At 69.1% G+C, this 54825-nt stretch carries 58 protein-coding genes, 1 tRNA gene, 1 pseudogene and 1 riboswitch (1 of these 61 running past the window's edge); of the genes and pseudogenes, 38 read left to right on the top strand and 22 right to left on the bottom strand.

Annotated elements, in window-relative coordinates; all coding sequences use genetic code 11:
* Positions 1-105 precede the first annotated feature (105 nt).
* The 10 genes from ACRXBZ_RS22050 (at position 106) to ACRXBZ_RS22095 (ending at position 4495) form a co-directional block, all read left to right on the top strand.
* A complete protein-coding gene (locus tag ACRXBZ_RS22050) occupies positions 106-351 on the top strand; it encodes a hypothetical protein (RefSeq protein WP_433880705.1) in 246 nt (81 codons plus the stop codon).
* A gap of 38 nt (positions 352-389) precedes the next feature.
* Positions 390-737: an RNA polymerase-binding protein RbpA gene (locus ACRXBZ_RS22055; RefSeq protein ID WP_433880706.1), complete on the top strand. Its 348-nt coding sequence runs from the start codon at positions 390-392 to the stop codon at positions 735-737.
* Entirely contained in the window at positions 734-1213 is a 480-nt protein-coding gene (locus ACRXBZ_RS22060) for a helix-turn-helix domain-containing protein (RefSeq protein WP_433880707.1), read from the top strand. The genes ACRXBZ_RS22055 and ACRXBZ_RS22060 overlap by 4 nt, the downstream gene beginning before the upstream one ends.
* Positions 1210-1473 (top strand): hypothetical protein, encoded by a 264-nt coding sequence (locus tag ACRXBZ_RS22065; RefSeq protein ID WP_433880694.1) that lies wholly within the window; start codon positions 1210-1212, stop codon positions 1471-1473. The genes ACRXBZ_RS22060 and ACRXBZ_RS22065 overlap by 4 nt, the downstream gene beginning before the upstream one ends.
* 390 nt (positions 1474-1863) lie before the next feature.
* The gene (locus ACRXBZ_RS22070) at positions 1864-2103 is read left to right on the top strand and encodes a helix-turn-helix domain-containing protein (RefSeq protein WP_433880708.1); all 240 of its coding nucleotides are present in this window, start codon (positions 1864-1866) and stop codon (positions 2101-2103) included.
* Positions 2104-2352: 249 nt separating this feature from the next.
* Complete coding sequence (locus ACRXBZ_RS22075; protein WP_433880709.1) at positions 2353-2481, top strand: hypothetical protein; 129 nt, start codon at positions 2353-2355, stop codon at positions 2479-2481.
* A 78-nt stretch (positions 2482-2559) separates the two neighbouring features.
* A complete protein-coding gene (locus tag ACRXBZ_RS22080) occupies positions 2560-3021 on the top strand; it encodes an SAV_915 family protein (protein WP_433880710.1) in 462 nt (153 codons plus the stop codon).
* Entirely contained in the window at positions 3021-3317 is a 297-nt protein-coding gene (locus ACRXBZ_RS22085) for a hypothetical protein (protein WP_433880711.1), read from the top strand. Before ACRXBZ_RS22080 ends, ACRXBZ_RS22085 begins: the two co-directional genes overlap by 1 nt.
* A 285-nt stretch (positions 3318-3602) precedes the next feature.
* Entirely contained in the window at positions 3603-3878 is a 276-nt protein-coding gene (locus ACRXBZ_RS22090) for a hypothetical protein (RefSeq protein ID WP_433880712.1), read from the top strand.
* Between the two features lie 152 nt (positions 3879-4030).
* Positions 4031-4495, top strand: a complete 465-nt coding sequence (locus ACRXBZ_RS22095) for a hypothetical protein (protein ID WP_433880713.1) — start codon at positions 4031-4033, stop codon at positions 4493-4495.
* A gap of 75 nt (positions 4496-4570) precedes the next feature.
* Here ACRXBZ_RS22095 and ACRXBZ_RS22100 read toward each other — a convergent pair whose 3' ends face one another.
* Positions 4571-4891, bottom strand: a complete 321-nt coding sequence (locus ACRXBZ_RS22100; RefSeq protein WP_433880714.1) for a YdeI/OmpD-associated family protein — start codon at positions 4889-4891, stop codon at positions 4571-4573.
* Entirely contained in the window at positions 4888-5181 is a 294-nt protein-coding gene (locus ACRXBZ_RS22105; protein ID WP_433880715.1) for a hypothetical protein, read from the bottom strand. Before ACRXBZ_RS22105 ends, ACRXBZ_RS22100 begins: the two co-directional genes overlap by 4 nt.
* 60 nt (positions 5182-5241) lie before the next feature.
* Here ACRXBZ_RS22105 and ACRXBZ_RS22110 point away from each other — a divergent pair, with 60 nt between their 5' ends.
* Entirely contained in the window at positions 5242-6732 is a 1491-nt protein-coding gene (locus ACRXBZ_RS22110) for an alginate O-acetyltransferase AlgX-related protein (RefSeq protein ID WP_433880716.1), read from the top strand.
* Positions 6733-7001: 269 nt separating this feature from the next.
* On the opposite strand, the gene ACRXBZ_RS22115 is transcribed toward ACRXBZ_RS22110, so the two are convergent.
* The 8 genes from ACRXBZ_RS22115 to ACRXBZ_RS22150 all read right to left on the bottom strand — a co-directional run bounded on the left by ACRXBZ_RS22115 (position 7002) and on the right by ACRXBZ_RS22150 (position 12823).
* Positions 7002-7160, bottom strand: coding sequence for a hypothetical protein (locus ACRXBZ_RS22115; RefSeq protein ID WP_433880717.1), 159 nt, complete (start codon positions 7158-7160; stop codon positions 7002-7004).
* Between the two features lie 510 nt (positions 7161-7670).
* Positions 7671-8573 (bottom strand): ectoine hydroxylase, encoded by a 903-nt coding sequence (gene thpD, locus ACRXBZ_RS22120; protein WP_433880718.1) that lies wholly within the window; start codon positions 8571-8573, stop codon positions 7671-7673.
* A gap of 207 nt (positions 8574-8780) precedes the next feature.
* A complete protein-coding gene (locus ACRXBZ_RS22125) occupies positions 8781-9191 on the bottom strand; it encodes an ectoine synthase (protein ID WP_433880719.1) in 411 nt (136 codons plus the stop codon).
* 106 nt (positions 9192-9297) lie between these two features.
* Entirely contained in the window at positions 9298-10545 is a 1248-nt protein-coding gene (ectB, locus tag ACRXBZ_RS22130; protein ID WP_433880720.1) for a diaminobutyrate--2-oxoglutarate transaminase, read from the bottom strand.
* Between the two features lie 89 nt (positions 10546-10634).
* On the bottom strand, positions 10635-11201 hold the full coding sequence (gene ectA / locus ACRXBZ_RS22135) for a diaminobutyrate acetyltransferase (protein WP_433880721.1): 567 nt from the start codon (positions 11199-11201) through the stop codon (positions 10635-10637).
* 325 nt (positions 11202-11526) lie between these two features.
* A complete protein-coding gene (locus ACRXBZ_RS22140; protein WP_433880722.1) occupies positions 11527-11760 on the bottom strand; it encodes a trypsin-like serine protease in 234 nt (77 codons plus the stop codon).
* 216 nt (positions 11761-11976) lie between these two features.
* Positions 11977-12285, bottom strand: a complete 309-nt coding sequence (locus ACRXBZ_RS22145; protein ID WP_433880723.1) for a DUF3099 domain-containing protein — start codon at positions 12283-12285, stop codon at positions 11977-11979.
* Positions 12286-12346: 61 nt separating this feature from the next.
* The gene (locus ACRXBZ_RS22150; protein ID WP_433880724.1) at positions 12347-12823 is read right to left on the bottom strand and encodes a DUF2127 domain-containing protein; all 477 of its coding nucleotides are present in this window, start codon (positions 12821-12823) and stop codon (positions 12347-12349) included.
* 298 nt (positions 12824-13121) lie between these two features.
* Here ACRXBZ_RS22150 and ACRXBZ_RS22155 point away from each other — a divergent pair, with 298 nt between their 5' ends.
* The 3 genes from ACRXBZ_RS22155 to ACRXBZ_RS22165 all read left to right on the top strand — a co-directional run bounded on the left by ACRXBZ_RS22155 (position 13122) and on the right by ACRXBZ_RS22165 (position 15298).
* Positions 13122-14213 carry a chitinase gene (locus ACRXBZ_RS22155; protein WP_433880725.1) on the top strand — a complete coding sequence of 364 codons (1092 nt, stop codon included), beginning with the start codon at positions 13122-13124 and terminating at the stop codon, positions 14211-14213.
* Between the two features lie 380 nt (positions 14214-14593).
* Positions 14594-14983 (top strand): plasmid mobilization protein, encoded by a 390-nt coding sequence (locus tag ACRXBZ_RS22160; protein ID WP_433880726.1) that lies wholly within the window; start codon positions 14594-14596, stop codon positions 14981-14983.
* Positions 14984-15151: 168 nt separating this feature from the next.
* Complete coding sequence (locus ACRXBZ_RS22165; RefSeq protein WP_433880727.1) at positions 15152-15298, top strand: hypothetical protein; 147 nt, start codon at positions 15152-15154, stop codon at positions 15296-15298.
* A gap of 67 nt (positions 15299-15365) precedes the next feature.
* On the opposite strand, the gene ACRXBZ_RS22170 is transcribed toward ACRXBZ_RS22165, so the two are convergent.
* Positions 15366-15438: transfer RNA gene (locus tag ACRXBZ_RS22170), tRNA-Thr, on the bottom strand.
* A gap of 231 nt (positions 15439-15669) precedes the next feature.
* Here ACRXBZ_RS22170 and ACRXBZ_RS22175 point away from each other — a divergent pair.
* The 8 genes from ACRXBZ_RS22175 (at position 15670) to ACRXBZ_RS22210 (ending at position 26143) form a co-directional block, all read left to right on the top strand.
* Positions 15670-17109 (top strand): threonine/serine exporter family protein, encoded by a 1440-nt coding sequence (locus tag ACRXBZ_RS22175; RefSeq protein ID WP_433880728.1) that lies wholly within the window; start codon positions 15670-15672, stop codon positions 17107-17109.
* A gap of 143 nt (positions 17110-17252) precedes the next feature.
* Positions 17253-18692, top strand: coding sequence for an alpha,alpha-trehalose-phosphate synthase (UDP-forming) (locus ACRXBZ_RS22180; protein WP_433880729.1), 1440 nt, complete (start codon positions 17253-17255; stop codon positions 18690-18692).
* 135 nt (positions 18693-18827) lie between these two features.
* Positions 18828-21377 (top strand): trehalose-phosphatase, encoded by a 2550-nt coding sequence (gene otsB / locus ACRXBZ_RS22185; protein WP_433880730.1) that lies wholly within the window; start codon positions 18828-18830, stop codon positions 21375-21377.
* Positions 21378-21792: 415 nt separating this feature from the next.
* Positions 21793-22404 (top strand): DUF4178 domain-containing protein, encoded by a 612-nt coding sequence (locus tag ACRXBZ_RS22190; protein ID WP_433880731.1) that lies wholly within the window; start codon positions 21793-21795, stop codon positions 22402-22404.
* 3 nt (positions 22405-22407) lie between these two features.
* Positions 22408-22845 carry a DUF4247 domain-containing protein gene (locus tag ACRXBZ_RS22195; RefSeq protein ID WP_168586274.1) on the top strand — a complete coding sequence of 146 codons (438 nt, stop codon included), beginning with the start codon at positions 22408-22410 and terminating at the stop codon, positions 22843-22845.
* Positions 22842-23975, top strand: a complete 1134-nt coding sequence (locus tag ACRXBZ_RS22200) for a hypothetical protein (protein WP_433880732.1) — start codon at positions 22842-22844, stop codon at positions 23973-23975. The genes ACRXBZ_RS22195 and ACRXBZ_RS22200 overlap by 4 nt, the downstream gene beginning before the upstream one ends.
* Before the next feature lie 34 nt (positions 23976-24009).
* Positions 24010-24435: a DUF350 domain-containing protein gene (locus ACRXBZ_RS22205; RefSeq protein WP_433880733.1), complete on the top strand. Its 426-nt coding sequence runs from the start codon at positions 24010-24012 to the stop codon at positions 24433-24435.
* A gap of 13 nt (positions 24436-24448) precedes the next feature.
* Positions 24449-26143, top strand: a complete 1695-nt coding sequence (locus ACRXBZ_RS22210) for a polyamine aminopropyltransferase (protein WP_433880734.1) — start codon at positions 24449-24451, stop codon at positions 26141-26143.
* A gap of 467 nt (positions 26144-26610) precedes the next feature.
* On the opposite strand, the gene ACRXBZ_RS22215 is transcribed toward ACRXBZ_RS22210, so the two are convergent.
* The gene (locus ACRXBZ_RS22215; RefSeq protein WP_433880735.1) at positions 26611-27711 is read right to left on the bottom strand and encodes a LacI family DNA-binding transcriptional regulator; all 1101 of its coding nucleotides are present in this window, start codon (positions 27709-27711) and stop codon (positions 26611-26613) included.
* Between the two features lie 184 nt (positions 27712-27895).
* Between ACRXBZ_RS22215 and ACRXBZ_RS22220 the strand changes: the two genes are divergently transcribed.
* From ACRXBZ_RS22220 to ACRXBZ_RS22240, 5 genes are all read left to right on the top strand, one after another.
* Positions 27896-28990: an ABC transporter ATP-binding protein gene (locus tag ACRXBZ_RS22220; protein WP_433880736.1), complete on the top strand. Its 1095-nt coding sequence runs from the start codon at positions 27896-27898 to the stop codon at positions 28988-28990.
* A gap of 194 nt (positions 28991-29184) precedes the next feature.
* A complete protein-coding gene (locus ACRXBZ_RS22225) occupies positions 29185-30195 on the top strand; it encodes a metal ABC transporter solute-binding protein, Zn/Mn family (RefSeq protein WP_433880737.1) in 1011 nt (336 codons plus the stop codon).
* A gap of 3 nt (positions 30196-30198) precedes the next feature.
* Positions 30199-31044 (top strand): metal ABC transporter ATP-binding protein, encoded by an 846-nt coding sequence (locus ACRXBZ_RS22230; protein WP_433880738.1) that lies wholly within the window; start codon positions 30199-30201, stop codon positions 31042-31044.
* Positions 31041-31919, top strand: a complete 879-nt coding sequence (locus tag ACRXBZ_RS22235; protein WP_433880739.1) for a metal ABC transporter permease — start codon at positions 31041-31043, stop codon at positions 31917-31919. Before ACRXBZ_RS22230 ends, ACRXBZ_RS22235 begins: the two co-directional genes overlap by 4 nt.
* A 131-nt stretch (positions 31920-32050) precedes the next feature.
* The gene (locus ACRXBZ_RS22240; RefSeq protein WP_433880740.1) at positions 32051-32560 is read left to right on the top strand and encodes an ion channel; all 510 of its coding nucleotides are present in this window, start codon (positions 32051-32053) and stop codon (positions 32558-32560) included.
* Positions 32561-32642: 82 nt separating this feature from the next.
* On the opposite strand, the gene ACRXBZ_RS22245 is transcribed toward ACRXBZ_RS22240, so the two are convergent.
* Positions 32643-33677 (bottom strand): ADP-ribosylglycohydrolase family protein, encoded by a 1035-nt coding sequence (locus ACRXBZ_RS22245; RefSeq protein WP_168586283.1) that lies wholly within the window; start codon positions 33675-33677, stop codon positions 32643-32645.
* Positions 33678-33893: 216 nt separating this feature from the next.
* Here ACRXBZ_RS22245 and ACRXBZ_RS22250 point away from each other — a divergent pair, with 216 nt between their 5' ends.
* Positions 33894-36839: an AfsR/SARP family transcriptional regulator gene (locus ACRXBZ_RS22250; RefSeq protein ID WP_433880741.1), complete on the top strand. Its 2946-nt coding sequence runs from the start codon at positions 33894-33896 to the stop codon at positions 36837-36839.
* A gap of 450 nt (positions 36840-37289) precedes the next feature.
* On the opposite strand, the pseudogene ACRXBZ_RS22255 reads toward ACRXBZ_RS22250, so the two are convergent.
* The 3 genes and pseudogenes from ACRXBZ_RS22255 to ACRXBZ_RS22265 all read right to left on the bottom strand — a co-directional run.
* A pseudogene (locus ACRXBZ_RS22255) lies at positions 37290-37388 on the bottom strand (IS982 family transposase); the annotation flags it as partial.
* 321 nt (positions 37389-37709) lie between these two features.
* Entirely contained in the window at positions 37710-38513 is an 804-nt protein-coding gene (locus ACRXBZ_RS22260; RefSeq protein ID WP_433880742.1) for an SGNH/GDSL hydrolase family protein, read from the bottom strand.
* A gap of 496 nt (positions 38514-39009) precedes the next feature.
* Entirely contained in the window at positions 39010-40389 is a 1380-nt protein-coding gene (locus tag ACRXBZ_RS22265) for a hypothetical protein (protein WP_433880743.1), read from the bottom strand.
* A 243-nt stretch (positions 40390-40632) separates the two neighbouring features.
* Here ACRXBZ_RS22265 and ACRXBZ_RS22270 point away from each other — a divergent pair, with 243 nt between their 5' ends.
* The 4 genes from ACRXBZ_RS22270 (at position 40633) to dapA (ending at position 44012) form a co-directional block, all read left to right on the top strand.
* The gene (locus ACRXBZ_RS22270; protein ID WP_433880744.1) at positions 40633-41124 is read left to right on the top strand and encodes a hypothetical protein; all 492 of its coding nucleotides are present in this window, start codon (positions 40633-40635) and stop codon (positions 41122-41124) included.
* A 193-nt stretch (positions 41125-41317) separates the two neighbouring features.
* Positions 41318-42049: an ESX secretion-associated protein EspG gene (locus tag ACRXBZ_RS22275; RefSeq protein ID WP_433880745.1), complete on the top strand. Its 732-nt coding sequence runs from the start codon at positions 41318-41320 to the stop codon at positions 42047-42049.
* Between the two features lie 431 nt (positions 42050-42480).
* Positions 42481-43143, top strand: coding sequence for a DUF3159 domain-containing protein (locus ACRXBZ_RS22280; RefSeq protein ID WP_433880746.1), 663 nt, complete (start codon positions 42481-42483; stop codon positions 43141-43143).
* A gap of 29 nt (positions 43144-43172) precedes the next feature.
* A complete protein-coding gene (gene dapA / locus ACRXBZ_RS22285) occupies positions 43173-44012 on the top strand; it encodes a 4-hydroxy-tetrahydrodipicolinate synthase (RefSeq protein WP_433880747.1) in 840 nt (279 codons plus the stop codon).
* A 352-nt stretch (positions 44013-44364) separates the two neighbouring features.
* Here dapA and ACRXBZ_RS22290 read toward each other — a convergent pair whose 3' ends face one another.
* Complete coding sequence (locus ACRXBZ_RS22290; RefSeq protein WP_433880748.1) at positions 44365-45336, bottom strand: N-acetylglucosamine kinase; 972 nt, start codon at positions 45334-45336, stop codon at positions 44365-44367.
* Between the two features lie 231 nt (positions 45337-45567).
* Between ACRXBZ_RS22290 and ACRXBZ_RS22295 the strand changes: the two genes are divergently transcribed.
* Together ACRXBZ_RS22295 and ACRXBZ_RS22300 are read left to right on the top strand one after the other, a co-directional pair.
* Complete coding sequence (locus ACRXBZ_RS22295) at positions 45568-46410, top strand: amidohydrolase family protein (RefSeq protein ID WP_433880749.1); 843 nt, start codon at positions 45568-45570, stop codon at positions 46408-46410.
* A gap of 110 nt (positions 46411-46520) precedes the next feature.
* Complete coding sequence (locus ACRXBZ_RS22300; protein WP_433880750.1) at positions 46521-46658, top strand: hypothetical protein; 138 nt, start codon at positions 46521-46523, stop codon at positions 46656-46658.
* 39 nt (positions 46659-46697) lie between these two features.
* Here ACRXBZ_RS22300 and ACRXBZ_RS22305 read toward each other — a convergent pair whose 3' ends face one another.
* The 4 genes from ACRXBZ_RS22305 to ACRXBZ_RS22320 all read right to left on the bottom strand — a co-directional run bounded on the left by ACRXBZ_RS22305 (position 46698) and on the right by ACRXBZ_RS22320 (position 50878).
* Entirely contained in the window at positions 46698-47747 is a 1050-nt protein-coding gene (locus ACRXBZ_RS22305; RefSeq protein WP_433880751.1) for an SIS domain-containing protein, read from the bottom strand.
* A gap of 76 nt (positions 47748-47823) precedes the next feature.
* Complete coding sequence (locus tag ACRXBZ_RS22310; protein WP_433880752.1) at positions 47824-48645, bottom strand: carbohydrate ABC transporter permease; 822 nt, start codon at positions 48643-48645, stop codon at positions 47824-47826.
* Positions 48642-49607 carry a carbohydrate ABC transporter permease gene (locus ACRXBZ_RS22315; RefSeq protein ID WP_433880753.1) on the bottom strand — a complete coding sequence of 322 codons (966 nt, stop codon included), beginning with the start codon at positions 49605-49607 and terminating at the stop codon, positions 48642-48644. The genes ACRXBZ_RS22310 and ACRXBZ_RS22315 overlap by 4 nt, the downstream gene beginning before the upstream one ends.
* A gap of 2 nt (positions 49608-49609) precedes the next feature.
* Positions 49610-50878, bottom strand: coding sequence for an extracellular solute-binding protein (locus ACRXBZ_RS22320; protein WP_433880754.1), 1269 nt, complete (start codon positions 50876-50878; stop codon positions 49610-49612).
* Positions 50879-51179: 301 nt separating this feature from the next.
* Between ACRXBZ_RS22320 and ACRXBZ_RS22325 the strand changes: the two genes are divergently transcribed.
* The 3 genes from ACRXBZ_RS22325 (at position 51180) to ACRXBZ_RS22335 (ending at position 53696) form a co-directional block, all read left to right on the top strand.
* Entirely contained in the window at positions 51180-51935 is a 756-nt protein-coding gene (locus tag ACRXBZ_RS22325; RefSeq protein WP_433880755.1) for a GntR family transcriptional regulator, read from the top strand.
* Positions 51936-51972: 37 nt separating this feature from the next.
* Positions 51973-52392: a hypothetical protein gene (locus ACRXBZ_RS22330; protein ID WP_433880756.1), complete on the top strand. Its 420-nt coding sequence runs from the start codon at positions 51973-51975 to the stop codon at positions 52390-52392.
* Positions 52393-52553: 161 nt separating this feature from the next.
* Positions 52554-53696 carry a S1 family peptidase gene (locus ACRXBZ_RS22335; protein WP_433880757.1) on the top strand — a complete coding sequence of 381 codons (1143 nt, stop codon included), beginning with the start codon at positions 52554-52556 and terminating at the stop codon, positions 53694-53696.
* Between the two features lie 96 nt (positions 53697-53792).
* On the opposite strand, the gene thiE is transcribed toward ACRXBZ_RS22335, so the two are convergent.
* Positions 53793-54464: a thiamine phosphate synthase gene (gene thiE, locus ACRXBZ_RS22340; protein ID WP_433880758.1), complete on the bottom strand. Its 672-nt coding sequence runs from the start codon at positions 54462-54464 to the stop codon at positions 53793-53795.
* Positions 54465-54587: 123 nt separating this feature from the next.
* Positions 54588-54693, top strand: a riboswitch (TPP riboswitch).
* On the opposite strand from thiE, the gene thiO reads away from it, so the two are divergent.
* On the top strand, positions 54684-54825 hold the 5' portion of the coding sequence (gene thiO, locus ACRXBZ_RS22345; RefSeq protein WP_433880759.1) for a glycine oxidase ThiO. Its footprint extends 986 nt past the window's final position; the window shows 142 of its 1128 coding nt (coding positions 1-142); it begins with the start codon at positions 54684-54686; its stop codon lies off the right edge, out of view. Its footprint overlaps the riboswitch before it by 10 nt.

Raw genomic sequence — 54825 nt, forward strand, 5'->3', positions numbered from 1 at the left:
CGGCTCGGGCTTGCTGATTGCGGTGCTGTGTGTACGCCGCCGCATCCGTTTGTGGTTGGACGCCTGCCGAGGTGTCCGCATTGTTTCGGAAGGGATTGAACTGGGGTGTCTCATTTACTGCTGTTCCTCGCGGGCATGGTGCCCGCTCTCGCGTTGCTCATGCTTGTTGCCTGGCGGATGTACGCCGCCGAGCCTGCGGGCCAGCACACGTGTGCCGGTGAGGGCGCGTTGACGGTCGCCCATCTCCTCAGCCGGGTCGAGCGCGAGCGCAGCGAAGTCGCGAGCACGGGGCGGCATGCGTTGCGTGAGGACGTTGCGGCCAGGATCGCGGCGATTGTGGGGGCGGTGTAGCTGTGTCGACTCGACTTCTTGGGCGTCCGGTTCCTCGTATGCGGCCGAGTTATCAGCGTCCTGAGGATTACGAACCGGCCGAGCGACTCGTGGAGGCGTACCGCTGTCCCCGCGGTGAGGCTTTCACGGTGACTTACGCCGTCGATAGTGCGGTGCCGGAGACCTGGGAATGCCGGCAGCACGGGCTGTATGCGCTGCGTGTCGACCTGGCCGCCACTGTTGCCGACATGCACGCCCGCAGCCGCTGGGGTGTTGGAAGGGCGCCGCAGGGGCAGCCGTGGAAAACGCACCTGGAGCAGGTGCTGGAGCGCCGCAGTCCCAGGGAGTTGCAGGAGCTCGTCGACGAGCGGCTCGGCGAGCTCGCAGCGGCACGGGATGGGGCATGACGAGCCCGCTGCACGGGCCACGACTGCCCACTTGGGCCGAACATGATTCGTTGCATCCGTCGAATCCGTTGTCGTCGAGCGGGAACCGTCGTTACGTCCTCGACGACTACGACGAAGATCACGGGTTTTGCTGGCGTTGCCGGATGCGAGTGCTCCGCCTTTCGACGCGCTACCGCGTTCATGTTTCTCAAGCGATCAGGAGGAAGCCTTGCTATGCGGAAGATCAAACCTGGCACCCGGCTCAAGCCTGCTGCGCGCGAAAGCTCGCGCGCGTCCTCAAAAGTAAGTACGAGAAAGGCGCGAGTATTCGGCAACTCTGCAAGGAGTCCGGGCGGTCTTACGGGATCGTGCACCGCATGCTCGCCGAGGCCGGTGTCCAGTTCCGGCCTCGCGGCGTAGCCGGCAAAGCCGCCGAAGAGGCCGCGCCGCAGTTTGACCAGCGCTCCGCGCCGATCCTGTCTCGCACTGCGCTATGAGTACGACCGGGCCGAAGCGGTTCCTGCCGATGGCGTGGCGTGTCGAACGGGTCTCGTCGACCGAGGTCTACACGTTCCGCTGGGGTAGGGGTGCTGGCTTTTTCACCGTGCATCGCGGCGATATCGGCAGCGCGCATGAGGACGATCACCTCATCGACACCATCCATATTGGACGCGGCTGGGTTGATGAGTCGGACGTCGCTGCGCAAGCGCGGTCGTGGTTGCGCTCGCGGATCGGTCCGCGCCGCCGTGGTGCCTGAGTTTCCAAGACTGCTCGATGTCGATGTCCCCGATCGTTGGCATCGAGCTCGGCCGGTCGGGGCGGGCTTCTCTCTCTCCCAGGGCGCCGACCGGCCACCCAATTCCGTCGATGCCCGAAAGGAGCCACCGCATGCCCGACCCGCGTGACGATCAGCCCGAGGTGACCGGGCCACCGATTCCGACGTCCGTTGAAGTCGACCCCGTAGCCACTGGAATCGGAAGCAAGGTCGAGCACAACCAGGACGCGTGGTCGTCGAGTCAGACCGGTCGTTACATCTTGGACGACTACGACGAGCAGTTCTTGTTCTGTCACCATGCGGCATGCGCGTTTGGCGCCCGGTCGATCAGCCCTCGTATATCAATCCCTTGTTGCAAAAGGAGTTTCGGCTATGCGGAAGATTCCGCGAGGTACCCGCATCATTGGGGCGCGGCGCGAGAAACTCGCCGGCAGTTTGCGAACCCGGTATGAGCGGGGCGCCAGCATCCGGCAACTCTCCGAGCAGTCGGGGCGGTCGTTTGGTGCGGTCCACCGGATGTTGCGCGAGGCCGGTGTGCAACTCCGGCCTCCCGGTGGGCAACGCATGCGCGAGAACTCCAGTCCGCCGATTCTTTCTTGCATCGAGCTATGACTGCGAAGAAACCCAAGCCGAAACGGCCCAAGCGGTTCTTGCCGATGGCCTGGCACGTCGAGCGCGTAACGCCCGCGCTGCGTAACCGAGTCGGCTCGCGCTGCCGGCGCGCGTGAACAATCCGAGACTCCGCTCGATGTGATTGCCCCGACCTCCCGGCATCGAGCGGACGGCCGGTCGGTGCGGGCCTCCCCCTCCCAGGGCACCGACCGGCCACCCATTCAAACTGTGTGCGAAAGGAGTCACCGCATGCACATTCCGCGTGACGATCAGCCCGAAGTGACCGGGCCGCCGATTCTGACACCCATTGAAACCGACCCCGTGGCGACTGGAGTCGGAAGCGAGGTGGACCAGAATGAATCCGACACCGATGGCTGAGTAGTTCTTCGCTGTTCCAGCTCGAGGTCGGCGCGGTAGAGGCGCTCTACGGCGTCGGCCTCGGGCTACGTGAGCTGATTGAGTGACGTTGCGGCTAAACAGATCTCAATACACGATTATCTCGGTAGCGTTTCCCGCCTGGGCAAACCACGGCAAGGGGGAACGTTGGTTTACGGAGATCGCGACGTGTTCCGCGAACATGACGATGTCGCGCCGTCGGTGATCGGCGCTGACTATGTCGCACCGCTGGAGGACGAAGAGGAACTTCCGACGACCGGGTACATCCCGTGCGAGCGCGTCAACAAAGGCGACTCCGATGTGATGTTGGAACTCCGGCACACGCCCGACGGTCAGCGGGCACTCCTGGTGTTCACGTCGCTGGAGCATCTTGTCGAGGGCTGCGGCGACGGCCAGACATGGGTAGCAGTGCAGCGTGAACAAATCGAGGACATCAAGAGCCGTAGCGACGCCGATGTCGTCGTATGGGATGCGGCTCTGCCGATCGAAGAACGCCGGACACGCTTTCAGCTGGGGGAATGATGTCTAACCTGCAAGCTGATCCTGCTCTGTTGGAGCCGCTGACCCGCCGGCGGCGTAACGCTAGTACCGACCTGGAGAGCGACGCCACTCCTCCACCGGACCCGCAGGCCGGTGTGATCACCGGGGCGGTGCAAGCGGCGCTCGCGCTGCTGACCGAAGCACTCGGAAACATCTCGGCCGGTCTCGTCGCGGTGGGTGATGCGACGGCTGAGAGCCGCGACGTGTACGCCGTGACCGACTACGAGCACGCGGTAGAGCTCCAGGCGGCCGAACTCAATGCTGAGCAACCACGCTAGGACGCACTGGTGGAGGTAATCGGGTCATGGCGCTGGATACCGAAGTCAAGGGAGACCCCAACAGCCTGACCGCCGTCTGCGCATGGGCGGACGCGCAATCCGAAGGCGTCGAAGAAGCCGCACGGCAGATCCAGCTCACCAGGGCCGAATCCGAAAGCGGCTGGCAAGGCGCGGCAGCCGACGGCTTCCGCGCAGTGTTGATCGCAGCCGCCAAGATGGCCGACACCGAAGTCCGCGCACTCAAGGACACCTGCCGCGAGCTGCAGACCCACGCGTGCAACCAAGATGGCCAAGATCATCCCAGGAATCGGCTTCGTCGCCACGGCAGTGGGCGTGGGCTACGACCTCAACCAAGGCAAAGACCCAACCATCGCCGTCGCCAGCGGCACGGGCAGCCTGCTCTCTGGTGCGGTCGTCGGCGCGGCGATCGGAGGTCCACCGGGCGCGATTATCGGCGGCGTCGCTGGCATCGGCGTCGGCTTCGCGATCGACGAATTCGGCGACGACATGATCAACATCGGGAAGAAGCTCGAAGAGATCAACCCGAAGATGACCCGGTAAGGACTGCTGTGACTGCCACACCGCCACGTCCGAACGCGAGGACCGGCGAACCACGGCCACCCCAAGCGCCAAGGTTAACCGTTTGGGGAGATCTACCGTCACGGTCACCGCGGTTCGCGCGTTTCCCGCCGGCGCCAGAAGGACGGGGGCCAGTGTTGGAGTGGTACCACCGCTCCAACGAAGGAGCCTTCCTGTCCGGCCTGATCGTTTCGGCGATCGTGTTCGTGATTTTGTGCGTCATGGACTGGGGCTTCGACTGGATCTGGACAGCACCCTGGCTGTGGATGATCGTCGTGGCAGTTGCCCCCCTCTGGGGCCTCTGGATCATCTCCCGCAACCGCTGGGGCATCTCAGCAGGAGCCGACTGGCTCGCGATCAAGAGCGGCTACGTCGACCTCTACGAACTCACCGAAGTCAGGGTCGAAGGCACAAGTGGTGGGCTGTCGTGGGATATCGAGCTGACTGACAAAAAAGCCACCGAGCTCTGGCTCGACGCCAAAGAACTCCAGGCAAACCAGGCGCTCTGGGACCTCGTCTACAACGGCATCCGCTACTCAGTCCAACACGGCAGCGCCAAGACAAACCCACGTGCGCTGGACAAACTCAAGCTGCGGTAACAAGCGGCGGACTCGCCGCCACGTCGCCGCTCGAGTACCTGGGGCACGAGCATCGGCGGCGTACACGCTGAAGACCTACATACACCTGATGCCGACGAGCGAAGATCGCACGCGGAAGGAGATCGACGAGGCTTTCCGCTCGATGGCCGCCAGCTCCTCCTGGGCCCGGCGAATACGGCGCTCTCGGGTTATCACCTGCTTGGCATCCTCGACCCAGCAGATGAACTCGTTGCGGGCCAGGGGCGTGATGTCCTTCCAGGCATCGAATGCCGTGGTGTTGGCTATCAGCGCCTTGCGCAGGTCTGCGGGCAACTCGTGGACCACCCCACCGGGCACTCGCTGGCCGTTCATAGACCCACGGTAGCGGACGAAGCGAGCCCAAGCCGAAGTGATCATCTTGCCGCTCCGGCTGGCACCGAACCCGTTTCGTCACGTACGGGGTTGCCTGCTCCTGGTTCCGTTCCAGTGATCAAAACAAGTTGTTGCGGCGGGATCGTGTTGCGCGCTTGTTCGAGGTGGAACTGTTCGTAGACGAACAGCCGGGTTACGGTGTCGGCGAGTTCGAGCAGGCGACGGTATAGCACAGCGGCATGCGCGGCATCGGAAGTCAGTTCTGCTTCTTCGGACCACTGGACGTGTAGTGACTTGATCGCGGAAAGCGTTGCCGCATAAGGATGTTCATGCATTGCCGTACGCCTTCCCCAGACCGCCGCTACGAGTTGTTGCAGGTCAGGAGTAACACGCTATTGAGGGACCCGCAAAAGGGTCATCTCGGCACCCGATCACATACCCGCCGGTCGGACGTCGTCGGTTGGCGCCCCGCGCCGCTGTGCGTGGGGGACTACGACGACTACGCGCGGACCTACCGCCGGACCCGCTCGCGCGCCGCTGTGCAGGAGATCCGCGAGTTCTGGGCCGGTCGCGCTGCGTGCCCGGTTAACGTGGGTTCCGTGTCGCGGCAGGAGCACTCCGATCTTCTTCCCCCGGTCCACGAGGCGTGGTTGCCGCGGGAGCATCCGCTGCACCGGCCCCGGCACGGCAGGCGCCAGCTGGCCGCGCTCCTTTGCGCCGTGCTGTTCTTCACCGCGCCGGTGGTGACCTGGGTCTTCGGGGCGCGCGCCGAGCAGCTGGAAAACCGCCCGCTGGCCGCTTTCCCCAGCATCACCGACGGTTGGGGGTTCTTCACCGGGCTGAACGCCTGGGCCACCGACAACCTGCCGTTCCGCAAGGACGCCGTGCAGTCGGTGGACGCGCTCAGCCGCGGCGTGTTCGGCGAGCCCGCCCGGTTGGCCGGCGGCTCGCACACCTCGCCGGTTGGCGCCGGGCAGGTGGACGAGAAGCCGCCGATCGACGAGAACGTGTTCCCCGACGTCATCGAGGGCAAGAACGGCTGGCTGTACCTCGGTCATGACGTGTCCTACCGGTGCGTGCCGAAGCGGACCACGGACCAGGTGATCGCCGGACTGCGCCGCTGGCGGTCCGTGGTGGAGGCGTCGGGCCGGAAGTTCCAACTGGTCATCGCCCCTGACAAGTCCACCGAGTACCCGGAGAACATGCCGGACGACTACGCCGGGAAGGACTGCTCGACGAAGGGCCGCGAGGAGTTCTGGCGTCGCGTGCCTGCCGCGACCGGCGCGGTCGACCTGCGTGCCCAGCTGCGCGAGGTCGCGGCGCGCAACCAGCGGCCGATCTACCACGACATCGACACGCACTGGACCCACGAGGGCGCCATCACCATGACGTACCAGCTCGCCGAGCGCCTGCAGCCGGGCGTGACAAGCAGCTGGAAGGTCCTGCCGTCCCGCCAGTACCCGCACAGCGCCGACATCCCGGACCTGCTCGGACAGGACCGGACCGTGCCGATCCAGGCGTACTCGCTGGCGCCCGACGGCGGAGCCGCGGACAACACGCAGTTCAAGCCCAGCGACTTCCGCCAGCCGCTGCACCTGGAGTCGCAGCCGAAGCCGGGCATGATCGCCCAGCCAGTGCGGATGGTCGGCGACTCGTTCACCCAGTTCGCCAGCCCGTACCTGGCGGCGACGTTCGCGAACATCACCATCACGCACCCGGACAACGTCGCGGTTGACCCGGTGGCGGCGGGCCAACTGCTCGCCGAAGGCGAGGTGGTCACGTTCGAACTGTCCGAACGTTTCGTCGCCGGCGGCCGCTACCCGATGCTCGACCCGGCGGTAGCCGAGCAGGTCGGCGCAGTCCTCGCCGCCCACCCCGTGCGCTGATCCCGCCCCCGGGATTTCGGCGAGCTTCCATCGAAATTCGCAATGCGGAACGTCCGGTCAGATTCAGCGCAACTCGGCAGTTTTTGTAGCCGGACACACGTACTTTTTTGCCGATCGCCGTGTCGTGCGAGACCGGTATCCGATAGTCTGACCGCGCATTGCGATTGCGGATCAACTGTCCGTAGCTGCACGTGCGCGATGCGCCCTGGCGGTGCGTCGGCTGGGATGGGGCGGGCCGAAGCTGGCACTTCAACCCGCCCCCGAAGGGATCAGCTGTGGTCGTCGAACCGAGTGACGAGCCACCACAACGAGACCCGCAGCATCAGCAGCAGGAGCGCCCGGGTCGTCCGACGCGGCCGGGCCGGGCGCTTTGCTGCGCCCCGCCGACGACGAGCCTGACGTGCCTTCCGGGCCTTCTTGCGGTTCACCTGCATGTTCCTTTCGTTGTTGGTCCCAACGTTCGGCGTACGCCGAACGCGGCCCGACTGGTGCCGGGCCTGACAACAACAGGACGAGTCCTGTTGAAGCGCTGCGACAGGACCCATGCCAGGTGGTACCGCAGGCCTCCCTTCTGAACCCCAGGTTGGAAAATTCCCGACGATGCCGGGAATTTTGATAACGGACACCATAGGCCACGGCGCGTAACCGTCGCCACCCCACCTATGGGTGTGTCGGATACTCTTTTCTGGCTGGAATATTCCGCAGATAATTACTTACCGTCGAGTAAACCCGCTGGGCTTCGATGGTTTCTCGGCTGGATTAGTCAAAATGGGGTAATCGAACGATTCCGAAACTGACTGATCACGCAGAGCTACGAAACTATTTGTGATCTGAGTCGCGGATTGCCAACCGAATCCATACGACGGCGCGAAGCGAACGGGCGAGGGGCATCCGCGACCAAAGTAACTTGGTCGCGGGTGCCCCTCGCCCCGGGTTCGTCAGCGCAGGATCGGTGTCGGGTTGCGGGATGCGATGAAGCCCGGGCGCGGGTGGCCCGCCGCGAACGGGTTCACCAGGGCGTTCTCCACGCTGTTGAACACCACGAAGATGTTCGAGCGCGGGAACGGCGTGATGTTGTTGCCCGATCCGTGCATGCAGTTCGAGTCGAACCACAGCGCCGACCCCGCTTGGCCGGTGAACTGCTCGATGCCGTGCTCGTAGGCGAGCTTGGTGATGTCGTCCTCCGTCGGCACCCCGACCCGCTGCTCCTTCAGCGACGACTTGTAGTTGTCGTCCGGCGTCTCGCCCACGCAGGACACGAAGGTCCGGTGCGAGCCGGGCATGATCATCAGGCCGCCGTTGAAGGGGTAGTTGTCGGTCAGCGCGATCGAGATGCTCACCGCGCGCATCGCCGGCATGCCGTCCTCGGCGTGCCAGGTCTCGAAATCGGAGTGCCAGTAGAAGCCGGTGCCCCGGTATCCGGGCATGTAGTTGATCCGGCTCTGGTGCACGTACACGTCAGATCCGAGGATCTGACGGGCCCGGTCCAGGACTCGCGGGTCCCGCACCAGCTCGGCGATCAGCTCGCTCATCCGGTGCACCTCGAAGATCGAGCGGACCTCGTCGGAGCTGCGCTCCACGATGGTGCGTTCGTCGGCCCGCACCTCCGGATCCCGGGTGAGCCGCTCCAGCTCCTGCCAGTAGGTCTGCACCTCGGCCGGGGATAACAAACCCTCTACGACGTGGAAGCCTTTGGCCTCGTGCCCCGCGAGCTCCTCCGCGGTGGCCGGGCCGGCCGTCACGCCGGGCCAGACTGTGGGATCGGAGCGCCGGATCATTGCCGGCTCGGCGTCCACCCGGGTCGGGTAGCGGTCCTGGGTGCTCAGATCAGCGACGGTCATGGTTTGCGCCTCCTTCGCGAATTCCCGCCGGAGCGGCTGGTGCCGGTGGCACCGCCGCCTTTTCTCGGTTCCTCGGTTAGAAGCGGCGCATTCTGGATGCGCCCGCAATTCCCCACGTCCGCGCGTGAGGAACACCCGTCAACGCGCGTGGCAGGCAACCGTTTCCGGTTACCCGCCACGCGCGGTCAACAAGCTCGGTCGCCCGGATCAGCCTGCGACCGGCGTCTCGTCGTCCTCGACGACCAGCGGGTACACGCCGTCCTCGTCGTGCACCTCGCGCCCGGTCACGGGCGGGTTGAACACGCACACCGTGCGCATGGTCGTGCGGGGCCGGACCTGGTGCTTGTCGTGGTTGTTCAGCAGGTACAGCGAACCCGGCTTGAGCTGGTGCACCTCGCCGGTCGCCTTGTCCTCGATCTCACCCTCGCCTTCGGTGATGAACACCGCCTCGACGTGGTTGGCGTACCAGAAGTCGTTCACCGTACCGGCGTAGAGGGTGGTTTCGTGCACCGAGAAGCCGACCTTCTCCTTGGCAAGCACGATGCGCTTGCTGCGCCAGTTCTCGGTCTTGATGTCGGCGTCGGTGTCCTCGATGTCCGAGAGGTGCCGGACGATCACATTTCCTCCAGTGGATCTTCGTTCTGCTCTGCCGCAGTGCAGCGATCGGCCTGTTCACGCCGTCTGGCGCGGTGAACGGTCCGATCGCTGCGATGCGGTTGCCGAGTCAGGCCAGGACAGCCTGCACCGATTCCCGGACGATCTGTAGCCCCTGCTCCAGTTCGTCATCCGACACGGTCAACGGCGGCATGATCTTCAGGACCTCGCTGCTGGGTCCCGAGGTCTCCAGCAGCAGCTTGCGGTCGAACGCAGCCTTGGAGACCTTGCCCGCGACGTTGGTGTCCTCGAAGCCGAGCCCGCGCGCCAGGCCGCGGCCCTTGGCCACCGCGCCGCCGTGCTTGGCGGCGATCTCTTCGAGCACCTCGCCGACCCGCTCGCCCTTGGCGAGGGTGGACTTCTCCAGCGCGTCGTCGGCCCAGTACTGCTTCAGAGCCTCCGTGGCGGTGATGAACGCCGGGTTGTTGCCGCGGAAGGTGCCGTTGTGCTCGCCCGGTTCCCAGACGTCGTGCTCCGGCTTGATCAGCGTCAGCGCCATCGGCAGCCCGTAGCCCCCGATGGACTTGGACAGGCAGACGATGTCGGGCTGGATGCCCGCTTCCTCGAAGCTGAAGAACGGGCCGGTGCGGCCGCAGCCCATCTGCACGTCGTCGACGATCATCAGCATGCCGTGCTTCTGGCACAGGTCGTAGAGCCCGCGCAGCCACTCCGGCCGCGACGAGTTGATGCCGCCCTCGCCCTGCAGCGTCTCGACGATCACCGCGGCGGGCTCGTTGAGGCCGCTGCCGCTGTCCTCCAGCATCTTCTCGAAGTAGAGGAAGTCGGGGACCTGGCCGTCGAAGTAGTCGTCGTAGGGCATCGGGGTGGCGTGCACCAGCGGGATGCCGGCGCCGCCGCGCTTCATCGAGTTGCCGGTGACCGACAGCGAGCCCAGCGTCATGCCGTGGAAGGCGTTGGTGAAGCTGATGATCGATTCCCGCCCGGTGATCTTGCGGACGAGCTTCAGCGCCGACTCCACCGAGTTGGTGCCCGTCGGGCCGGGGAACTGGACCTTGTAGTTGTACCCGCGCGGCTTGAGCACGTTGTCCCGGAAGGCTTCCAGGAACGCACGTTTGGCCACAGTGGACTGGTCGAGGCTGTGGGTCACCCCGTCGCGCTCGATGTACTCGATCAGCTTTCGTTTCAGCAACGGGTTGTTGTGCCCGTAGTTGAGCGCGCCGGCACCGGCGAAGAAGTCCAGGTAGGCGGTGCCGTCTTCGTCATAGAGGTAGCTGCCGCCGGCGCGGTCGAAGACCGTCGGCCAGGTTCGGCTGTAGCTGCGGACTTCCGATTCCAGGGTTGCGAAGATGTCGTTCACGATCCTCCGTTCGGCCGGGCAGCGCGCGCTTCGCGCGCCCCGGCACCCTCAAGAACAAGATTGCGTGCCGGTACGGACGGCGGCAGCGGTCAGGATCCGGCCGCGGCGGCCGGGACGGGCTCGAACGGCCCGATGCGGTACAGGTCCTCCCCCAGGTGCGCATCCGGGAACAGGTCGGCGGTGAACAGCTCGCTGCGCTCCAGGTTCGCCGCGCGCTTGCGCGCCAGCGCGGTGAACAGGCTGATCGACGCGGCGTTGTCCGCAGTGATCGTCGTCTCCAGGTAGCGAACCCCGCGCGGCAGCACGCGATCCACCAGGTGGCCCAAGAGCCGACCTGCCACGCCACCACCGCGCTGGGATGCATCGACGGCGATCTGCCACACGACGAGCGTGTCGGGGGCGTCGGGCCGGACATACCCGGTCACGAATCCCACGACCGCACCGTCGATGCGTGCCACCGCGGAGGTTTGCGCGAAGTCCCGGCACCACAACAAATATGCGTAGGACGAGTTCACATCCAGCACTGCCGAATCGCGAGTGATTCGGTAGAGCTCAGGGCCGTCCGAGACGACCGGAGTGTCGATCTCCAACCGTCCGGCTGAACCGCTTCTGCCATTCCCGTTGTCGATGTTATGGCTCGGTTTATCGCCGGTCATGCTTTGCCAACTTAACAGAACATCCGTAACGCGCCAGGCCGTCGGCGCGATAACTATCGATCTACCAGGCGAGACGCAATTTTATACGTGAGAAGCACTACAGAAGCGTTGCAATTTCCTTGAAGTTGATGCTAGGGAGCCTGTTGTCGATTATGAATTTGATCATTTGCCGGCTCCCTGACCAGCGGAAACGACGTATCTAAAGATACCCGAAGTGAACTTTACCCCTTTTTCGAAAATTCAAACTCCGATATTCAGGTGAACATGAGAAGAGGCGGCTTCCCCAGGCTTGCACGAGCCCGGGCAGACTGCCTCCCGTGAGCTGCTACACGCCCGCCATGGACTGGATCCAATCGCGGTACTCGGTGACGTTGGGGTAGGCGGCGGTGGACTGCCGGTCGCCGGTCGAGGCCGCGCCCACCTGCACGTTCCCTGCGAATATCGGGCCGCCAGAGTCGCCGCCGGCCGGGATGCCGTAGCCGCGGCCGGCGCACACCGCGGTACCGTCACGGTAGTCGCCGCGCGCGATGTCGGCCACGTTCACGTCGGCGACCTTCACGAGGGGTGTTCGTGGGGTCGTGAGTGGTGATGCCGGTTCTTACCGGTGTCATGTCTCGGTAGACGTGTCAATCCCCGGACACGCCTAGCCCACGCCTGGCCCACGGAAGAAGCAGAAGAGCCTGAATTCCCGTATTTCGCGGATCGGGAAATGAAGCGGAGATACGCTGCTGCTGCTGGTGCTGCGGCAGCGGTGCGCCGGGCGGGGTTCGCGGCGTCAGATATCGATCTGGTCGTGGTGGCGGTCCTCGATGGCGGGGCCGCCACCGCGTCGCATCCGGCACTGACCGCGCTGGGACGTGCGGTCGTTGGCCAGGACGACCGCGACCCACGGCAGGGCGCCGGTGACGGCCACGATGCCGAGCGCGAGCCACCAGATGTGCGCCAGCAGCCCGGCGGCGGTGAAGCCGACCAAGTGCACCACCATCAGAACGGCGTAGACCCGCTTGCGGTGCCGCTGCTCCTCGTCGAAGGACGGTGCCGCATCGGTGATCAGCACCGGCTCGTCGTGCTGCCGTCGCCGCATGGCCACCTCCGGAGTCGGCCACAACCCGCTACCTCCAGCGTGGCGCAATCCGCGGCTCGGGTCACCGGGGCCGGCGGCGCAATTCGAGGTATTCCCGGAGCACGAGGATGATGATCACCACATCCAGCGCCGCGAAGAACGGCAGCGCGATCGACCTCGTCTGCACCGCGCGCAGCACCTCGAAGATCACGAACAGGCCCAGGGCGGTCAGTGCCACCGGGTACAGCGGCATGATCTTGAGCAGCAGGCCGATCACCAGGCCGATCTTTATCACGCCGTGGGCGATCAGGTAGGCGATTACGAACGTGCTGCCGCCGCTGACGAAGTGCTGCGCAGCTTCCTCGAAGTGCCCGGCCAGGGATCCGGCCGGCGGGCCCAGCAGGTCCCGCGTGACGACGGCGTGCGCGAACCGGGTGACGATGTCGGGGGGCAAGAAGATCAGCAGCACCCCGCCGATCAGCTGCACCGCGCCGTCCAGTCCCTTGAGCAGCACGGCGACGCGGAACAGCTTGTCCGTCATCGTGGTTTCGGCGGCCATGAAGCCATGATGCGCGCTGAATCCCGGACCAGCGATCTTGCGCGTTGCCAGCCACCGGCGGCCCGCGTCCGGGCCGCCCGCTCCTCGACCGGCAGGTCCGCGAATCGGATCGTGTGGCTTCCCGGCCGGTGATCAAGAAGAGTTCGGTGAACGACAGGGCAAATTGGTAAATACCACTTTTCTTCAAATCTTGTTTCCGGTCGCGAAATTTGTCATAAAAGTTCTTGGTGGACGACGAGCGAGCCTCATCGGATCCGGGCCAATTCCGAAATTGGTCCCGTCGCGGAGGGAACCGGGAATGGTTGGTCGGAAGAAACGCCTGCTGAGAACCGGATTGGTGGCGTCGTTCGTCGCCGCTGTGTCGTTCTCCCAGGTCGCCGCGGGCTACGAGGCACCGCGGGCGGCGAACGCCTCGAACCCGGCCCCGGCGGCCGAAACCTGTCCGGTGAAATCGAAACCGGCGGGCAAGGTGCTCCACGGGTACTGGGAAAACTGGGACGGCGCGGTAAACGGGGTGCACCCGCCGTTCGGCTGGACCCCGATCACGGATCCGGCCATTCGCGAGCACGGCTACAACGTGATCAACGCGGCTTTCCCGGTAATCCGCTCGGACGGCACAGTCCTGTGGGAGGACGGGATGGACAGCACGGTGAAGGTGGCCACGCCGGCCGAGATGTGCCAGGCCAAGGCGGACGGGCTCACGATCCTGATGTCCATCGGCGGCGCGACGGCGGGGATCGACCTGTCTTCCAGCGCCGTTGCCGACCGGTTCGTCGAGACCGTGGTGCCGATCCTGCAGAAGTACAACTTCGACGGCATCGACATCGACATCGAGACCGGCCTCAGCGGCAGCGGCAACATCAACGAGCTCTCGCCGTCGCAGGGCAACCTGATCCGCATCATCGACGGCGTGCTCGCCAAGATGCCCCCGGAATTCGGGTTGACGATGGCGCCGGAAACCGCGTACGTCACCGGCGGCAGCGTGACCTACGGATCGATCTGGGGCGCATACCTGCCGATCGTGAAGAAGTACGCGGACAACGGCCGGCTCTGGTGGCTGAACATGCAGTACTACAACGGAAGCATGTACGGCTGTTCGGGTGATTCGTACCAGGCCGGCACGGTGCAGGGATTCATGGCGCAGACGGATTGCCTGGACAAGGGGCTGGTCGTCCAGGGCACCACGATCCGGGTCCCCTACGACAAGCAGGTTCCAGGGTTGCCGGCCCAGCCGGGCGCGGGTGGCGGTCACATGTCGCCCAACCTGGTCGCCCAGGCCTGGAACCACTACAACGGCAGCCTGAAGGGCCTGATGACCTGGTCGATCAACTGGGACGGCTCCAAGTCCTGGACCTTCGGCGACAACGCGAAGGCGCTCCAGGGCCGTTGACCGCCCGAACCGGACCGCCCCGCTCGGCCGCTGCCGGGCGGGGAGGTGTGCTGCATCGTCATTGCTGCAACAGCGGGGATGCTCGGAACCTGTGGATGGCTGGGAAGGGCGTATACCTTCCCAGATAACCCGGACCTGGCAATGGGATCGCCGAGCAGGTATCGGTACACCAGCGGCCGATCACGCGACACGGGGTTTCTGCCGACGAGATTGAGCAAGTGTTCAAGAACGGACCGATCATCAAGAAGAACAAGAAAGGGCGAGCCGCAGACTTTGTAGCGATCGGCACTACTAACGGCGGCAGGCGCGTGCGGGTCAACTTCCTGTACAGCCCTGACGCGAAGTCCGCTCGGCCGATTAGTGCATGGGAGCTGTGACGGATGGCGAACAACGAACCCGACTTCGAGAACATGACGGACGCGGAGATCGCCGATTGGCAGTACGCGCACAGGGACGAGTTGGACGAAGACCTGGAGAACGCTGAGGAAGTGGAGGTCGAGGTCGTCAAGCCTCTGAGCGTGACGACCTCGTTCCGCATGTCGACTGATGAGGCTTCCACGCTACGCGAGGCTGTGAGGAAGTCTGGTCTTACACAGTCCGAGTGGATTCGCCAGGTATGCCTATTGGCGGCTGGAGCTCAGTCGCCGGTAGGCACTACAAGTGAGCAAGGAGCGAACGTCCTAGTCGTACCTGTACCTCAGCGCGATCTTAAGGCGACGCCCCTCCTGCTGGGGCAAGAGCCGCTGAAGAAGAGTCAGTCAGCAGGATAAAGCGCGCCGAGAAACTAATGGACGACTTGCTAGAAGGGATCCGTTAGATGCCACTTGTATAGTGGGATGACTCAAGCCGGTGTCCTTTTCGATTCGCCAAAGTTTAAGGGCGCTAATGAAAGGCCCCTCCCGATCGGGAGGGGCCGTCCGGCGAGCTTGACCGTTTGCATGCTGCTCCGCGTGTCGGACCGGGCCGTCCAGGACCACATGGGGTGGTCGTCGATCCGGCTGAAGGAGCGGTATATGCACGTCACCGAAGAGCTGCGCCGCGACGTCGCCGACCAGTTGAACGGGTACTTCTGGAACCCCAACTGAGACCGAAAGTGAGACGGATCGCGCCTGGTCACCGGGTGGGCAGGCGCGTTTCCGCTGGTACCGTCGGAGCCGCTGAGGGGACTCGAACCCCTGACCGTCCGCTTACAAGGCGGGCGCTCTACCAACTGAGCTACAGCGGCATGCACTTCCGTCGTGCGGGGACATCGTAAGCGGCGATCCGCCCGGGGTGGAAAGCGGCCGCGTCGACGCTGCCGGACGATGGCCGCGACCGCGGCGACATCCGGCCGAAATCGGTGATGGACGCCACAGATTGTGGGTGCAACGGTCTGCTCATGACAGGCGATGCCCGAGGGGAAGATCTGGCAAAGCGAACCGCCCGCAAGGCGGTCCGGCAGGAAGGAAGACCAGCAGTGGGAATCACGCAGCGCGCCCGCGGTGTGCTGCGGCGGCGCGACCCGGAGCTCACCATCCCGCCGGGGTCTCGCAACGTCGTCTACGGGCCGGCACTGCCCAACGAATCCACCGTCCACCTCGTTCTGGACCTCGGGCTTCGCATCGGCGAGGTGCAGATGGCCAGCGGGGCAGGCGCCTCGGACGTGACCGCGACGATCATCGCCGTGGTCACCGCCTACGGTCTGCCGCACACCGAGGTCGACGTGGTCTACACGTCGATCACGGTGTCGAGCTACCGGGGCACCGACCTGCCGCCGATCACGTCGCTGCGGGTGGTCCGCAACCGCTCCCTCGACTACACGCGCCTCACGGACGTCGAAGCGCTACTGCGGCGGATCACCGCCAACGAGCTGACCGCCGCCGAGGCCTACGCCGAGCTGGACCGGATCACCACGGCGCCGCACCCTTTCCCGCGCTGGGTCGCAACGCTGTCCTGGGCGGGCATGGCCGCCTCGCTGGCCGTGCTGCTCGGCGGCGGCTCCACCCCGCTGCTGCCGCTGGCCGCCGCCGGTGCCACCGCGCTGGTGGACCGCGTCGGGCGGCTGCTGAACAAACGCTCGTTGCCGTTCTTCTTCCAACAAGCCGTCGGCGGGGCGCTCGCCACCGCCGTCGCGCTGGGCTGCTACGCCACCGGCCTGCTCGACAACGCGGCGCTGGCGATCGCCGCCAGCATCATCGTGTTGCTGTCCGGGATGACCGTGGTCGGCTCGATGCAGGACGCCATCACCGGCTACAACGTGACCGCGGCGGGCCGGATAGCCGAGCTGGCCCTGATGTCGGCCGGGTTGATCGCCGGGGTGGTGCTGTCGCTGTACATCGGAGTGCGGATCGGCGGGGACACTGTCGGCAGCCTCGACGCGCAAGCCCTGGGGCGTGCCGAAGTGCTGGCACCGGCCCTGCATCTGCCGGTGCAGATGCTCGCCGGTGCTTCCACGTCGGCCTGCTTCGCGCTCGCCAGCTACGCGCCGCCGCGGCCGCTGCTCGCGGCCGGAATCGGCGGTGCCGCGGCCGCCGCGGTGCACGCGCTGCTGACGCTGGCCGACGTGCATACCGTGCTGGCTGGCGCGGTGGCCACCACCGTGGTCGGTTTCATCGGCGGGATCATCGCACGGCGGCTGCGAATTCCCGTGCTGGTGATCGCCGTTTCCGGCGTTGCGCCGCTGCTGCCCGGGTTGGCGACCTACCGTGGGCTGTACGAGCTGTCCGTGCTGGGCAGCCCGACCGGCGTCGCCACGCTGATGCTCGCCGTCGCGACCGGCCTCGCGCTCGGCGCCGGGGTGGTGCTCGGTGAGTACCTCGCACAGCCGGTTCGTACCGGGCTCGGTAGGTTGGAGCGCCGTTTCTCCGGGCCGCGGATGTCCGGTCCGCTGCGTCCCGCGAAACGGCGGCTGGACTGATCGGCCGTGAGTCTTTTGCGTCGCCGCAGCAGCCCAAAAGACTCACAGGCCCGCACGTCCCGTTTGCACCACACGCAGCACGCAGCAACTGGCTGGATTAGCTAGCCTCGCGACAGGTGGCCGACACAGCGGGAGGATTACCGGTGAGCAAGGGCAGCACGCCCGTTCGAGCGGATTTCGTCGTGGTCGCGAATCGGCTGCCGGTGGATCTGGAACGCCTCGACGACGGCACGGAGCGCTGGAAGCACAGCCCCGGCGGGCTGGTCACCGCGCTGGAGCCGTTCCTGCGCGCCCGGCGCGGCGCGTGGGTCGGCTGGCCCGGGGTCGCCGACATCGAGGTCGAACCGTTCGCCGACGACGACCTGCAGCTGCACCCGGTGCGTCTGTCGGCGGCCGAATTCGCCGAGTACTACGAGGGATTCTCCAACGCCACGCTGTGGCCGCTGTACCACGACGTGGTCGTGCCACCGGCGTACAACCGCTCCTGGTGGAACGCCTACCGGCGGGTGAACCGGCGCTTCGCCGAGGCTGCCGCCGAGGTCAGCGCCGAGGGCGCGACGGTCTGGGTGCAGGACTACCAGCTGCAGCTCGTCCCGGCGATGCTCCGCGAACTCCGGCCCGACCTGCGGATCGGGTTCTTCCTGCACATCCCGTTCCCGCCGGTCGAGCTGTTCATGCAGTTGCCGTGGCGCACCGAGATCGTGCGCGGGCTGCTTGGCGCCGACCTGGTGGGCTTCCACCGGCCCGGCGGTGCGCAGAACTTCCTGTGGCTGGCCCGCCGGTTGGCCGGCTTCGAACCCAGCCGCGGCCAGGTCGGGATCCGGTCTCGCACCGGCGTGGTGCAGGTCGGCGACCGCACCGTGCGGGTCGGGGCGTTCCCGATCTCCATCGCCGCCACCGGACTCGACCGGCTGGCACGCACCAAGGAGATCCAGCAGCGCGTCAAGACGCTGCGCGCCGAGCTCGGCAACCCGAAGAAGATCATGCTCGGCGTCGACCGCCTCGACTACACCAAGGGCATCGACGTGCGGCTGCACGCGATGCACGAGCTGCTCGCCGAGGGCCACATCAAGGCCGAGGACGTGACGATGATCCAGATCGCCACGCCCAGCCGGGAACGCGTCGAGCACTACAAGCAAATGCGCGAGGACATCGAGCGCGAGGTCGGGCGGATCAACGGCGAGTTCGGCCGCGTCGGCCACCCCGCGGTTCACTACCTGCACACCTCGGTGGCCCGCAAGGACCTGGTGGCCTTCTACTGCGCCGCCGACGTCATGGTGGTGACGCCGGTGCGGGACGGCATGAACCTGGTGTGCAAGGAATACGTGGCCTGCCGGTACGACCTGGGCGGTGCACTGGTGTTGAGCGAGTTCGCCGGTGCTGCGGCAGAACTCACGAGTGCATTTCTGGTGAATCCGCATAACCTGGACGGTGTGAAGGATGCGCTGCTCGCGGCCCTCGACATCGACGAGGCCGAGGGACGCCGTAGGATGCGCGCACTCCGTAGGCAAGTGCTCACGCACGATGTCGACCGTTGGGCCCGGTCGTTCCTCGAAGCACTGGGCACACCGCTCGCGGAGTAGCTGCGGGTAAGCGGTCCACAACACGGACAGCACCGCGTCAGCGATACTTGTCGAACCCGGTCGACGTCGACGGTCATCTCCACGGCTCGAACCGGATCGATCCACCCCAGACTTGACCGCGCCCCCCTGAGGAGTATGGCGTTGACCGCCGAAGCCCTGCCTGCCGAGCTGCGCCGAGTGATCGTGCAGCTCGCGCGGACGCCTCGACTTCTGGTCGCATGCGACTACGACGGCACCCTAGCCCCCATCGTGGCGGACCCGACCCAGGCCAAACCGCTACCCGAATCGGTGCACGCCCTGCGGTCGCTGGCCGCGCTGCCGGCGACCACTACGGCGGTGATCTCCGGCCGCGCGCTGCGCGACCTGGCCACCCTGTCCCGCCTGCCCGCCGAGGTTTACCTGGTCGGCAGCCACGGTTCCGAGTTCGACATCGGGTTCGTGCACGGGCTCGAACCCGAGGCCACCCAGCTGCGCACCGAACTGCAGACCGCGCTGCAGGACATCGTGCGCGGCAAGCCCGGCGTCACGCTGGAGAACAAACCCGCCAGCGTCGCCGTGCACGTCCGGCGCGCCGAGCCCGCCTTGGCCGAGGAGGTGCTGGAGACCGTCCGAAACGGCCCGGCGTCCTGGGAAGGCGTGCAGGTCACCGAGGGCAAGGCGGTCGTCGAGCTCGCCGTGGTGCAGACCGACAAGGGCAACGCGCTGGACGCGCTGCGCCACCAGGTCGGTGCCACCGCGGCGGTCTTCCTCGGCGACGACGTCACCGACGAGAAGGCCTTCGCCCGGCTGCACGGCCCCGACCTGGGCATCAAGGTCGGTGACGGGGACACGCTGGCGCCGTACCGGATCGGCAGCACCACCGAGGTCGCCACCGTGCTGGCGTTCCTGATGGAGGAGCGGCGCACCTGGCTGTACGGCGAGCAGGCCCCGCCGATCGAGCGGCTGACGATGCTGTCCAACGAGCGCACCGTCGGCCTGCTCACCCCGGACGCGCGGCTGACCTGGATGTGCCACCCCGGCCCGGACTCGGCGGCGGTGTTCGCCGACCTGCTGGGCGGCCCCGGCGCGGGCCACTTCACGATCCGCCCGCAGGGCGGCAACGGTGCCCAGCGCAGCCCGCTGCCGCTTGGCCAGCGGTACGTGCCGAACACCATGATCGTGGAAACCCGCTGGTCGCGGCTACTCGTTACGGACTATCTCGCGCACGGCACCGACAGCCACCGCACCGACTTGGTCCGGGTGATCAGCGGCAGCACCCGCGCGGCCGTGGAGTTCGCGCCGCGCCCGGAGTTCGGGCAGGTGCCGGTGCGGCTGACCGCCGAGGCGGGCGGGCTGCGGGTGCTCGGCACCTCGGAGCCGATGGTCCTTTACTCGCCCGGCGTGCAGTGGGCGATCACCTCCGACGGCATGCACGAGTCCGCGCACGCGGTCGTCGACCCGACCGAGGACAGCCCGCTCGTGCTGGAGCTGCGCTGCGGCACCGACGACCTGTCGCCGACGCGCACCGAGGTGGACCGCCGGCTGGAGGCCGACCAGTACTGGTCGGAATGGATGAAGACCCTGTCGCTGCCCGAGGTGGAGCGCGACCTGGTCGCCCGCTCCGCGCTGACGCTGCGCGGGCTGTGCAACTCCGACACCGGCGGGATCATGGCCGCCGCCACCACCTCGCTGCCGGAGGAGATCGGCGGCGTCCGCAACTGGGACTACCGGTACTGCTGGCTGCGGGACGGCGCGATGACCGCGCAGGCGCTGGTCACGCTCGGCTCCACGGCCGAGGCCGAGGCGTTCCTGAACTGGCTGCACCGGGTGCTGGAGACGCTGCCCGGCCCGGAACGGCTGCACCCGCTGTACACGCTGCAGGGCACCGGGCTCGGGCCGGAAGCCGTCATCGACAGCCTGCCGGGCTACGCCGGTTCGCGGCCGGTCCGCGTCGGCAACCTCGCCGACCAGCAGGTGCAGCTCGACGTGTTCGGCCCCGTGGTGGAGCTGGTCGCGCACCTCGCGCAGGCCACCAGCCGGGTCCGGGACGTGGACTGGGAGCTGGTCATGGCGATGGCCGAGGCCGTTTCGCACCGCTGGGCCGAGCCCGACCACGGCATCTGGGAAGAGCGCGACGTGCCGCGCCACCACGTGTACTCCAAGGTCATGTGCTGGGTGACGCTGGACCGGGCGCTGAAGCTGGCCACCGCGTACGGCCGCGAGGCCGACCCGTCGTGGGAGCCGCTGCGCGACCAGATCGCCCAGGACGTGGTCAAGAACGGCTGGCACCCGGACGTGCAGGCGTTCACCACCGCCTACGAGGGATCGGACCTGGACGCGGCGTCCCTGCACGTCGGTCTGTCCGGGCTGATCGACCCGTCCGACGAGCGGTTCCAGGCGACCGTCACGGCGATCGAGGCGGAGCTGCGCAGCGGGTCCACCGTGTACCGCTACCGCCGCGACGACGGGCTGCCCGGCGACGAGGGCGGCTTCCACCTGTGCGCCGCCTGGCTGATCGAGGCGTACCTGCTGATCGGCCGGCGCACCGAGGCGGAGGAGCTGTTCCAGCAGATCGTCGACACGGCGGGCCCGACGGGGCTGCTGTCCGAGGAGTACGACCCGATCGCGGAGCGCTCCCTCGGCAATCACCCGCAGGCCTACTCCCACCTCGGCCTGATCCGCTGCGCCCAGCTGCTGTCGGCGTAGGGCGGTCGGCGGGGAGCGAACGGCCTGTTCGCCACCCCCTACGGCACGAGCGGTCCGTTCGCCCCAGCCCGCCAAGGCGCGAGGCGAGCGGACCGTTCGTGCTACGTATTGACGGACCGTTCACCTCGCACTTCCTGCGAGGTGAACGGGCCGTTCGCTCAGCCAGGTTTGGTGTGGTCGACGGGCCGTTCGCGTTGTTCAGTGCGGTGAATGGTCCGTTCGCTGCTTCCCGCGGCGTGAACGGACCGTTCGCTGCTTCCCGCGGCGTGAACGGACAGTGAGTGCCGTCTTGCGGGGCGATTAGGCCGTTCGCTTCCCCCGTTCTACTTGTCACGATTTGGGCGAATGGGTTCATACCGTCGGGAGAGGACTAATACCCTCTGTGCCGGACACTCGCGCGAGGGAAGGCGGACGGGTGAACGGACTGGTCGCAACGCTGATCGTCGTGGTCATCGTGTTGATCATCGTCGCGGTGGTCGCCGTGGTCATGGGCGTGCGCGCCAAGCGCGGCGCAGCGAAGCCGGAAAGCCGGCCCGCCGACCCGTTCCACACCGGTGATCAGGACTCGCTGCGCGGTGACCCGCGGGCGCTGAAGGCCGGCGACATCGTCGAGGTGCGCGGCCTCTCCTACACCGTCCGCGGCACCATCCGGCTCTCCGAAGGCGGCTGGAACTGGGCGGAACATCTGCTCGACGACGCCAAGGGCGGGCAGGTGTGGCTGGCCGTGGAAGAGGACCCGGACCTCGTCCTGTCGTTGTGGACGCCGGTCGCCGACGCCGGCGAGCCGGGCCCGAAGACGATCGACTTCGCCGGGCGCACCTACCACTCCGAGGAGTCCGGCAGCGCCGAGTTCCGCAGCGAGGCCACCACCGGTCTCGCCGAACAGGGCACCGTCCGCTACCACGACTACGAGGCCTCGGACGGTTCGATGCTGGGCTTCGAGTCCTACGGCGGCGCCGACTGGGAGGCCAGCGCCGGCGAGGCGCTCAGCCGCTACGACGTGCTCATCTACCCGACGGCGGACTGACCGGTGAAACCCAAATTCTGGTTCGTGCTGGCCGCCGCCGCGGCGGTGTTGGCTCTGATCATCGGGCTGGTGGCGATCTTCGCCACCGGCACCGGGCCACGCGGCTACGTCGCGAACAACTACACCCGCGCCGCCCACCTGGACCTCTCCGGTGACTCCGACAACCGGGCCTACACCAGCCCGAAGCCGCCGACCGCCGTGGCCGCCGAGATCACGTCGAAGTGGCGCCCGCAGTCGCAGTACACCGACTCGTCGGGCATCTACCTGCGGTATTCCAGCGATGCGGTGATCATCAGGCCGCACTCGCCCGGCTCGGTGATCCACGTGATGGACGCCGACCGCGCCTACCGTCGCTACCACAGCCATGTCGGCGGGGTCTGGGGCTGGAGCAGCCCGCACGGCGAGAGCTTCCGCGGCAGAGGTCCGGGGGCGGGCAAATGAGCACCACCATCAAGAAACCCGCCCGCCGCCGGGGACTCGTGCTGGCCGTGGTGGGCTTCTTCGTGGCCGTCGGCGTCGTGGGGTCGCTCATCGGCGTGCTCGGCCGCGATCCCGCGCAGACCACCTTCACCTCGGAGGAGTCCACCCGCTACTCCGAGGGCCAGCGGTACTCGGGGCCACCGATCCAGAGGTTCACCCCGGCCGAGGCACAGCAGCTCGCGCAGGGGCTCGCCGCGGCCGAGGCGGCGCACGGGGTGTGCTTCGGCTGGAAGCTCGTGGACGCGTCGACGAAGCAGTTCGACCAGGGCTCCAGCCGGGGACCGAACATCCCGGCCGAGACCTGTCCGCGCTGGGCCGAGGTCCGGGTTTTCGTCGCCGCCGGATCCACCGAAGACGATCCGGACGCGGCCGACGTCAAGGTGGCGGCGTCCGACGACCTCGCCTCGCTGCCGGGCATCGACGACTTCGTCAACCTCGGCGTCACCGCCGACTCGCTGGCCGAGGAGCCGGTCACCGTGGCCGGGCAGGCCACGCTCGGATTGCCGTTGCTGCTGGTGGAAACCGGCGCGCTGAAGGCCCCGCCGGTGGCGGACGACGCGTCGGGCAACGCCTCGGCTCCGCCGTTGCCGCGCGGCGACGGCTCTGGCTCGAACTGGGTGACCTGGGCGTGGCTCGGGGGCCTGGGCGTCGTCGTGGTTCTCGCCCTGCTCCTGGGCTTCCGGGCCCGCGCCAAGCAGAAGTCCACATCGGATACTCCGGATGCCCCGAACGCTCCGGCCGCGCCGCAGCCCAGGCCGACGCAGCAACAGGGGGCGCAGGGGCCGTCGCTGGTCGGACCGCTGCCTCCGCAGGGGCCGTCGGTCGGGCCGGGATCGCCGCCGGTCGGACCGCAGCAGCCGCAGGGGCCGTCGCCGGTCGGACCGCTGCCTCCGCAGGGGCCGTGGTCGGCAGGACCGCAGCAGCCGCCGCGACTGCTGCAAGGACCACCCGCCCCGCAAGGGCCGCCGACTCGGCCGGGCCCGCCCGGACCGGGGCCGCAGCCGGGCTGGCCGGCACCGCCCGGGCCGCCGGGTGGTTCGTGGCCGCCACCTCCACCGCAGGGGCCGCCGCCGGCGGGCACCCGACGCTAGATCGCACCGACCACGACACCAGAAAGGCCTCACCTTGCTCCAGAACCTGCTCACAGGCATGCTCGCCGCGGTCGCCTACGGGGTGATCGGCGTGGCGATGATGGCACTCGGTTACGTGCTCGTCGACCTGGCCACGCCGGGCAAGCTCCGCGACCTGATCTGGGTCAGCCGCAACCCGAATGCGGCTTTGCTGCTGGTCTCCGGACTGTTGGGGGTCGGCATCATCCTGACCACCGCGATCATGGGCAGCGCTAACGACCTGATCGCCGGGCTGATCGGCACCCTCGCCTACGGCATCCTCGGGCTAGTCCTGATGAGCCTGTCGTTCCTGCTGATCGACGCGGTCACCCCCGGCAAGCTGGGTGACGAACTAGCCTCCCCGGACATGCACCCGGCGACATGGGTGTCGGCGACCACGCACATCATGATCGCCGTGATCATCGCCGCCTCGATCTGGTGAGCAGCGCGTGTCGGTGAGCGCCGAGCCCGCTGCCGAACCGGCCGAGACCAGCACGCCGCGCGGTCGGATCGCCCGGACCGCGGTGCTGGTGGCGGTTTTCATCTGCGCCGCTTGTGGCCTGGTCTACGAGTTGGCGCTGGTCGCGCTCGGCAGCTACCTGATCGGCGACACCGTCGGGCAGGCCTCGATCGTGCTGTCGCTGATGGTGTTCGCGATGGGCGTCGGCGCGCTCGCCGCGAAACCCCTGCAGCGCTGGGCGGCTCCGGCGTTCGCGGGCATCGAGCTGCTGCTCGCGCTGCTCGGCGGGCTCAGCGTGCTCGGGCTGTACGCCGCGTTCGCGTGGCTGAGCCTCTACACGCCGGCGCTGATCGCGATGGCGCTGGTGCTCGGTGTGCTGATCGGTGCGGAGATCCCGCTGCTGATGGTGCTGTTGCAGCGGATTCGGCGGCAGGACGCGGGTTCCGCGGTCGCCGACCTGTTCGCGGCCGACTACGTCGGCGGACTCGTCGGCGGGTTGGCGTTCCCCTTCCTGCTGCTGCCGCTGTTCGGGCAGGTGCAGGGCGCGCTGCTGGTCGGCATGGTCAACGCCGCCGCCGGGCTCGGGCTGGTGCTGACCGTCTTCCGCCGGGAGCTGTCCAAGCGCGCCACCTTGCTGCTGACCGGTGCATCCGCGCTGGTCGGCGGCCTGCTCCTCGGGGCTTACGCGTTCGCCGACGATTTCGAGGTCACCGCGCGCCAGGCGCTGTACGCGGACCCGGTGGTGCATTCGGAACGCACCCAGTACCAGGACATCGTGCTGACCGAGTCGGTGTCGCTGGGCGGGAACCGCGACACCCGGCTGTACCTCAACGGGGACCTGCAGTTCAGCTCGATGGACGAGTACCGGTACCACGATGCGATGGTGCATCCGGCGATGGCCGGGCCCCACGAGCGGGTGCTCGTGCTGGGTGGTGGCGACGGCCTGGCGCTGCGGGAGCTGCTGCGGTACCCGGACGTCCGCGAGGTCACGCTGGTGGAACTGGACCCGGCGGTGCTGGAGCTGGCGCGCACCGACCCGCGAGTGTCCACTTTGAACAAGGACGCCTTCGCCGATCCGCGAGTGCGGGCGGTCGCAGCGGACGCCTTCAGCTGGCTGCGGGACAACCGCGACCGCTACGACGTGGTGCTCGTGGACATGCCCGACGCGGATTCGACGGCGACGGCGAAGCTGTACTCGACGGAGTTCTACGGGCTGGCCCGGCAGGCGATGTCGGACGATGCGCGGATGGTGGTGCAGTCGGGGTCGCCGTTCTTCGCGCCGAAGGCGTTCTGGTGCATCGAGTCGACGATGCGAGCGGCGGGCCTGAGCACGGTGCCGTACGAGATCACGGTCCCCAGCTTCGGGGAGTGGGGCTTCCACCTGGCCAGCGCGAAGCCCGACCCGACGCCCGTCGCGACGGGCGCCGCAACTTCAATGGAAATCGGCCCGTCGATTTCAATGGAAGTTGCGGAAACCCACCAGGCGGACGGAAACCCGCTCGCCTCACCAGGCGCGCCGCCACTCCGGCTGCCCGCGGATGTTCCGCCGCTGCGCTCGCTGGACGAGGCAACCCTGCAAGCGTCGGCGGCGTTCCCGCCGGACCGCACCCGAATCCCCGGCATGGAGCCGTCGACGCTGATGCACCCGACGATCCTCCAGTACGCCCAGGGCGAATGGGTGAACTACTGACCCGCTGACCTCCAAGAACTACCGGCCTGCTGACCCCTCCAGCCGTTGCCGGCAGAAGCTGCAGCTCGCCGCCCCCGCAGCACCGATCTATCGGCCCGGGGCGGTGTTTCCGCACGTTGTTGCCCATGAGTGCTTTGTGCTGCTGTAGCGGCTGCTTTGGATGTGGTGGCGCCGGGATGTGTGCTTGGGAGAGCTGGTGCTGTCGCGGCGAAGAAACGGCGTGACGGTCGCGTGGCTGGGGGGGTGGGGGGAGGGGGGCGATTTCGCGCGAAATCGTCACCTTGCCAGCGTGGCGAGCGGCGATTTCGCGCGAAATCGCCGCCACTGCCGTAGGGCCGCCAGTTTCACTGGCACGCGGAACGCGTTCTCGAACAGCCCTCTACGGCGCCGAAAAACCTCTACGCACTGAACAGCCTCTACGGCGCCGGAACGTGCTCACGGGGCCAGAGCTGCGGGAAGCCGTGGGTTTACGGGCCGAACCAGCGTTCTTCGGCGGAGCGGGGCGGCGCCGAGGTGGTTCCGGTGATCAGCTGGGTCTCCAGCTGGATGTGGCGGGGGCGGCCGGGCTCGCTGGTCTCCAGCAGCAGCCGCCCGGCCGCCCGGCCCTTCTCCAGCCACGGCTGGCGCACCGTCGTCAGGCCCGCCCGCTCCGCGTCCGGGATGCCGTCGAAGCCCGTGATGGTCAGGTCCTCCGGAACCCGCAGGCCGCGGTTGCGGGCCTCGCTGAGCGCACCAAGCGCCAGTATGTCGGAGGTGCAGACGATCGCGGTGATCTCCGGGTCGATCTCCAGCAGCTGCGCCGCCGCCGAGGCTCCGGACGCCGTGGTGTGGTCGAAGCGCTCCACCACCGGCACCTTCGTCCAGTCCACCCCGGCCTCGCTGAACACCTCGGCCAGCGCGGTCAACCGGGCCTTCTGCACGTGGAAGCTGGCGTTGGCCTGCCGCTGCACCGACGCGGGGCCGTCGTTGCGGCCCCGGGCCAGGCGCATGCAGAGCACGCCGATGCGGCGATGCCCGAGCTTGATCAGGTGGTCGGCGACGGTCTTGATGGCCTTCCCGTCGTCCGGGCCGACCCAGTCCAGGTTGTCCAGGCGCGGCTGGTCGCAGACCACCACCGGCACCGGCCGTTCGAGCACCGCTGCCAGGTGCGGGTCGTCCTCGGGGACCGAGTAGACGACGAACCCGTCCACCCCGGCGCGGTGCACCGAGGCGACGTCCTCGCGCTCCGGGCTCGCCGGGATCAGCAGCAGGCCCTGGCCGGCGTCTTCGCAGGCCAGCGCGAGTCCTTCGAGGAAGCCCACGGCGCCCGGGTCGCGGAAGGCGTACGAGAGGTTCTCGGTGAGCAGCAGGCCGACCGCGCCCGCCTTCCTGGTCCGCAACGACCTCGCCACCGGGTCCGGTCCCGGGTAACCCAGTCGGCGAGCGGTCTCCAGGACCCGCTTGCGCAGCTCCGGGGACAGCTGGTCCGGACGGTTGTACGCATTCGAAACCGTGGTCCGGGAGACCCCAAGTTCGGCAGCGAGCGAGGCGAGCGTCGCAGGCCTCCGGGCATTCGTTGACCGCGCCATGGAGGAACCGTAACGGTTCAGTACCCCTCGGTGAAGTGAGCATGATGCATATCCCACTCCCGTTCGAACGTGAACACGGAGCGACGTAGAGTGATCACTCTGCGAGTTGGTTCATTCGAGGGGCTGACCCCGAGCGTTTTTGCGGTTACTTTTTTCGTGACCAAATCCGTGAAAGGTGTCACAGATGGCAGAGGTTGCGTACGTCAACGCCTCGCGCGTTTACCAGGGGAGCCCGCCGGTCCGGGCCGTCGACAAGCTTGCCTTGGACATCGCCGACGGTGAGTTCCTGGTGCTGGTCGGCCCGTCCGGGTCCGGTAAGTCGACGGCGCTGCGGATGCTCGCGGGCCTGGAGGACGTCGACGAGGGCGGCATCACCATCGGTGGCAACGATGTCACCAACACCCCGCCGAAGTCGCGGGACATCGCCATGGTGTTCCAGTCCTATGCCCTCTACCCGCACATGACGGTCGCGGAGAACATGGGCTTCGCGCTCAAGCTGCGCAAGACGCCCAAGGACGTCATCAAGCAGAAGGTCACCGAGGCGGCGAAGATGCTCGACCTCGAGAAGTACCTGGACCGCAAGCCCAAGGCGCTCTCGGGCGGGCAGCGGCAGCGGGTGGCGATGGGCCGCGCGATCGTCCGTGAGCCCAGCGTGTTCCTGATGGACGAGCCGCTGTCCAACCTCGACGCAAAGCTGCGCGTGGAGACCCGCGCCAACATCGCCGCGCTGCAGAAGCGGCTGGGCACCACCACCATCTACGTCACCCACGACCAGGTCGAGGCGATGACCATGGGGCACCGCGTCGCGGTGCTCAAGGACGGGCTGCTGCAGCAGGTCGCCACCCCGCGCGAGCTGTACGAGAACCCGGCCAACGCGTTCGTCGCGAGCTTCATCGGGTCGCCGGCGATGAACCTGAAGACGGTGCCGCTGACCCGTGACGGAGCGGTTCTGGACGGGGCCACGATCCCGCTGCCGCGCGAGGCCGTAGCCGCCGCCGGGGACCTCAAGGAGGTCACCTTCGGCGTCCGCCCCGAAGCGCTGTCGCTGACCTCCAGCGACGACGCCGGGATGTCGATGACCGTGGAGCTGGTCGAGGAACTCGGCGCCGACGCGCTGATCCACGGCGCCATCGACGTCAACGGCTCGCAGGAGCGCTTCGTCGTCCGCGCCGACGGCCGGACCCCGCCCGCGCTCGGCCAGAAGGTGACCGTGGCGCTGCGCGACCACAGCGAGATCCACCTCTTCCACCCCGAGACCGGAGCCCGCCTGGCGGCTTAGTCGCGGGCGATCTGTTGATCGACGCCCCCGCTGGTCCTGGCGGGGGCGTCGTTGCGTGCGCAACAGAAATAACCCGGTCGGTGGAGTGTCGTGCGGAACCGTGCTTAGACTGTAGTTGACAACGGTTTCCGTTACCGTTCGCAGATAGCCGTCAGCCTGCTGCGCAAAGGGCCGACCTCCGAGGAGTGCATCCGATGACCATCCGCAGTCGCTCTGCCGCCGCCTTAGCCGGACTCGCAGCAACCGCCCTCGCCCTGACCGCATGCAGCACCGGCGAGCAGGCGGGCCCGGGCGCCGGCGACAAGATCAAGGTGGTTGCGTCCACCACCGTGTGGGCCAGCGTGGTGCAGGCGGTCGGCGGCGATGCAGTCGAGGTGGAGCCGGTCATCAGCGACCCCAACGCCGACCCGCACTCCTACGAGAGCACCCCGCAGGACGCCGCGAAGGTCACCGACGCGGACCTGGTGGTGTTCAACGGCGGCGGATACGACGAGTTCATGGAGCGGATCCTCGGCAACAGCGGCCAGGGCAAACCCACCGTCGAGGCCGTCAAGGACGAGCACGAGGGCGAACCCGCGAGCGGGCACGAGGAACACGGCGAACCCGCGAGCGGGCACGAGGGCGAACCCGCGGGTGGGCACGAGGAACACGGCGGGCACGAAGGCCACGACCACTCGGTGAACGAGCACGTCTGGTACGACCTGCACGTGGTGGAGCAGGTCGCTGCCCAGGTCAACGCCGAGCTGAGCAAGCTCAAGCCGGCCAAGGCCGAGCAGTTCGGCCAGGCCGCGGGCCGGTTCGCGGAGGAGATCGGCAAGCTGCAAGGCCGGGTCGGCGAGCTGGCAGACCAGAACAAGGGCAAGCAGGTGATCGTCACCGAGCCCGTCGCGCACTACCTGATCGAAGCTGCGAACCTGCAGGACATCACGCCGCCCGAGTTCGTCAACGCCATCGAGGCCGAGACCGACCCGTCCGCGGCCGCGGTGGCCGCGATCCAGAACGCGGTGAACGCCAAGCAGGCCGCGGCGGTCATCTATAACCCGCAGACCGAATCGCCCGTCACCCGCAACGTGCGCACCGCCGCAGAGCAGAATCAGATCCCGGTCGTCGAGATGACCGAGACGCTGCCGCAGGACAAGACCTACGTGCAGTGGATGGACGCCCAGATCACGGCGTTGCAGACCGCCCTGAACCAGAATCGCTGAGATATGACCGCCAGATCCGAGACCGAGCCCGTCCTCGCGCCCACCAGCACAGCCCCAGCCGTGCGGTTGCGCGGCGCGGAGCTCTCGTACGGCTCGCGTGTCCTGTGGTCCGGCCTGGACCTCGACGTCGCGCCGGGCGAGTTCCTCGCCGTGCTCGGGCCGAACGGTTCCGGCAAGACCAGCCTCCTCCGGGTGCTGCTGGGCTTGCAGCAGCTCTCCGCGGGCAGCGTCGAGATCGCGGGCGCGCCGGCACGTCGCGGCAGCAACCAGATTGGCTACATCCCGCAGCAGCGGGCGCTGGACGCCACCGTGATGGTGCGGGGCAACGACCTGGTCGGTCTCGGGTTGGACGGTCACCACTGGGGCACGGGTTTCCGCGGCCGCCGCGAGCGCAAGCGGCGGGTGGCCGCGGCGCTGCGCGCGGTCGAGGCGACCGAGTACGCCCGGATGCCGCTGGGCCTGCTCTCCGGCGGCGAGCAGCAGCGGCTCCGCGTGGCGCAGGCGCTGGTCAGCGACCCGTCGGTGCTGCTGTGCGACGAGCCGCTGCTGTCGCTGGACATCGCGCACCAGCGCAAGGTCAGCAGGCTGATCGCGAACCAGGCCCGGCAGACCGGCGCGGCGGTCCTGTTCGTCACGCACGAGATCAACCCGGTGCTGCCGCTGGTCGACCGGGTCCTCTACCTGGTGGACGGCCGGTTCCGGATCGGCCCGCCGGACGAGGTGATGAACTCCGCCACGTTGTCCGAGCTGTACCGCACCGACGTCGAGGTCGCCCGCGTCGGCGGGCGGCTGGTGGTCGCCGGCACCGATGACCACGACCACCACGTGCAAGAGGCGGAAAAGGCGTGAACGCATTCATCGACGCGCTGGGCAAGGTCCTGGACTTCTCCACCACGGTCGACCTGCTCGGCTACCCGTTCGTCCAGCAGGCGCTGCTGGCTGCGGCGGCGCTCGGCCTGGTGTCCGGTTGCCTGGCGCCGCTCGTCGTCGCGCGGAAGATGTCCTTCGCCGTGCACGGCACCGCCGAGCTCGCGTTCACCGGTGCCGCCGCGGCGCTGCTGATCGGCGTCGGTGTCGGCGTCGGGGCGCTGGCCGGAGCCGTGGTCGCCGCGCTGCTGCTCGGCTTGCTGGGCCAGCGCGGGACCGAACGCGACTCGGTGATCGGCGCGATCCTGTCCTTCGGGCTCGGCATCGGCGTGCTGCTGCTGTGGCTCAACCCGGAGCGGACCGCGAACAAGTTCAGCCTGCTGGTGGGGCAGATCGTCGGCGTCGATTCCGCGGACGTGTTGCTGCTGGCCTGCTGCGCGGCGCTCGTCCTGGTCGTCCTGGCCTTCGTGTACCGGCCGTTGCTGTTCGCCAGCGTCGACCCGGATGTCGCGGCAGCCCGCGGCGTTCCGGCGCGCGTGCTGACCCCGCTGTTCGCGGTGCTGGTCGGCGTGGCGACGGCGCTGGGCGTCTACACCGTCGGCGCACTGCTGGTGCTGGCCCTGATGGTGACGCCGGGGGCCGCGGCGGCGCGGGTTACCGCGAGCCCGCTCAAGGCGACCGTGCTGGCCGTGGTGTTCGCCGAGGTGGCGGTGCTCGGCGGCATTGTCCTGTCGCTGGCGCCCGGGGCCCCGGTGAGCGCCTTCGTCACGATCATCTCGTTCGTGATCTACCTGGTGTGCCGGGTGGTCGGCAACCGCCGCCTCCGCTGCCTGTCCCGAACCCCGGCCGCCGCCTGACGGCGGTTTCCAATTGAAACTGCGGTCACGTGGTGGGTGGTGGCAGTTCCCATTGGGACTGCGTTTTGGGCCGGTGCGCCGGGCACGGACCCGAATGGCGACGGGTCTGGTGTTGGCCGAAGCTGGCGCTCGTGCCTGGGAGCGGCCAGAAGAGGGTCCTGATCAACCTGGCGACGTCGCTGGTTGCGGTGGTGGCGTGCACCGTCGTCTACTACCTGCTGCCGATCGGCAGGTTCGGGCTCTTCGGCACCGTGAACGCGGTCGTGATCTTCGCCGTCGGGCTGCTGGCCATCTCCGCGCTGATCATGTTCCAGGTGCGCCGCTTCCGGATCGAGGGCGCGCGCCACGGCAGCTCTATGGCCGGGGTCGTGGCGGCGTTGTACCTGGCAGTGCTGTTCTTCGCGACCGTCTATTTCGGACTGGCCGCTCAAGATCCCGGCTCGATCGCAGCGCTGCGCACGAAAACCGACGCGCTCTACTTCTCGCTGTCGATCACCAGCACCGTCGGTTTCGGCGACGTGCACGCGGTATCCGAGTTCGCCCGCGCGGTCGCCGCAGTGCACATGACCTTCAACATCGGGTTCCTGGCCGCGGCGGTCGCTGTCGTCAGGGCCAAGGCGGGCCGCCCCAACGGCACCTGAACGGTGAGTTCCGCCTCGCGCCTATGCGGTGAACGGTCCGTTCGCCGCGAACCGGTCGGCGAGGACGGCCCGGGCCCGCCGGTCAGGCGAGGCCGAGGTAGCGGCGTTCGTTGAACTTCTCGCCCGTGCAGGAGGCTCCGAGGTCGTGGCCGATGCGCTCGATCACGTCCGCCAGTTCCAGCCGAGCCAACCACGAGCGGGGCAGGACCGCCGTGCCGTGGCGGGCGCCGAGGATGCTGCCGGTCACGGCCGCGGTGGAGTCGCTGTGCCCGGAGTGGTTGACCGCCAGCCGCAGGGCGTCGGTGAACTGGTCGGGCTTCGGCAGCGCGAGCGCGCAGTAGACGCCGATGGACAGCGCCTCCGGGCCGATCCAGCCCTGTCCTAGCCGCTCGATGTGCCCGACGCTCGCGCCGAGCCGCGCCAGCGTCGAAGCCTCCGCGAGGGCCGTGGCCGTCTCGGCGTCTTCGCGCAACACGCGGCCAGCCGCCTGGTCGACAGCTGCCGGCAGCTTCCGCTGCTGCACCGCGACGAGGTGCACGATCAGCGCCAGCGCTCCCGCCGAGGCCCAGCCGCCGACGCCGCCGTGGGTGAGCGCCGCGCATTGGCAGGCCAGCTGGTAGGCCATCTCGGCGGTCGGCGAGAAGCCGAGCGGCGCGCTGCGGTCCACGCCGCCGCAGCCCTTGGAGCTGTTCCGCGGCCGGTCCGGGGTGCCGAGTTCGGGTTCTTGCAGGGCGCGCAGGCTGGTCAGGCCGGGGGCCCGGCCGGCGTACAGCTCGGGCTCAGCCATCAGGCCGGTCGCACCGGGCTGCGGCTTGTTCTCCTGCTGGGTGGTCAACCACCGGCGGTAGGCGGCGGCGGTCGACTCGACCGGACGCCAGTTGCCGCCGTTGTTGCCTGTTGTCCAGGCGTGCAGGTAGCCCTCGCCGGTGAACAGCGACATCTGCGTGGCGTCGCCCAGCAGGGCCTGAGGTGGTGGTTCGGCGACGCCTGCTTGGCCGAATTCGGCGCGGATGTCGTCCAGCTGCGCGTACTCGACCGGGCTGCCGAGCGCATCGCCTAGCGCCCCGCCGAGCAGGCAGGCCACCGCGCGATCGACCACTGTGGACGGCGTGGGCACGGGGTGGGCTCTCCTTCCACAGTGTCCTCATACGAGTGATCGGCGTGTCCCGACTTTACTTGGCGTGTTGGCTCGTCGGCAGGCGTTCACCGCAAGAATGGGCGCGCGTGGGACGTCCCGGGAGGAATCGGGCATGGCTCCATTGGGGTGAACCGCGGGCCGGCGATCGGTCTCCGCTCGGCCGGTGATCGTTACGGTGTGTCCGGTTTTGGGGAGGTGAGCGCGCCGCCGTACGGGTTCTCCGGGGGTGTGGACTCGGTGTGCGCCTTGGTCGAGACTGACTGCCTGAAGGCTCAACCAAAACATGAGCGAAAGTCGGATTTGGGGATGATGGCGGGGCACGACAGCTCGACCGAGGTGCCGAGCGCGGGATTGGAGTTCCGCCTGCTCGGTCCTCTTGAGGTGCGCGCCGACGGCGTCGCGCAGCCGCTGGGCGGCGCCCCGGTTCGCGCCCTGCTGGCCTGCCTGCTGCTGGAGCCGAACCAGGTCGTGTCGATGGACCGGCTGATCGACACGCTGTGGGAGAACGAGCCGCCGGCCAGTGCCCGCACCATCATCCACGGCTACGTCTCCAGGCTGCGCAAGCTCTTCGGGGCCGCGGCAGAACAGGCCGAGATCGTCACCCGCCCGCCCGGCTACCTGCTGCGGGTCGACAGCGACCGGATCGATGCCCACCGCGCGAGAACCCTGATCAACCGCGCGCACGGCATGGAACCCGCGGCGCGGTCGCAGGTGCTGGCCGAAGCGCTGATGCTGTGGCGGGGCCCGGTGCTCTCGGACATCGCGAGCAGCAGGCTGTACCGGATGGTCGCGCCCAACCTGGACGAGCTGCGGCTGCTGGCGCTGGAGGAGCGGATCGCCGCCGACCTGGACCTCGGCCTCCACCACCAGTTGGTGCTGGAGCTGTCCACCCTGGTCGACCGCCAACCGCTGCGGGAACGGCTCACCGGCCAGCTGATGCTCGCCCACTACCGCGCGGGGCACCGCGCCGAGGCGCAGTCCCGCTACCACGACCTGCGCCGCCGGCTGTCCCACGAGCTCGGCCTCGATCCCGGGCCCGAGCTGCGCGAACTCTACGAGCGGCTGCTCCGCGACGACCCAGCACTGCGCCATCCGCAGCGCCGGCCGGAACCCGGGTTCGGCATCCGGCGCCCGATCCCGGCGGAGCTGCCCCCGGCCCCAGCCGGGTTCGTCGGCCGCCAGCGCGAACTCGCCGCGCTCGACACGATGCTGGCCGAGCGCGAACAAGGCTCCAGCCTGCTCGCCGTGGTGACCGGCACTGCCGGCGTCGGCAAGAGCGCCCTCGCGCTGACCTGGGCGCACCGCGTCGAGCACGAGTTCCCGGACGGTCAGCTCTACGCGTCGCTGCGCGGCTTCGACTCGGAACGCGAGCCCCTGACGCCCGGCGAAGTGCTGACCAGCATGCTGAAAGCGCTTGGTGTCGCGGCGAATGCGATCCCCGTCGAGCTGGACGACCGCACGGCGCTCTACCGGTCGTTTTTGGCGAAGCGCCGGGTTCTGGTGCTGCTCGACAACGCGCGCGACTCGGAGCAGGTGCGGCCGCTGCTGCCGGGCAGCGCCGAATCGCTGGTGCTGATCACCAGCAGACGGCGGCTGGACGGGCTGGTGGTGCGCAGCGGAGCTCGGGTGCTGCCGCTGGAAACGCTGCCGACCGAGACCGCGATCGAATTGCTCGACCGGGCGGGCGTGCCCGGCAAATCAGCCTCCGAACCGGCCGCCGCGGCCCAGCTGGCGGACTTGTGCGGCGGGCTGCCGCTGGCGTTACGCATCGCCGCCGCGCGGCTCGCGGCGAATCCGGCGCGCGGCGTGTCCGACCTGGTGCACGAGCTGACCGATGAGCGGAACCGGCTGCACGCGCTGGACATCGACGATGCTGATACGAGCGTCCGCCGCGCTTTCGACATCTCCTACCGGAGCCTGCACCCGGTGCACGCCGACACCTTCCGGCTGCTCGGGCTCGTGCCCGGCCATACCTTCACCGCGCACGCGGTCGCCGCCCTGTGCGACACCGATCCGCCCAGCGCGCAGCGGAGATTACGGGCCTTGGCGCTGGCACACCTGGTCACCGAGCCCGAGCCGGATCGGTTCGGCATGCACGACCTGCTGCGCGTCTACGCCCGAGACCTGCTCGCCGCGCCGAGCTCGATCGCCACCGAGGCGCTGCGCCGGTTGCTGAACCACTACCTCGTCACGGCCGACCACGCGCGCCGCTTCCTCCGCCCCGCCCGGGATGACCTGGACTTCTCCAGCGGCACCGAGGTGCCCAGGCCGCAGATCACCGACCGCGCCCAGGCGCTGGAGTGGTTCGACGCGGAATGGCCGAACCTGGTCGCCGCGATCCGGGCGGCCAACTCGGAAGGCATGCACGACCTCGCCTGGCCGCTGGTGCGCCTGCAGTTCAACTACCTGATGGTGCGCTGCCCCTGGGAAGACTGGATCCGGATCTACACCGACGGGCTCGACTCGGCCCGCGCGGTGGACGACCGGGCGGGCAAGGTGCTGATGTCGGCCGGGCTCGGGGTGGCGTGCTCGCGGTCGGGCCAGCTGGACGCGGCGCTGGCGCACTACGACGAGTCGTACCGGGTCGCGGTGCAGACCGGCGATTCCGCCCGGTTGGCGATGACCCAGGTCAACATGGGCAGCGTGCTGTTCCGCCTGAAGCGCTACGAAGAAGCGAAAGTGCACTGCCAGGACGCGCTCCGGGTCTACCGCTCGCTGGGCGACCGGTACTTCGTGGCCGGTGCGCTGAACAACCTGGCCATGGTGGAGCAGGTCAACGGCGAGCTGGAGGAGGCACTGGCGCACCTGCGCGAGGCAGAAGCGCTGTACCGGGACGCCGACGATCTGGAGACGTTGGCGATGGTGCTGAACAACTGCGGCGAAGTAAGCATCGAGCTGGGCCGGATCGCCGACGGCGAGCGCTTCCACCACGAGGCCCTGGACGTGGCGCTGAAGTGCGGCTCCGCGATGCGGCAGGCGTCGGCGTACCTGGGTCTCGGCGACGCCGCCCGGTCCCGCGGCGACCAGCAGGTGGCCCGGACCCGCTGGGACACCGCGCTGGCGATCTTCGAGGCGGAGGGCTCGCCGCGCGCGGCGGAGGTCCGCGCGCGGCTGGAAGATCTCTCCGTGGCCGCCTGCTGAGGGGCGTTTAGCCGACGTTTAGCGGGTGTGTAGCGCGCGCTGGGAACTTGATCTGCGTGCGGATCAAGCCGTGCATGGTTCGCACGAACGGGCGGCTCTGGGGGGAGTCCAAGGGGGGATTGTCGCCCGGCCGTCCCGGTCGGCACTCGTGGCCGGCCGGGGCGGCCGTAGGGGGGTTTGACATTCGGGATGGTTCTCCCGAATGGACGTTTGGGGGTGAGTGCGGGCTTTCGGCCGCGGGAGTGGGTGATCCCGGCCGAAAGTCCGCACTTCGTCTTGTTGCCGGTGTCCGTCTTGTTGCCGGTGTCCGCGGTCGGTTTTGCGTGGCGGGGCGAGTAGCGGAACCTCGGACGCCTTCTCGCTGCGGGATCCCCGACATCAGCTAATAACCACGTCGTGGCTGTCCTCGGCCGAGAGCCCTAGAGCCTAGACGAGTAAGTCTGAATACGATCAGTGATCGTAGGCGGTGAGCGAGCGAGTGACTGGCTGGCCGGTGCGGAAGTTGTGCCAGATCGCGGCGGCCAGGGACAGCACACGCTGGGCGACGCGCCCTGTTCGGGGGGGCACGTCTGCCGATGGCCACCTTCGCGTGGCGGAAGAACACCCGTGAGCGTTTTTGGGTGCCATAGCACCCAAAAACACGCACGGCACCTTCGCTGCGGATCATGGACGCCCTCGCCTCATGCCCGCAGGAATTTGGACTTACTCGACTAGGGCGGACACCGTCTGAGAACCCGCGGCGGTGCCGGTGCGGGGTGGACTAAGCGGCTTCGCCGCTTCACAGACAAAGATCAAACAGCCGGCCGTTCGGCAGCTGTACGCCCCACAAGCTCATGCGCCTGCAACAGGCGAAACGGCACCACCGTGACCTCAGGTCGAGGGGTGTCCCGCGGTGAGCTTCTCCAGTTGGGGGCGCTTCGCGGGGCGGCCGTCGCCGCTGGACACGCCCCGCAAGCGGCGGCCGATCCACGGTGCCAGGTACTCGCGGGCCCACCGGATGTCCTGGACGCGCTGGGCCCGCCACGGCGTGCCGGGGGTGACCGGCCAGGGCTCGCTCCAGTCGGCGGCGACCGGCACGCCCAGCGCCTCGCAGGCCCGCAGCGCGACCCGGCGGTGGCCCGCCGCGGACAGGTGCAGCCGGTCCTCGCTCCAGGCCCGGGCGTCCCGCAGCACCCGCATCGACCACTGGTCGAGCACGTAGCAGCCGTGCTTGTCGGCGATCGCCCGCAGGTGCGAGTTGTAGGTCCCGATCTTGCCCCGGACGTGGCGCAGCACCGGGATTTCGCGGGTGTCGAAGCCGGTGCCGATCAGCACGTCGGCGCCGGCGGCGCGCAGCTTGCCGACCCCGGCGTCGAAGAGCTCCGCGATCGCGTCGGGGTCGCTGCCTGGGCGGATGAGGTCGTTGCCGCCGGCGGTGAAGGCGACCAGCGCGGGCCGCAGCTCGATGGCCTGCGGCACCTGGTCGGCGACGATCTGGCGGATCAGCTTGCCGCGCACCGCCAGGTTGGCGTAGCGCAGCTCCGGGTTCTGGACGGTCAGGTGCTCGGCCAGCCGGTCGGCCCAGCCCCGGTAGCCCCCGGCGGGATCGGCGTCGCCGATCCCCTCGGTGAGGCTGTCTCCCAGCGCGACAAAGCTGTCCCAGCGTGCCGAGCCGACGCTGCGCTGCGATTCCATTGACGATGTCCTTCCTGGTCATTCATCCCGCACGCGCGGTGATCCGGGACCACATTGGCGCTCGAACAGCTACGTACGCCACCTTCGGTTCGCTCTAGTGATTAACGGCACGAAATGGTCCATGATCCTGTCTGATTTGCCCGGGTATGGCACGTCCGTTGCGTTTTCCGTTGCCGCATCGCACCTTTTCAGCATCGCGGCGGTAACTGGGTGGCTATTCCTCGAAACACCAGTACGGGTGAACGGCAGCTGCTACTGTCCTTCGGCGGTAACAGAAGCAACGAGGGGGCCCGCGATGTCGCGATCGATGCAGGTGGCAGGTCGGTGTGCGTTCGGGGAGACGCAGCGTCGTCTGCCCTTTCGCGTCATCGCGGTCGGTTGAGTTGGGGAACTGCCGCATGCTCCACCGCGTCGGTTCCAGTGCACCCGCCGCCCGGGTCCGCCCGGATGCCGCGCGCCGCTCCAGCCGTCCCGAATACCTGGGGGAACCGTGACGTCACCGCAGAATCCGGCGTCCGCGCCGGGGCCAGCGGGCTTCGACGCGCAGCAGCGGGCCAGTGGCCCGGTAGGACGACGCCGAGCGGACGCGCCGATGCGCGGCTCGCTCGGCGGTGAGGTGCCGCCCGCCGGACCGCCCGCGCCAGGCGGGCCACGACCCGCCCCGCGTCCGCAGCGCTTGGACTTGAGGGGTGAGTTCGCTGCGCTTGCAGCAGAACCGCACCCGTTCGCGCTCTGGGAGCGCACCGAACAGCTGACCGATCGCTTCGAGCACGAGCAGCGCAGGGACAGCCGACCGGCGCCAGCGCCCGACAGGTCCGAAGCGCCGAAGACACCGAGCGGCGGGATGGCGCTCTCCGGAGACCTCGGCGGGCTCGACGAACCCCCGGCGCGGCCGGAACCGGCGGCCGAACTGTCCGGTTCGCTCGAACCGGAACCGGTGCCGCAGCGCCTCACCGGATTCGTCGGCGGTCTCAGCGGCTCGCTCCCGCCCGCCCCGCCGCAGGATGGCCTGCCGCCGCAGCCGCCGCTCCAGGAGGGCCCGCCGCCGCAGGTGCAGGACGGCCCGCCGCCGCAGGCGCACGACGGTCTGCTGGGCGGTCCGCCGCCGCTCCAGGAGGGCCCGCCGCCGCAGGTGCAGGACGGCCCGCCGCCGCAGGCGCAGGACGGTCTGCTGGGTGCCCTCCCGCCGCAGGCCGGTCCGCTGCGCCGCGACGTCCTGCCGCCGGGGCCCGATGGCCCGCCGCAGCAGCGCGAAACCGGGCCATCGAGTGGTCCGCTGCCGCCGATCCGCGACGGCCTGTTGAGCGGTCCGCCGCCGCAGGTCGGTCCGCCGAGCGGTCCCTTGCCGCAAGCTGGCCCGCCGCGCCGCGGCGTTCCGCCGCCCGGGCCGAACGGACCGATGCGGCACGACGCCGGGCCGACGGGTGGTCTGTCGAGCGGCCCACCGCCTCAGGTAGGCCCGCAGCCGTCGGACGGCCTGCTGGTGCCCGAGCCGGACGAGCTGCTGCGGCCTGACGCCCCGATGCCGCAAGGCGGCCAGCCACCGCAGGCGCACGACGATCTGTTGGGTGGTCCGCCGCCGCAGGCAGGCGCGCCCCGGCAGGACGCTGCGCTGCCCGGGCCGGATGGTCCGCCGCGGCGTGACGCTGGGCCGACGGGTCCGTCGAGTGGTCCGCTGCCTCAGGTTGGTCCGCCGAGCGGCCAGTTGCCGCAGCTCGGCCGGCCGCAGCCAGGCGCGCCCCGGTACGACGCTGCGCTGCCCGGGCCGGATGGTCCGCCGCGGCGTGACGCTGGGCCGACGGGTCCGTCGAGTGGTCCGCTGCCTCAGGTCGGTCCGCCGAGCGGCCAGTTGCCGCAGCTCGGCCCGCCCCGGCACGAAGGGGCTCCGTCCGAGTCGCGTCGCGACGCTCCCGCGCCGCACGCCGGTCCGCCCTCCGGGCCTCGGCTCGCCGGGCCTCCGCCCGTCGACGGTCCGCCGACGGCGGAACCGCCGCGTTCCCCCGCTCCGCAAGGTCCGCCGTCGCCTCCGGTGGGGAACCCGGTGCATCCTCTGGGTGGCCCGCCGTCGCGGCCTCCGGCCGCTCCCGGGCCGGCGCCCGAGGGGCCGCCGAGCGGGCCCATGCCGCAGGCCGGGCGCCTGGTCGGTCCGCCGCCCGCGCGGCCGGACGGCCCACCGAGCGGTCCGATGCCGGTCAACGCCGGGCCACCGCCTGCTCCGCCGGCACCGCCGCGCAAGGAACCACTGCGTCCGCCGGAACAGCAGCCCCCGGCGGACCGGCCGGTGCCACGACCGGCGCGGGCGCCGAAGCTCGCGCAACGCGCCGACGGCGGGTTCGGGCCGATGGGGTCGTCGGGCACCTGGGGTGCGTCGGCGTCGGGTCGGTCCGGTTACGGCCGGAACATGACCTGGTCGGCCGACGACTTCAAGGAGGAACGGCGGGATGACGACCTGCGCGCCGGCTCCGGCTACAAGCCGGGGGAGAACGGTAGCGGGGCGGTGCCGCAGTTCCTGGTCGAGGCCGACGAACTCTTCGAAGAGGAAGACGGCGGCGGTCGGCTGGTGGCCCCGCCAGTGCTGGGCGAGGCCCCGTCGAGCTTCCGGGACTTCTGAGGACTGCTTCGAAGTGGCATGCGCAGCGGTGCGGGAACCTCGGGCGTCTTCTCCCGGTGCGACCCCGCGCCGGTGCAGGCCGCCAGCGGCTCCAGCCGTTTGCGGGACTGATCTCTGCGGGCACGGCCGGTGCCCCGGTTGGCGCGCTGACCGGGGGCACCGGCCGGCGCACCCCGACTCGAAATGAGCTGTGATGGTCGAGACGATCACCCTGTCGATCCCCGCCGTCGACCTGCTCGGTGAGCAGCTGAACCTCGCCGTGCGCCAGTACCCGTTCGATCTCCCGCGAATGGGCGAGGCGGAGGACCGCAACCGGCTGGCCGCCCAGGTGTGGCAGGAGCTGGAGTCGACCGGTCTGGCTCGCAACGGCCGACCGGAGCCCGAGGTCGAGGACGCGCTGTACCTGCTGTGCAGCTCCGAGGTGTCGATCGCCGCCGCCGGGCTGCTCGACGTGCGCGCCGGGCAGCGGCTCGCCGCGCGGGTGGTGGCGACGGGTGAGGTCGGCGTGGTCGGTGTGCTCGACGGCAGGGGGTTGCGGATGAGATTCCTCGCCCCGGACACCCTGCCGAGGGTGTGCGCCGACCTGCTGCCCGACGCGCCGCCCGGCGGTGGCGGTGAGGTGCGCGCGGTGGCCGACCGCAGCCACGGCCGCCCGACCGATGCCGACATCGACGGGCTGGCCGAGCTGCGCGCGATCACGTCGGGGCAGAAGTACCGGCTCGGGCACTTCGTGGTCGGCGGCGCCCGCCGGGGCGGGCCGCAAGGCCGGATCCCGAACCTGATCTGGTTCGACAACGACCGGGGCCGCTACGCCCTGCAGGGCGAGCGCGCCGACGGCCAGGACGTCGTCACCTGCCGCCCGGCGGACAAGCCCCGCATCGCCGGCCAGCTGGCGGCCCTCCTCGCCCGCGCCCGCCGTCCCTGACCGACCGGCTCGGGACGAGGCACCAGTTTTCCGCAATTTCAACCGGTTTTCCGCAATTTCAATGGAAATCAGAGGTCCGATTTCCATTGAAATTGCGGAAGTTATCCACAGCCGTCCGGAGTTATCCACAGCCTTTCCACGGCACCAAGATCGACACCCAGCAAGTCCGGCACGTCTCGGCGAGGCCGGCATGTCCCAGCAAGCCCGGCATGGCTCTGGCAAGGCCAGGCGCAGCTTGGCGAGGCCGGCATGTCCCAGCACGTTCCGGCGCATCGCGGGACAGCCCTGCCCGTACGTGCCTCGGGCTCCGAGGTCGCGGGTTGCCGCGGTCGGCGTGAGCCGCTCCGACGAGCGGGGGAATCCCGGAACTGGGCGAGGTGCCCGCCACGGGTGGGTGCGAGCGGGGCCCTGGTTCGGGCAGGCTGGGTTCCGTGACCCAGGACCGGCAGGTGGAGATCGCAGCGGACCGCGACGACCGCGACTCGTTCATCCGGCTGCTCGGTGGCCGCGGCAGCGCGGTCGACGCGAGCCTGCCGCCGATCGCGTTCGGCCTCGGGTGGTTCCTCGGTGGCGAGTCGATCGCCATCGGCGGCGGCGCGGCCGTGGTGGTGGGCGCGCTGATCGCGGGCTGGCGGCTGCAGCGGGGTGCCCGTCCGCTGGCGGTGCTGATCAGCCTGCTCGCGGTCCTGGTCGGCGCCCTGATCGCGCTATACACCGGCGACGCCGCGGACTTCTTCCTGCCCCGGCTGGCGTCCAACGTCCTCAGCGCGCTCGTCTGGATGATCAGCATCGTGATCCGCTGGCCGCTGCTCGGCGTGGTCGTCGGGGCGGCGCTCGGCCAGGCCCGGCGGTGGCGCCGCGATCCGGTGCTGCTGCGCGCCTACAGCCGGGCGAGCTGGGTCTGGGTCGGGCAGTACACGGTGCGGCTGGTCGTGTTCATCCCGCTGTGGCTGCTGGGCGCCACCGGTGCGCTGACCATCGCGCAGGTCGTGCTGACCTGGCCGCTGGTGGCGGTCTGCATGGCGGCGAGCTGGTGGGTGGTGCGGCGGTCGCTGCCGCCGGAGCACCCCGGGCTGCGGCATCCGCGGTCGTGACCGCGCGGCTCGAGGAGCAGAATGTTGTCATGTCTCTCGGCAGCGTGATCACCGCGATAGTCACCCCGTTCGATGACGAGATGCGCGTCGACGAATCCGCCTTCCTCGCCCTGTTCCGCCACCTGATCGACCACGGCTCCGACGGCATCGTGGTCTGCGGGACGACCGGCGAGGCGCCCACGCTCACCGACGCGGAACACCTGCGGCTCATCGAGCTGGCCTGCGCGGAACGTCCGGCGGGTGCCACGGTGATCGCCTCGACCGGGTCGAACAACACCGTGCACGCCTGCGAAATGACGGAGCGGGCGACCGAGCTCGGTGCCGACGCGGTGCTCTCGGTGACCCCGTACTACAACCGCCCGAACCGGCGCGGCCTGGTCCGGCACTTCACCGAGATCGCTCGGGCCACGGACAAGCCGGTGGTGCTCTACAACGTGCCGTCCCGGATCGGCCTGTCGCTCCCGCACGACCTGCTCGCCGAGCTCGCCCAGGTCGAGCACATCGACTACGTCAAGCAGGCGGACAACGCCGCGCTCGCCCAGATCGACGGCCTCGGCCTGTACGCGGGCAACGACGACGGCCTCGCGACGGCCCTCGACATCGGGGGACTCGGCGGCATCCTGGTGGCCAGCCACCTGGTGGGCCCGCAGATGCGGCGGATGGTCGACGAGCCGGAGCACCGCGCGGAGATCGACGCTGCGCTGAAGCCGCTGTACGCGGCGTTGTCGGTGACGACCAACCCGATCCCGGTCAAGGCGGCGCTGAACCTGACCGGCCACCGGGTTGGAGGCGTCCGCCTCCCGCTGGTCGAAGCGGACGAGTCGGAACTGGCCGTCATCCGCAAGGGCTTGCAGGAAGTCGGGTTGTGATGGCGCCGCGGGTCTTCTGAGCCGGAGCCGCCCAGAAGACCCGCGGGCCCGGCCGATCAGCGCAGCGCGGCGAGGAGATCGAGAAAGCCGCTCCAGCGATCAGCAGGATGCCGCCGGTTCTGGACGCCGCAGTACCAAACGCCCCTCGGCAGGCGCTTCCCCGGCCGTGGACGCTCAAGCGCGCAGAACGCCCGCCGTAGGGTGAACGCGCTCAGGTTCCTGCCCCATGCCGGAGGATTCCGTGCCCGTCGCTCGTCGCCACCGTCGCCGCACCGCTGGATCCGGAGTCAGCAGACAGATCAGGCAGGAACGGCGACCTGCCCGCAGCGCCCGCGGGAAGCCGCCTCCGGTGTCAGCCGAGCAGGCGTTTGTGGAGGGTTTCCGGGGCCGCGGTGAGGTCCAGAGCCGCCAGCCAGGCCGCGCCCGCTTCACCTGGGCCTGCGGTGCGCTGGTCCTGGAAGCCGCGCTTTGACAGCGTGCCGCGCAGGGCCTCGCGGACCGGGTTGCCCGGTGCCATCAGCCCGCCGGCCAGCACGATCGTCCTGGTTTCCCCGTGGGCGCGGGTGGCCGCAGCGGTGTCGGCCAGGGCGCGGGCGGCGCGCCGGACGATGTCGGCTGCCGTTTCGTCCGCGGCCGCCGTGACCAGGGGTGCGAGCTCCGCCAAGCGGATCGGCAGGGCCGCGTTCACCGTGCTGATCAGCTGCTTCCGCTGCGCCGCCGGTGCATCCGGTGCATACGGTGCATTTGGCAGGAGTCGATCGCGCACGGCTGCCGTGAGCCCGTGCAGCGGTTCGTCGCGGTCCAGCGCTCGCAGCGCTGCTCGCACCGCTTCGCGGCCCAGCCAGAACGCCGACCCCTCGTCGCCGAGCAGCCAGCCGTGGCCGCCGATGGTCGCGACCATCCGGTGCTGCTCGATCCGGGCCGCGATGGCCCCCGTTCCCGCGATCAGCACCGTTCCGCCGGGTTCCGGCGTGCCCGCCGCGAAGGCCACCTCACTGTCGCTGATCGCTCGCCTGGGGCAGTGCAGGCCGAGCCGGGACCACGTGTGGTCGAACAGCGCGCTGAATTCCGGATCGGCCATCTTGCTGACCCCGGCCATGCCGATCACGCAGTTGCGCACCGCCGCCGGGTCGATCTCGGCGAGCGCGGACCGCGCGGCGTCGGCGATCTGCCGCATCGCTTGGTCGGCGGGGTGTGAGTTCGGGTTGCCGCCGGCCGCTTCGCCGCGGCCCAGCACCCGCCCCGCCAGGTCGCTTACCAGGGCCCGGCTGCTGGTGCCGCCGATGTCCAAGCCGAGTACGAGGGCCGCTTCGTCGCCGTGCATGCACTCTTTCTACCCGCCGCGACCGGGCATGGTGGGCACGACCAAAACCGGTCACGACCGTTCCCGCAGACCCCTGGCGTCTGGAGTGGCGAGCGGCTATACATCGAGGCGTTGCTGATCAGTCGGGGAGCTGGAAATGGACGACCTTACCGGGTCATGCGCCGAACTGTCCTATTTGGATGGTCCGGGTGCGGTAGCTGCCGGAACCGCGGGCCGTTGCGGGGGAGCTCGATGACCGTCGACACCCACCACCACCTGTGGGACCTCGACGTCCGGGACCAGCCGTGGATCGTCGGGCCGGAGATGGAGTCGCTGCGCCGCGACTTCCGGCCGGCCGACCTGCAGGCGGCGTTGAAGGGCTCCACGGTGGACGCCATGGTTCTGGTGCAGACCGCCGCCGACCCGGACGAGACGCCCGAGATGCTGGTGCTGGCCGACAGCGTGGACCGCATCGCGGCGGTGGTCGGCTGGGTCGACCTGACCGCCCGGGACGCCCGCGAGCGGATTGGTCGCCTGCAGGCCCACCCGTCCGGCGGCTGGCTGAAGGGCATCCGGCACCAGGTCGAGAACGAGCCCGACCCGGACTGGTTGATCCGCCCGGACGTGCTCAACGGGCTGGCGGCGGTCGAGGACGCCGGGCTGGTGTACGAACTGCTGGTCCGCCCGCACCAGCTGCCGGCCGCGATCAAGGCGGTCGGCCAGTTCCCGCAGCAGACCTTCGTGCTGGACCACTGCGCGAAGCCGCCGGTGGCCACCGGTGAGCTGGAGCCGTGGGCGAGCCGGATCCGGGAGCTGGCCGCGTTCCCGAACGTGGTGTGCAAGCTGTCCGGTCTGGTCACACAGGACGACTGGGTCCGGCAACCTGATCCGGTGCGGCTGGCGCCCTACGCGGACGTGGTGCTGGAGGCGTTCGGGCCGGGGCGGCTGATGTTCGGCTCCGATTGGCCGGTGTGCCTGCTGGCCGCCGATTACGGGCAGGTCGTGGACTTGGCCCGGCAGCTGACCGCGGGCCTCGGCGACCGGCAGCGGTCGGCGGTGTTCGACGCCACGGCTCGCGAGGTGTACGACATTTAGGGAGTTTTGGCTCTACCGAACGCCGTGCCCCGAGGCTCGCGGCCTGCTCCGTTCGGCGTAGTCTGACGATGCCCGTCTCACCCCGCCCCCTCGGTGAGGCGGGCTTTTACTTGCCCCGCAGCGGAAAGGCCCGCCGGCCCGCCGCCGCGCTGAGCATCGCCGCCGCGCTGAGCATCGCCGCCGCGCTGAGCATCGCCGCCGCGCTGAGCATCGCCGGAGCCGAGCGAAAGGACTGTTCGTGCCGATAGGCGGGGTGAGTGGGCCGTTCGCTTCTCTTCCCGCAACCGTCAACGGGTGCGGGTGACCTTCTTCAGGCCTCGCGGCTTGTCGGGGTCGAAGCCGCGGGCCAGCGCCAGCCCGAGGGCCAGCTGCTGGACCGGCAGGACCTCCAGCACCGGTGCCAGCTCCTCGGCGCAGTCCGGCACCGGGATCCGGTGCGAGGCACGCACATCCGAGGCCGCCGAGCCGATGGCGCAGACGTCCGCGCCGCGCTCGTGGACCACGTCGAGCACCTCGCGCATCGCGTCGCCGCCGCGCCCCTTGCTGCACAACGCGAGCACCGCGGTGTCCTCGTCGATCGCCGCGACCGGGCCGTGCAGCAGGTCGGCGCCGCTGTAGGCGCGGGCCGAGAGGTAGCTGGTCTCGGCAAGCTTCAGCGCCGCTTCGGAGGCGGTGGCCAGCGAGAAGCCGCGGCCGGTGGTGACCATCCGCTCCGCGAAGCGGTATCGGCGCACCGCCTCGTCCACCACCTTCTGGCCGGCGTCAAGGGCGGTTGCGGCCAGCTCGGGGATCGGCTCCGCGTTCGCGCCGTTCCCGCCCCGCACCGCGTCGACGAGCAGGTACAGGGCAAGCAACGTCGCGCTGTACGTCTTGGTCGCGGCCACTGCCTGCTCGCGGCCCGCCCGGATGTCCACCGACAGCTCTGCGGCGGAGTTCAGCGGCGAGTCTGCGGTGTTGGTGACCGCGACCGTCAGTGCGCCGCGGTTGCGGCCGGACTCGGTGACCTCCAGCAGGTCGGGGGACCCGCCGCTCTGGCTGACCGACATCAGCAGCACGTCGGTCAGGTTCGGTTGTGCGCCGTAGAGCGTGGTCGTCGACGGCGATGTCAGCCCGACGGGCAGTTCGAGCAGGACTTCGATCAGGTACTTCGCGTAGAGCGCGGCGTGGTCGCTGGAGCCGCGCGCGGCCAGCAGCGCGAAGCGCGGTCGGCGCTCCGCGATCGTCGCGGCGACCTCGGCGATCGCCTCCCGGCCGGCCAGCAGGTCGGCAAAGATCGCGGGCTGCTGGGAGATCTCGTCGGTCATGTGCCGACCGGGGGTGACGGTCATCAGGCCCATCCCTTCCGTTGAGGTCTAGACCAATCCTACTTGGGGATGCCACGGATTGTCAGGCGTGAAGCGCCGCTAGCCACCGCTAACCCTTCAGCGCGCCCGCCGTGACGCCCGACACCATCTTGCGCTGCACCGCCAGGAAGAACACCAGGACCGGCAGCGTGAACAGGGTGGCCGAGGCCATCGTCGCGCCCCAGTCCGTGCCGAACGCGTTCTGGAAGGTCTTCAGGAACACCGGCAGCGTCTGGAGGTCCTCGGAGCGCATGAAGATCAGCGCGTACAGGAACTCGTTCCACGCCGTGATGAACGCGAACACCGAGGTGGCCACCAGGCCCGGCCCCAGCAGCGGCAGGGTGACCCGCCGGAACGCCCCGGCCCGGCCGCAGCCGTCCACCATCGCGGCCTCCTCCAGGTCCATCGGGATCCCGTCGATGAACCCGCGCAGCGACCAGATGGTGAACGGCAGCGTCGTGATCCAGTAGACGAGGATCAGCGAGGGCAGCTTATTCAGCAGCCCCAGATCCCGCATGAACAGGAACATCGGCACCATCAGCGCCTCGAACGGCATCATCTGCGCGATCAGCACGAGCATCAGGAAGCCCTTGCGCCCGCGGAACCGGAACCGGCTCATCGCCAGCGCCGCCAACGCGCCCGCGACCAGCGAGCACGCGACCGCGGTGAGTGTGACCAGCAGGCTGTTGCCCAGGTAGCGGAGGAAGCCCGAGCCCAGCAGCGCGGTCGCGTAGTTCTGCAGCGTGACCGAGGTCGGCACCAGGTCGTAGGACGCCGACAGCACCTCGCCGCGTGGCTTGAGCGAGCTGGCGAACATCCAGTACGTCGGGAACGCGAACACCAGCGCGATGGCCACGGCCAGCACCGACAACCCGATCCGGCGGGTCCTCACAGCTCCACCTCCTGAGAGCGCAGCAGCAGCCGCAGGTACTGGGCGCAGACGACGACGAGCACGAGCACCATCAGCACGCTGACCGCGGCGGCCACGCCGAAGTGCTTGCCCGCGATGCCTTCGAGGTACTGCATGACCGGCAGCGTGGTGCTCCCGCCGTCCGGGCCGCCCTCGCGCATCGCCCACACCTGCGAGAACACCTTGAAGTCCCACAGGATCGACAGGAACGTCACGATCATCAGCACCGGCTTGAGGTGCGGCCAGGTGATCGAGGTGAACGTCTGCCAGCCGCCCGCGCCGTCGATCCCGGCCGATTCGTAAAGGTCGTTGGGCACCCCGAGCAGCGCGGCGTACAGCGTCATCGCCACGAACGGCACGGCCTGCCAGACGATCAGGATGCCCACCACGGTCAGCGTGCTGGTGCCGCTGGCGAACCAGGAGTTCCCGGCGAACGAGTCGAAGCCGAGCAGCACCAGCGTCTTGTTCAAGATCCCGTACTGCTGGTCGAAGATCCACTGGAATACCGTGGTCGCGGCCAGCTGCGGCACCGCCCAGGCCAGCAGCAGGCTGACCTGCAGCACCACCCGCGGGACCGCCGGCACGTGCCTCATCAGCAACGCCAGCAGCAGGGCGCCGACCACCGTGGCCGCCACGATGCACGCGGTGAACACCACGGTCCGGATCGTGACGGTCCAGAACTCGGGGTTGGAGAGGGTCTTGGCGTAGTTGCCGAAGCCGGTCCAGGTGAACTCGCCGCGGGTGAGCTCGCCGAGGTCGAGCTTGCGGAAGCTGGTCACGACGACGTTCACCGCGGGCCAGCCGAGCAGGGTGATCAGGGCGAGCACCGCGGGAGCGAGCAGCAGGTACGGCATCGCTTCCCGGACTCGCGGGCGGCGCCGGGCACCGGGCACCACGGGCGAACCCGCAGTGCCCGGCGCCGGGCGGGTATGCGTGGCGGTCATGGTCAGTTGTTGCCCGCGAGCGCCTTGGTGATCTTGTCGTTCGCCTCCATCGTGGCGTCGACGACCGACTTCTGGCCGGTCAGCACCGCCGTCATCATGTCCTTCAGCGGGTTCTGCCCGGACTCGATGGCCGCCCACTGCGGGACCGCCGGCGGCACCTTGCCGTCTCTCGACGCAACGGCCATGGCCGCGCTGACCGGGCTCTTCTCCAGCGAGCTGGTGTCCTGCGAGGCGCCCGGCACGACGCCGCTGTCGGCGATCTCGGTCTGGTACTTCTGGCTGGTCAGCAGCCTCAGCCAGTCCTTGGCGGCCGCGGCGTCGGCACTGCCCGCCGGGATCGCCAGGGTGGAGCCGCCGAGGAACACCGGGGCGGTCTTGCCCGGGTGCTTCGACGGGATCGGGAAGGCGCCGGAGAGCTCGGCGATCCGCGGGTTCGTCTTCGCCGCGGTCTGCACCTCCCAGGGCAGCGCGATCATCATCGCGACCTTGCCCTTGGCGTACACCTCGGCCTGCTGCGGCTCGGCCTCGTCGGTGTCGGCCGGGGCGGACGTCGCCGAGGTCTTGACCAGCTGCTGGTAGAACTCGACGCCCTCGCGGGCCCCGGCGGTGTCCAGGGCGCCCTGGTAATTGGCGCTGTCGCGGACGGCGAGGTCGCCGCCGGAGTCCCAGATGAATGACAGCAGCGCGTACCAGGACTGGCCCGGCAGGTAGAGCGACTGGAAGTCGGGGTCCCCGCCGTGCTTCTGCTCCAGCTTGGTGATCGTGGCGAGCAGTTCGTCACGGTTGGTGGGCGGCTGGGTGATGCCGGCCTGCTGGAACAGCTCCTTGTTGTAGACGAAGACGCGGTTGGCGGCGTAGAACGGCACGGCGTACTGCCTGCCCTCCCACGCGCCGGACTCGGCCAGCGCCGGCACCCACTGCGGCTTGTTCATGCCCTCGGCATCGGCGGTGAGGTCCAGCAGCGTGCCCTCGGATGAGAACTGCGCCGTCTGGCTGTTCCCGAGCTCGATCACATCCGGCGGGTCGTTGCTGGTCAGCGCGGTGGTCAGGCGGTCCTGGATGCCGTTCCACTGCTGGATCTGGTAGTCGACCTTCAGGCCCTGGTGGGTCTGCTCGAACTCCTTGTTGAGCTCGTCGATCAGCACGTCGGGCGCCGAGCCGTCCATCAACCAGACGGTCAGCTTGTTGTCGTTCTCGCCAGCACCGCCGCCGCAGCCGGCGAGTGTCAACGACAGCGCGGCTGCCGCTGCGAGCGCTCTCCAGGTCTTCAACGTTCGCCCCTTCCTCCGCGCCAGTGCGGAGCCGCGGGTGCCGGGCACCCGCCCTCTTTGGTGTAGACCAATGTGATCAAGATTGTGGTCCGGGGCACACGATGTCAAGACTTTTCGGCGCTACTGTCATGCACGCATAAGGCTGGCCCCTAGCTTCGGGCGCTCGTGCATCGCGACGGCAACCCCGCCGTCCGCGACGCTCGCGCGGCCGGCTTTCGGGCATGCTGAGGTATTAGGACTCGGCAAGGCGGCTCGACGCCTCGGGGAGCGGAACGGCGGCAAAATTGCGGTAGGAGGAACGATGCTCGAAACGTCCGTGTCCGGCGGGGCAGACTCGCCTGGACGCGCACAACGCGAACCGAAGTACTGGGGACTCAAGCAACACCTGCTGGACATGCTCCGATCCTTGCCGCCCGGTGCGCCGATTCCTACCGAACGCTCGCTGGCCGCCGAGTTCGACGTCTCCCGCACGACGGTGCGCCAGGCGCTGGCCGAGCTGACCGTGGAAGGGCGGTTGCTGCGGGTGCAGGGCAAGGGCACCTTCGCGGCCAAGCCGAAGGTCGCCCAGCGGCTGCAGCTGAGCAGCTACACCGAGGACATGCGCGCCCAGGGGCGCCAGCCCGCCTCGCGCCTGCTGGAGGTCGCCGAGGAACCGGCCGCGGAGGAGTTGGCCGCGCTGCTCGGGACCAAGCCGAGTTCGACCGTGCTGCGGCTGCGCCGGCTGCGGTTGGCCGACGGCGAGCCGATGGCCATCGAGACCACCCACCTGCCGCTGACCCGGTTCCGTGGGCTGACCGGCCAGCTGGAATCCGGCGGCTCCCTCTACCAGGTGCTACGCGAGAACTTCGACGTCGAGCTCGGGCACGCCGAGGAGACGATAGAGACCGCACTCGCCAGCCCGGAGGAGGCCGAGCTGCTCGGCTCCGACGTCGGGCTGCCGATGCTGCTGCTGTCCCGGCACTCGTTCGACACCGAGGGGCGCCCGGTGGAATGGGTGCGGTCGATCTACCGCGGCGACCGCTACAAGTTCGTCGCGAGGCTCAACCCGCCCAACTGAGCTGGCGCCGGTTTTGCGCTAAAACGGTGTTTTCCGCTTGAAGGGCACCCCGGTCGGGGTGCCCTTCGTCGTTGCGGGCCGCGGCGTTACGCGTAAGAGGGGTCTGTTGGTGAATGGTCTGGGTGGGGTGACCGGCAAGCCGCTCTCCGGCGGCGACGGCGGAACGACGCTCGGCCAGGTGCTGCACCGCGATCCGCAGCCAACGCCCAGCACCCCGGCCAAGCCGGCCAAACCGCGGGAGGCCCCGAGCGAGCAGCCGCAGCCGTCGACGGAGGTGAAACCCACCCAGCAGCCGGCGGAGCAACCCACCACGGAGGCCCCGGCACCCACCCAGCAGCCGACGCAGGCTGCGGCCTCGACCGAGCAGCCGAGCCAGGCGCCGGCCTCGGGCGTCGTCGACCTGCGCGACCCCGCCGCTAGGACAGGGGAGCTGCAGCAGTCCACTTCTGGGCGTTAAAAACCCCAGTTCAGGCGCCCCCTGTGCAACTCGATCGAGTTGCACAGGGGGCGTTTTGGGTGAGATGGGGCGAAAGGGAAAATGTGGGACTGGTGAGCTCCTCTGATACTGGATCGGCGGCGGGGGTTCTGAGATCCAGCTCACGAAGAGGGAGACATCAGATGAAGCGCAGACTCGCGGCCCGGGTGGCCGGGACCGTGATGTTGGCGGCGGGGACGGTGGCCGCGCTGACCATGCCGGCCACCGCCACCGCCACCGCCACCACCACCGAAACCGCGCCGCCCGCGAGCGAAGCGGCGACCCTGCTCGACGCGATGCAGCGCGACCTGGGCCTCAACCGGGACGAGGCACGCCAGCGGCTCGACCAGGAAGCCGCCGCCAACCGCGCGGAGCAGCAGCTCCGCGGCTCGCTGGGCGGCACCTTCGGCGGGGCCTACTTCGACCCGGCGAGCGGCAAGCTCGTCGTCGGCGTCACCGACTCGGCCGCCTTCGACGCGGTGCGGGCCGCCGGTGCCGAGCCCACGCTGGTCGACTACTCCATCGAGGAGCTCAACGGGGTCATCGAGGGCCTCAACCTCCGCAGTACCGCAGCCCCCAAGCCGGTTTCCGGCTGGTACGCCGACAGCCGCGCGAACTCCGTCGTCGTCACCACCAGGCCGGGCAGCGCCGTCCAGGCCGCGCAGTTCGTGCAGTCCACCGGCGTTCTCGTTGACGCGGTGCGGGTCGTGGAGTCGACGGAGAACCCGCGCACCCTGGCCGACGTCATCGGTGGCAACGCCTACTACATCGGCAGCGCCCGCTGTTCGGTCGGGTTCTCGGTGCAGGGCGGCTTCGTGACCGCCGGGCACTGCGGCAACAAGGGCGACACCACGTCGCAGCCCACCGGCAAGTTCGAGGGCTCGTCGTTCCCGGACAACGACTACGGCTGGGTCCGGGTCGGATCCGGCGAGACCCCGCGGCCGCTGGTGAACCAGTACAACGGCAGCAACGTCAGCGTGGCCGGCTCCACCGAGTCCGCCGTGGGCGCGTCCATCTGCCGCTCCGGTTCCACCACGGGCTGGCACTGCGGTTCGGTGCAGGCCAAGAACCAGACCGTGCAGTACCCGCAGGGCACCGTGACCGGCCTGACTCGCACCGACGTCTGCGCCGAGCCAGGTGACTCCGGTGGTTCGTGGCAGTCCGGCAACCAGGCCCAGGGCGTGACCTCCGGCGGTTCGGGCAACTGCAGCTCCGGCGGCACGACCTACTTCCAGCCGGTGAACGAGATCCTCCAGGCCTACGGCCTGAGCTTGCTCACCCAGTAACTCGCCCGACCGGCCCCCGGCGATCGGCCGGGGGCCGCGTCATGTCCGGGGTACTCCCAGGTAGACGTCCGGTGCGGACTGCGTGATCGGCGGGTCTCAGCCCAGGCGGTCGCGGAGTTCGCGGGCCGCCGCCCTTGGGTCCTCGGCTCGGGTGATCGCGCGGACCACGACGATCCGCTCCGCCCCGGCCTTGAGGGCCTCGTCGAGGTTGTCCGGGCCGATGCCGCCGATCGCGAACCACGGCCGACCGTGCCCGCGGTGCTCCGCGGCGTGCTCCACCAGGCCGAGCCCGGCCGCCTGGCGCCCCGGCTTGGTCGGGGTCGTCCACACCGGACCGGTGCAGAAGTAGTCCACGCCGGGTTCGGTGGCCGCGGCATCGGCCTGCACCACGTCGTGCGTGGACCGGCCGATCGCGACGTGCTCGCCGACGATGCGCCGGGCGATCTCCACCGGCAGGTCGTCCTGCCCGAGGTGCAGGATGTCGGCCTCGGCGGCCATCGCCACGTCCGCGCGGTCGTTCACCGCGAGCAGCGCGCCGTGCCGCACGCAGGCCTCGGCCAGCACCTCCAGCGCCGCCAGCTCGTGGCGGGCCTCCAGCGGAGCGCCGTTCGGTTGCTTGTCCCGCAGCTGGATGATGTCGACCCCGCCGGCCAAGGCCGCGTCCGCGAACTCCGCGAGATCACCGCGCTCGGTGCGCGCGTCGGTGCACAGGTACAGCCGCGACTCGTCGAGGCGGGCGCGGATGCCGAAGCCGTCCAATCCAGGCATGTTCCACAGGGTAGCCCCCTGCGGCGCGGTCGCCGGACGCGCTTTCGGCGCTCACGCCCCGGGCATCGTGAAAATTGCTCGACCTCGCTCCTGACGTCGCAATCCTCGCCCGGTACGGTGGTCCTCGGTGAGCACGGGAGTCCGGGTACCGGGCTGAGAGGGGGCGTTGGCCCCGACCGTCGAACCTGATCCGGGTCATGCCGGCGCAGGGAGCGTGGAGTGTTTGAAAAACGGAAGAAGCACGTCGTCGTCGTAGGAGGCGGCGTGATCGGCATGTCCGTGGCCTGGCGCGCAGCCGCCGCGGGACACCGGGTGCAGCTCGTCGACGCCGAACCGGCGTCCGGGGCGTCCAACGTGGCCG

The organism is Saccharopolyspora hattusasensis, assembly GCF_050972075.1.
Taxonomy (GTDB): domain Bacteria; phylum Actinomycetota; class Actinomycetes; order Mycobacteriales; family Pseudonocardiaceae; genus Saccharopolyspora; species Saccharopolyspora hattusasensis.

Coding starts and splice junctions, on each gene's coding strand:
- ACRXBZ_RS22055 (WP_433880706.1), top strand. CDS start 390: ATGCGGCCGAGTTATCAGCGTCCTGAGGATTACGAACCGGCCGAGCGA.
- ACRXBZ_RS22060 (WP_433880707.1), top strand. CDS start 734: ATGACGAGCCCGCTGCACGGGCCACGACTGCCCACTTGGGCCGAACAT.
- ACRXBZ_RS22065 (WP_433880694.1), top strand. CDS start 1,210: ATGAGTACGACCGGGCCGAAGCGGTTCCTGCCGATGGCGTGGCGTGTC.
- ACRXBZ_RS22070 (WP_433880708.1), top strand. CDS start 1,864: ATGCGGAAGATTCCGCGAGGTACCCGCATCATTGGGGCGCGGCGCGAG.
- ACRXBZ_RS22075 (WP_433880709.1), top strand. CDS start 2,353: ATGCACATTCCGCGTGACGATCAGCCCGAAGTGACCGGGCCGCCGATT.
- ACRXBZ_RS22085 (WP_433880711.1), top strand. CDS start 3,021: ATGTCTAACCTGCAAGCTGATCCTGCTCTGTTGGAGCCGCTGACCCGC.
- ACRXBZ_RS22090 (WP_433880712.1), top strand. CDS start 3,603: ATGGCCAAGATCATCCCAGGAATCGGCTTCGTCGCCACGGCAGTGGGC.
- ACRXBZ_RS22100 (WP_433880714.1), bottom strand. CDS start 4,891: ATGATCACTTCGGCTTGGGCTCGCTTCGTCCGCTACCGTGGGTCTATG.
- ACRXBZ_RS22105 (WP_433880715.1), bottom strand. CDS start 5,181: ATGCATGAACATCCTTATGCGGCAACGCTTTCCGCGATCAAGTCACTA.
- thpD (WP_433880718.1), bottom strand. CDS start 8,573: ATGACCGTCGCTGATCTGAGCACCCAGGACCGCTACCCGACCCGGGTG.
- ectA (WP_433880721.1), bottom strand. CDS start 11,201: ATGACCGGCGATAAACCGAGCCATAACATCGACAACGGGAATGGCAGA.
- ACRXBZ_RS22145 (WP_433880723.1), bottom strand. CDS start 12,285: ATGCGGCGACGGCAGCACGACGAGCCGGTGCTGATCACCGATGCGGCA.
- ACRXBZ_RS22150 (WP_433880724.1), bottom strand. CDS start 12,823: ATGGCCGCCGAAACCACGATGACGGACAAGCTGTTCCGCGTCGCCGTG.
- ACRXBZ_RS22155 (WP_433880725.1), top strand. CDS start 13,122: ATGGTTGGTCGGAAGAAACGCCTGCTGAGAACCGGATTGGTGGCGTCG.
- ACRXBZ_RS22160 (WP_433880726.1), top strand. CDS start 14,594: ATGGCGAACAACGAACCCGACTTCGAGAACATGACGGACGCGGAGATC.
- ACRXBZ_RS22165 (WP_433880727.1), top strand. CDS start 15,152: ATGCTGCTCCGCGTGTCGGACCGGGCCGTCCAGGACCACATGGGGTGG.
- otsB (WP_433880730.1), top strand. CDS start 18,828: ATGGCGTTGACCGCCGAAGCCCTGCCTGCCGAGCTGCGCCGAGTGATC.
- ACRXBZ_RS22200 (WP_433880732.1), top strand. CDS start 22,842: ATGAGCACCACCATCAAGAAACCCGCCCGCCGCCGGGGACTCGTGCTG.
- ACRXBZ_RS22215 (WP_433880735.1), bottom strand. CDS start 27,711: ATGGCGCGGTCAACGAATGCCCGGAGGCCTGCGACGCTCGCCTCGCTC.
- ACRXBZ_RS22220 (WP_433880736.1), top strand. CDS start 27,896: ATGGCAGAGGTTGCGTACGTCAACGCCTCGCGCGTTTACCAGGGGAGC.
- ACRXBZ_RS22225 (WP_433880737.1), top strand. CDS start 29,185: ATGACCATCCGCAGTCGCTCTGCCGCCGCCTTAGCCGGACTCGCAGCA.
- ACRXBZ_RS22230 (WP_433880738.1), top strand. CDS start 30,199: ATGACCGCCAGATCCGAGACCGAGCCCGTCCTCGCGCCCACCAGCACA.
- ACRXBZ_RS22260 (WP_433880742.1), bottom strand. CDS start 38,513: ATGGAATCGCAGCGCAGCGTCGGCTCGGCACGCTGGGACAGCTTTGTC.
- ACRXBZ_RS22270 (WP_433880744.1), top strand. CDS start 40,633: ATGCCGCAGGCCGGGCGCCTGGTCGGTCCGCCGCCCGCGCGGCCGGAC.
- ACRXBZ_RS22275 (WP_433880745.1), top strand. CDS start 41,318: ATGGTCGAGACGATCACCCTGTCGATCCCCGCCGTCGACCTGCTCGGT.
- dapA (WP_433880747.1), top strand. CDS start 43,173: ATGTCTCTCGGCAGCGTGATCACCGCGATAGTCACCCCGTTCGATGAC.
- ACRXBZ_RS22290 (WP_433880748.1), bottom strand. CDS start 45,336: ATGCACGGCGACGAAGCGGCCCTCGTACTCGGCTTGGACATCGGCGGC.
- ACRXBZ_RS22295 (WP_433880749.1), top strand. CDS start 45,568: ATGACCGTCGACACCCACCACCACCTGTGGGACCTCGACGTCCGGGAC.
- ACRXBZ_RS22305 (WP_433880751.1), bottom strand. CDS start 47,747: ATGGGCCTGATGACCGTCACCCCCGGTCGGCACATGACCGACGAGATC.
- ACRXBZ_RS22315 (WP_433880753.1), bottom strand. CDS start 49,607: ATGACCGCCACGCATACCCGCCCGGCGCCGGGCACTGCGGGTTCGCCC.
- ACRXBZ_RS22325 (WP_433880755.1), top strand. CDS start 51,180: ATGCTCGAAACGTCCGTGTCCGGCGGGGCAGACTCGCCTGGACGCGCA.
- ACRXBZ_RS22335 (WP_433880757.1), top strand. CDS start 52,554: ATGAAGCGCAGACTCGCGGCCCGGGTGGCCGGGACCGTGATGTTGGCG.
- thiE (WP_433880758.1), bottom strand. CDS start 54,464: ATGCCTGGATTGGACGGCTTCGGCATCCGCGCCCGCCTCGACGAGTCG.